Source organism: Microbacterium sp. NIBRBAC000506063, from assembly GCF_017968845.1.
Lineage (GTDB): Bacteria > Actinomycetota > Actinomycetes > Actinomycetales > Microbacteriaceae > Microbacterium.
Window position 1 is genome coordinate 338762 of sequence record NZ_CP072876.1, and the last position, 57671, is coordinate 396432.

General features: G+C 69.0%; 43 protein-coding genes, 1 tRNA gene and 19 pseudogenes (1 of these 63 cut by a window edge). 28 read left to right on the forward strand and 35 right to left on the reverse strand.

What is annotated here, in order from left to right; genetic code table 11:
* The first annotated feature begins 733 nt into the window (after positions 1-733).
* The 6 genes and pseudogenes from hrpA (at position 734) to KAE78_RS01945 (ending at position 8621) form a co-directional block, all read left to right on the forward strand.
* Positions 734-4864: pseudogene (hrpA, locus tag KAE78_RS01920) on the forward strand (ATP-dependent RNA helicase HrpA).
* A 242-nt stretch (positions 4865-5106) separates the two neighbouring features.
* Positions 5107-5319: an alcohol dehydrogenase catalytic domain-containing protein gene (locus KAE78_RS01925; protein WP_223171530.1), complete on the forward strand. Its 213-nt coding sequence runs from the start codon at positions 5107-5109 to the stop codon at positions 5317-5319.
* 83 nt (positions 5320-5402) lie between these two features.
* Positions 5403-5864 (forward strand): zinc-binding dehydrogenase, encoded by a 462-nt coding sequence (locus tag KAE78_RS01930; RefSeq protein WP_262927713.1) that lies wholly within the window; start codon positions 5403-5405, stop codon positions 5862-5864.
* 131 nt (positions 5865-5995) lie between these two features.
* Positions 5996-6678: pseudogene (locus tag KAE78_RS01935) on the forward strand (nitroreductase family protein).
* Positions 6679-6716: 38 nt separating this feature from the next.
* On the forward strand, positions 6717-7715 hold the full coding sequence (locus tag KAE78_RS01940; protein ID WP_223171532.1) for a Gfo/Idh/MocA family protein: 999 nt from the start codon (positions 6717-6719) through the stop codon (positions 7713-7715).
* A gap of 18 nt (positions 7716-7733) precedes the next feature.
* Positions 7734-8621, forward strand: a complete 888-nt coding sequence (locus tag KAE78_RS01945; protein WP_223171533.1) for an NYN domain-containing protein — start codon at positions 7734-7736, stop codon at positions 8619-8621.
* 81 nt (positions 8622-8702) lie between these two features.
* On the opposite strand, the pseudogene KAE78_RS17135 reads toward KAE78_RS01945, so the two are convergent.
* The 10 genes and pseudogenes from KAE78_RS17135 to KAE78_RS02000 form a co-directional block, all read right to left on the reverse strand.
* A pseudogene (locus KAE78_RS17135) lies at positions 8703-11555 on the reverse strand (MFS transporter); the annotation flags it as partial.
* 68 nt (positions 11556-11623) lie between these two features.
* A pseudogene (locus KAE78_RS01960) lies at positions 11624-12633 on the reverse strand (sugar phosphate isomerase/epimerase family protein).
* Positions 12630-12884, reverse strand: a complete 255-nt coding sequence (locus tag KAE78_RS01965; protein ID WP_223171534.1) for a hypothetical protein — start codon at positions 12882-12884, stop codon at positions 12630-12632. Before KAE78_RS01965 ends, KAE78_RS01960 begins: the two are co-directional and overlap by 4 nt.
* The gene (locus KAE78_RS01970; protein ID WP_223171535.1) at positions 12881-13591 is read right to left on the reverse strand and encodes a hypothetical protein; all 711 of its coding nucleotides are present in this window, start codon (positions 13589-13591) and stop codon (positions 12881-12883) included. The genes KAE78_RS01965 and KAE78_RS01970 overlap by 4 nt, the downstream gene beginning before the upstream one ends.
* A gap of 25 nt (positions 13592-13616) precedes the next feature.
* Positions 13617-14561 carry a sugar phosphate isomerase/epimerase family protein gene (locus KAE78_RS01975; protein ID WP_223171536.1) on the reverse strand — a complete coding sequence of 315 codons (945 nt, stop codon included), beginning with the start codon at positions 14559-14561 and terminating at the stop codon, positions 13617-13619.
* Between the two features lie 17 nt (positions 14562-14578).
* A complete protein-coding gene (locus tag KAE78_RS01980; protein WP_262927714.1) occupies positions 14579-15058 on the reverse strand; it encodes a carbohydrate ABC transporter permease in 480 nt (159 codons plus the stop codon).
* A gap of 14 nt (positions 15059-15072) precedes the next feature.
* Entirely contained in the window at positions 15073-15405 is a 333-nt protein-coding gene (locus KAE78_RS01985; protein WP_223171538.1) for a carbohydrate ABC transporter permease, read from the reverse strand.
* Positions 15402-16190: a carbohydrate ABC transporter permease gene (locus tag KAE78_RS01990; protein ID WP_223171539.1), complete on the reverse strand. Its 789-nt coding sequence runs from the start codon at positions 16188-16190 to the stop codon at positions 15402-15404. The genes KAE78_RS01985 and KAE78_RS01990 overlap by 4 nt, the downstream gene beginning before the upstream one ends.
* 173 nt (positions 16191-16363) lie before the next feature.
* Positions 16364-17668 (reverse strand): extracellular solute-binding protein, encoded by a 1305-nt coding sequence (locus tag KAE78_RS01995; RefSeq protein WP_223171540.1) that lies wholly within the window; start codon positions 17666-17668, stop codon positions 16364-16366.
* A gap of 40 nt (positions 17669-17708) precedes the next feature.
* Positions 17709-18368, reverse strand: coding sequence for a GMC family oxidoreductase (locus KAE78_RS02000; protein WP_223171541.1), 660 nt, complete (start codon positions 18366-18368; stop codon positions 17709-17711).
* A gap of 530 nt (positions 18369-18898) precedes the next feature.
* On the opposite strand from KAE78_RS02000, the gene KAE78_RS02005 reads away from it, so the two are divergent.
* The gene (locus KAE78_RS02005) at positions 18899-19186 is read left to right on the forward strand and encodes a hypothetical protein (RefSeq protein ID WP_223171542.1); all 288 of its coding nucleotides are present in this window, start codon (positions 18899-18901) and stop codon (positions 19184-19186) included.
* Between the two features lie 6 nt (positions 19187-19192).
* Here the strand turns inward: KAE78_RS02005 and KAE78_RS02010 are convergent, their stop codons facing one another.
* Together KAE78_RS02010 and KAE78_RS18225 are read right to left on the reverse strand one after the other, a co-directional pair.
* Positions 19193-20002, reverse strand: coding sequence for a Gfo/Idh/MocA family oxidoreductase (locus KAE78_RS02010; RefSeq protein WP_317451826.1), 810 nt, complete (start codon positions 20000-20002; stop codon positions 19193-19195).
* 7 nt (positions 20003-20009) lie between these two features.
* Positions 20010-20363, reverse strand: a pseudogene (locus tag KAE78_RS18225) (Gfo/Idh/MocA family protein); the annotation flags it as partial.
* Between the two features lie 153 nt (positions 20364-20516).
* Here KAE78_RS18225 and KAE78_RS19190 point away from each other — a divergent pair.
* The 5 genes and pseudogenes from KAE78_RS19190 to KAE78_RS02025 all read left to right on the forward strand — a co-directional run.
* Positions 20517-20561, forward strand: a pseudogene (locus KAE78_RS19190) (hypothetical protein); the annotation flags it as partial.
* 30 nt (positions 20562-20591) lie between these two features.
* Positions 20592-21029, forward strand: a complete 438-nt coding sequence (locus KAE78_RS19195) for a hypothetical protein (RefSeq protein WP_411155970.1) — start codon at positions 20592-20594, stop codon at positions 21027-21029.
* Positions 20984-21709, forward strand: a complete 726-nt coding sequence (locus KAE78_RS19200) for an ROK family protein (protein WP_411155971.1) — start codon at positions 20984-20986, stop codon at positions 21707-21709. The genes KAE78_RS19195 and KAE78_RS19200 overlap by 46 nt, the downstream gene beginning before the upstream one ends.
* A gap of 27 nt (positions 21710-21736) precedes the next feature.
* On the forward strand, positions 21737-21970 hold the full coding sequence (locus tag KAE78_RS02020; RefSeq protein ID WP_223171543.1) for a type II toxin-antitoxin system Phd/YefM family antitoxin: 234 nt from the start codon (positions 21737-21739) through the stop codon (positions 21968-21970).
* Entirely contained in the window at positions 21970-22356 is a 387-nt protein-coding gene (locus KAE78_RS02025; RefSeq protein WP_223171544.1) for a type II toxin-antitoxin system VapC family toxin, read from the forward strand. The genes KAE78_RS02020 and KAE78_RS02025 overlap by 1 nt, the downstream gene beginning before the upstream one ends.
* Before the next feature lie 3 nt (positions 22357-22359).
* On the opposite strand, the pseudogene KAE78_RS02030 reads toward KAE78_RS02025, so the two are convergent.
* Together KAE78_RS02030 and KAE78_RS02035 are read right to left on the reverse strand one after the other, a co-directional pair.
* Positions 22360-23357 (reverse strand): annotated as a pseudogene (locus KAE78_RS02030) (epimerase).
* Positions 23291-23761, reverse strand: coding sequence for a PLD nuclease N-terminal domain-containing protein (locus tag KAE78_RS02035; RefSeq protein WP_223171545.1), 471 nt, complete (start codon positions 23759-23761; stop codon positions 23291-23293). The pseudogene KAE78_RS02030 and the gene KAE78_RS02035 overlap by 67 nt, the downstream one beginning before the upstream one ends.
* 24 nt (positions 23762-23785) lie before the next feature.
* Between KAE78_RS02035 and KAE78_RS02040 the strand changes: the two are divergent.
* Positions 23786-24399 (forward strand): annotated as a pseudogene (locus tag KAE78_RS02040) (GNAT family N-acetyltransferase).
* A 1-nt stretch (position 24400) separates the two neighbouring features.
* Here KAE78_RS02040 and KAE78_RS02045 read toward each other — a convergent pair.
* Positions 24401-26569 (reverse strand): LPXTG cell wall anchor domain-containing protein, encoded by a 2169-nt coding sequence (locus KAE78_RS02045; RefSeq protein ID WP_223171546.1) that lies wholly within the window; start codon positions 26567-26569, stop codon positions 24401-24403.
* A 257-nt stretch (positions 26570-26826) separates the two neighbouring features.
* Here KAE78_RS02045 and KAE78_RS02050 point away from each other — a divergent pair, with 257 nt between their 5' ends.
* Positions 26827-27159: a LysR family transcriptional regulator gene (locus tag KAE78_RS02050; RefSeq protein ID WP_223171547.1), complete on the forward strand. Its 333-nt coding sequence runs from the start codon at positions 26827-26829 to the stop codon at positions 27157-27159.
* A gap of 8 nt (positions 27160-27167) precedes the next feature.
* Positions 27168-27725, forward strand: coding sequence for a LysR substrate-binding domain-containing protein (locus KAE78_RS02055; protein ID WP_223171548.1), 558 nt, complete (start codon positions 27168-27170; stop codon positions 27723-27725).
* A gap of 10 nt (positions 27726-27735) precedes the next feature.
* Here the strand turns inward: KAE78_RS02055 and KAE78_RS17140 are convergent, their stop codons facing one another.
* From KAE78_RS17140 to KAE78_RS02090, 9 genes and pseudogenes are all read right to left on the reverse strand, one after another.
* Positions 27736-28278, reverse strand: a complete 543-nt coding sequence (locus KAE78_RS17140; RefSeq protein WP_411155972.1) for a serine hydrolase domain-containing protein — start codon at positions 28276-28278, stop codon at positions 27736-27738.
* Entirely contained in the window at positions 28221-28904 is a 684-nt protein-coding gene (locus KAE78_RS17145) for a serine hydrolase domain-containing protein (protein WP_411155973.1), read from the reverse strand. The genes KAE78_RS17140 and KAE78_RS17145 overlap by 58 nt, the downstream gene beginning before the upstream one ends.
* 52 nt (positions 28905-28956) lie before the next feature.
* On the reverse strand, positions 28957-29427 hold the full coding sequence (locus KAE78_RS17150; RefSeq protein WP_262927715.1) for an ATP-binding cassette domain-containing protein: 471 nt from the start codon (positions 29425-29427) through the stop codon (positions 28957-28959).
* Positions 29424-29729 (reverse strand): ATP-binding cassette domain-containing protein, encoded by a 306-nt coding sequence (locus KAE78_RS17155; protein ID WP_262927716.1) that lies wholly within the window; start codon positions 29727-29729, stop codon positions 29424-29426. Before KAE78_RS17155 ends, KAE78_RS17150 begins: the two co-directional genes overlap by 4 nt.
* Positions 29726-30702: pseudogene (locus KAE78_RS02070) on the reverse strand (ABC transporter ATP-binding protein). The gene KAE78_RS17155 and the pseudogene KAE78_RS02070 overlap by 4 nt, the downstream one beginning before the upstream one ends.
* Positions 30699-31604: an ABC transporter permease gene (locus KAE78_RS02075; protein WP_223171550.1), complete on the reverse strand. Its 906-nt coding sequence runs from the start codon at positions 31602-31604 to the stop codon at positions 30699-30701. Before KAE78_RS02075 ends, KAE78_RS02070 begins: the two are co-directional and overlap by 4 nt.
* Positions 31601-32419, reverse strand: coding sequence for an ABC transporter permease (locus KAE78_RS02080; RefSeq protein WP_223171551.1), 819 nt, complete (start codon positions 32417-32419; stop codon positions 31601-31603). The genes KAE78_RS02075 and KAE78_RS02080 overlap by 4 nt, the downstream gene beginning before the upstream one ends.
* Entirely contained in the window at positions 32386-32631 is a 246-nt protein-coding gene (locus KAE78_RS02085; RefSeq protein ID WP_223171553.1) for a hypothetical protein, read from the reverse strand. Before KAE78_RS02085 ends, KAE78_RS02080 begins: the two co-directional genes overlap by 34 nt.
* 70 nt (positions 32632-32701) lie before the next feature.
* Positions 32702-34183 carry an ABC transporter substrate-binding protein gene (locus tag KAE78_RS02090; RefSeq protein WP_223171554.1) on the reverse strand — a complete coding sequence of 494 codons (1482 nt, stop codon included), beginning with the start codon at positions 34181-34183 and terminating at the stop codon, positions 32702-32704.
* A gap of 409 nt (positions 34184-34592) precedes the next feature.
* Between KAE78_RS02090 and KAE78_RS02095 the strand changes: the two genes are divergently transcribed.
* A complete protein-coding gene (locus KAE78_RS02095) occupies positions 34593-36038 on the forward strand; it encodes a hypothetical protein (RefSeq protein WP_223171555.1) in 1446 nt (481 codons plus the stop codon).
* On the forward strand, positions 35996-36883 hold the full coding sequence (locus tag KAE78_RS02100) for a hypothetical protein (protein WP_223171556.1): 888 nt from the start codon (positions 35996-35998) through the stop codon (positions 36881-36883). Before KAE78_RS02095 ends, KAE78_RS02100 begins: the two co-directional genes overlap by 43 nt.
* 16 nt (positions 36884-36899) lie before the next feature.
* On the opposite strand, the gene KAE78_RS02105 is transcribed toward KAE78_RS02100, so the two are convergent.
* Both KAE78_RS02105 and KAE78_RS02110 read right to left on the reverse strand, forming a co-directional pair.
* Positions 36900-37883, reverse strand: coding sequence for an NAD(P)-dependent alcohol dehydrogenase (locus KAE78_RS02105; RefSeq protein WP_223171557.1), 984 nt, complete (start codon positions 37881-37883; stop codon positions 36900-36902).
* 114 nt (positions 37884-37997) lie between these two features.
* Positions 37998-38461, reverse strand: a pseudogene (locus tag KAE78_RS02110) (DUF3817 domain-containing protein).
* Between the two features lie 213 nt (positions 38462-38674).
* Here KAE78_RS02110 and KAE78_RS18240 point away from each other — a divergent pair.
* Positions 38675-39648: pseudogene (locus tag KAE78_RS18240) on the forward strand (aldo/keto reductase).
* A 411-nt stretch (positions 39649-40059) separates the two neighbouring features.
* Here the strand turns inward: KAE78_RS18240 and nrdF are convergent.
* From nrdF to nrdH, 4 genes and pseudogenes are all read right to left on the reverse strand, one after another.
* Positions 40060-41039: pseudogene (gene nrdF / locus KAE78_RS02125) on the reverse strand (class 1b ribonucleoside-diphosphate reductase subunit beta).
* A 34-nt stretch (positions 41040-41073) separates the two neighbouring features.
* A pseudogene (gene nrdE / locus KAE78_RS02130) lies at positions 41074-43259 on the reverse strand (class 1b ribonucleoside-diphosphate reductase subunit alpha).
* The gene (nrdI, locus tag KAE78_RS02135) at positions 43214-43675 is read right to left on the reverse strand and encodes a class Ib ribonucleoside-diphosphate reductase assembly flavoprotein NrdI (protein ID WP_223171561.1); all 462 of its coding nucleotides are present in this window, start codon (positions 43673-43675) and stop codon (positions 43214-43216) included. Before nrdI ends, nrdE begins: the two are co-directional and overlap by 46 nt.
* Before the next feature lie 76 nt (positions 43676-43751).
* Entirely contained in the window at positions 43752-43985 is a 234-nt protein-coding gene (nrdH, locus tag KAE78_RS02140) for a glutaredoxin-like protein NrdH (protein WP_223172373.1), read from the reverse strand.
* A 365-nt stretch (positions 43986-44350) separates the two neighbouring features.
* Between nrdH and KAE78_RS02145 the strand changes: the two are divergent.
* From KAE78_RS02145 to KAE78_RS02160, 4 genes and pseudogenes are all read left to right on the forward strand, one after another.
* Positions 44351-45550: pseudogene (locus tag KAE78_RS02145) on the forward strand (MFS transporter).
* A 136-nt stretch (positions 45551-45686) separates the two neighbouring features.
* Positions 45687-46352, forward strand: a complete 666-nt coding sequence (locus tag KAE78_RS02150; protein ID WP_262927717.1) for an alpha/beta fold hydrolase — start codon at positions 45687-45689, stop codon at positions 46350-46352.
* Positions 46353-46502: 150 nt separating this feature from the next.
* Positions 46503-47667 (forward strand): annotated as a pseudogene (locus KAE78_RS02155) (acyl-CoA dehydrogenase family protein).
* A 112-nt stretch (positions 47668-47779) separates the two neighbouring features.
* Positions 47780-48839, forward strand: a pseudogene (locus KAE78_RS02160) (2,3-butanediol dehydrogenase).
* Between the two features lie 117 nt (positions 48840-48956).
* Here the strand turns inward: KAE78_RS02160 and KAE78_RS02165 are convergent.
* Positions 48957-49229, reverse strand: a complete 273-nt coding sequence (locus tag KAE78_RS02165) for a metal-sensitive transcriptional regulator (RefSeq protein WP_223171563.1) — start codon at positions 49227-49229, stop codon at positions 48957-48959.
* 46 nt (positions 49230-49275) lie between these two features.
* On the opposite strand from KAE78_RS02165, the gene KAE78_RS02170 reads away from it, so the two are divergent.
* From KAE78_RS02170 to KAE78_RS02185, 4 genes are read left to right on the forward strand one after another with little or no spacing between them, the layout of a single operon-like run.
* Entirely contained in the window at positions 49276-50550 is a 1275-nt protein-coding gene (locus KAE78_RS02170; RefSeq protein ID WP_223171564.1) for a DUF445 domain-containing protein, read from the forward strand.
* Positions 50551-51438 (forward strand): arginase family protein, encoded by an 888-nt coding sequence (locus KAE78_RS02175; protein WP_223171566.1) that lies wholly within the window; start codon positions 50551-50553, stop codon positions 51436-51438. It abuts the gene before it with no gap.
* A gap of 20 nt (positions 51439-51458) precedes the next feature.
* On the forward strand, positions 51459-51806 hold the full coding sequence (locus KAE78_RS02180) for a YrdB family protein (RefSeq protein ID WP_223171570.1): 348 nt from the start codon (positions 51459-51461) through the stop codon (positions 51804-51806).
* Between the two features lie 30 nt (positions 51807-51836).
* On the forward strand, positions 51837-52328 hold the full coding sequence (locus tag KAE78_RS02185) for a SixA phosphatase family protein (protein ID WP_223171575.1): 492 nt from the start codon (positions 51837-51839) through the stop codon (positions 52326-52328).
* A gap of 10 nt (positions 52329-52338) precedes the next feature.
* On the opposite strand, the gene KAE78_RS02190 is transcribed toward KAE78_RS02185, so the two are convergent.
* The gene (locus tag KAE78_RS02190; protein WP_223171576.1) at positions 52339-52638 is read right to left on the reverse strand and encodes a hypothetical protein; all 300 of its coding nucleotides are present in this window, start codon (positions 52636-52638) and stop codon (positions 52339-52341) included.
* A 224-nt stretch (positions 52639-52862) separates the two neighbouring features.
* On the opposite strand from KAE78_RS02190, the gene KAE78_RS02195 reads away from it, so the two are divergent.
* Positions 52863-52935 (forward strand) — tRNA-Met (locus KAE78_RS02195).
* Positions 52936-52938: 3 nt separating this feature from the next.
* On the opposite strand, the pseudogene hutI reads toward KAE78_RS02195, so the two are convergent.
* From hutI to hutH, 3 pseudogenes are all read right to left on the reverse strand, one after another.
* A pseudogene (gene hutI, locus KAE78_RS02200) lies at positions 52939-54197 on the reverse strand (imidazolonepropionase).
* A pseudogene (gene hutU / locus KAE78_RS02205) lies at positions 54194-55889 on the reverse strand (urocanate hydratase). The pseudogenes hutI and hutU overlap by 4 nt, the downstream one beginning before the upstream one ends.
* A gap of 21 nt (positions 55890-55910) precedes the next feature.
* Positions 55911-57445: pseudogene (hutH, locus tag KAE78_RS02210) on the reverse strand (histidine ammonia-lyase).
* Here hutH and KAE78_RS02215 point away from each other — a divergent pair.
* A protein-coding gene (locus KAE78_RS02215) for an IclR family transcriptional regulator (RefSeq protein WP_223171577.1) crosses the window boundary here: on the forward strand, positions 57444-57671 show its 5' portion. It continues 648 nt past the right edge of the window; only the first 228 of its 876 coding nucleotides appear in the window; its start codon is at positions 57444-57446; its stop codon lies beyond the right edge, outside the window. The pseudogene hutH and the gene KAE78_RS02215 overlap by 2 nt on opposite strands.

A 57671-nucleotide genomic window follows, 5' to 3' on the forward strand; every position in this document is an offset into this window, starting at 1 on the left:
GTAGTGCGTCGGATATCCGAAGTAGGGCGCGACGACCCCGACGAGGATCGTCCAGCCGCCGAGGAAAAGCATCGGCACGGCGCGCCAGAGGGCCGCGGAGACGAAGTACATGACGCCCGTGAAGAGCACATAGGCCGTCGGGTAGTAGATGTTGGCCAGGTCGGGGTCCATGCCGTTGACGATGAGCGCCTGCCCGAACGCCTGGATGCACAGGGCACCGACGAGCCAGGTGATGCCGTAGACGATGCCGCGGAAGGTGTCATCGCTGCTGCCGCGGAAGCCGCGCCCGGAACGGATGCCGAACAGGGCCGAGAGACCGATCCCGCCGGCCAGCAGCACGATGAAGCTCGGCACCGCCACGGCCAGGGGTATGCCGAAGGCGGGCTGGAGGCCGTCGATGAGCCAGAGGGTGAGGAAGCCCGCCAGCCACACGATGCCCCATACGAGCAGGATGTGCGGCACGAAGCCGGCCACCTGCCCCTCGACGCTGCGCTGCTGATCCTTCATCAGCGCCAGCATCTGCTCGGGCGACAGCGGGGTGTCGTCGGCGTGGTCGTCGCGCGATTCGGTGTTCATAAATAACTTTGTACTGCAAACTAGTTTTCATGTCAAGAGTCGTGCGCCGACATCTGCCCGCACAACTTCGCAGATCTGCACACCTCCGCAGGGACTCCGCCAAAACCTGCGAACCTGTGCAGATCTCCGCGCGAACGCCGTCGTACGATTGAGGGCTATGTCCACCGCCGTGATCTCCTATCCCCCGGAGCTGCCGGTCAGCGCCGCCCGCGAGGAGATCGCCGCCGCCATCCGCGACCACCAGGTCGTGATCGTCGCCGGCGCCACCGGCTCGGGCAAGACCACGCAGCTCCCCAAGATCTGCCTTGAGCTCGGCCGCGAGAACATCGCCCACACTCAGCCCCGCCGCCTGGCCGCGCGCACGATCGCCGAGCGCGTCGCCGAGGAGCTGGAGGTTCCGGTCGGCGGCCTCGTCGGCTACAAGGTGCGCTTCACCGACCAGGTGTCGGATGCCACGCGCATCGCGCTCCTGACCGACGGGATCCTCCTCAACGAGATCCACCGCGATCGGCTGCTCCGCCGCTACGACACCATCATCATCGACGAGGCGCACGAGCGCTCCCTCAACGTCGACTTCCTCCTCGGCTATCTCAAGCGCATCCTGCCTGAGCGGCCGGACCTCAAGGTGATCGTCACGAGCGCCACGATCGATCCGGAGAGCTTCGCACGGCACTTCGCCCGGCCGGGTGCGCCCGAGGTCCCGATCATCGAGGTGTCGGGACGGACGTTCCCGGTGGAGATCCGGTACCGGCCGCTCGTCGACGAGAACGCACCCGAGGACGGCGAGGCCGAGGACGAGGTCTCGGCGATCGTGGCCGCGCTCCGCGAGCTCGACCGCGAGCCCGCCGGCGATGTGCTCGTGTTCCTCCCCGGCGAGGCAGAGATCCGGGATGCGGCGGATGCCGTCCGCGGCGCCTACGCGAAGGACGCCCAGCCCACCGAGGTGCTCCCCTCTACGGCCGTCTGTCGGCCGCCGAGCAGCATCGGGTGTTCGAGAAGAGCCGTGTCGCCGGCATCCGACGCCGCGTGATCCTCGCCACGAACGTCGCCGAGACGAGTCTCACCGTCCCTGGCATCAAGTACGTGATCGACACCGGCACCGCCCGGATCTCGCGCTACAGCCCGCGCTCGAAGGTGCAGCGACTGCCGATCGAGGCGATCTCTCAGGCCTCCGCGAACCAGCGCTCCGGCCGCGCCGGCCGCACGAGCGACGGCATCGCGATCCGCCTCTACAGTGAGGAGGACTTCGTGCGGCGCCCGGAGTTCACCGAGCCGGAGATCCTGCGGACGACCCTGGCGTCGGTCACGCTGCAGATGCTCGCGCTCGGCTTCGGCGACCTCGCCGACTTCCCCTTCCTCACCTCGCCGGACTCCCGCGGCGTCAAGGCGGCGCTCGACCTGCTGACCGAGCTCGGCGCTGTGGCGCAGGACCCTTCGACGAGCTCAGGGACCGGAAATCGCCTGACGCGCATCGGCCGCGACATCGCCCGGATGCCGATCGACCCGCGGTTCGCGCGCATGCTCGTCGAGGCGGAGCGCACGGGCGTCGTCGAGGACGTGCTCGCGATCGTCGCCGGGCTGTCGATCCAGGACGTCCGTGAGCGGCCTTCCGCCGATGCCCCCGAGTCGGTGCGCCAGGAGGCGGAGCGGGCGCACGCGCGCTTCACCGACCCGACGAGCGACTTCCTCGCGATGCTCGGCCTGTGGAAGCACCTGCGCGCGAAGCAGAAGGAGCTCGGCTCCAGCGCCTTCCGCAGGATGTGCCGCAGCGAGCACCTGAACTATGTGCGCGTGCGCGAGTGGTTCGACGTGCACCGGCAGCTGCGATCGCTTCTGCCGAAGGGCGACCGCTCCCGCCGCCACCCCCGGTCGTCCCACGCAGACGACACCCACCTCCGGTCGTTGAGCGAGGAGCGCAGCGACGAGACGAAACGCGGTGACGTCCCGCAAGCGCGCCAGGGCGTTTCGTCTCGGGATCGCTGCGCGATTCCTCGCTCAACGACCGGAAGGGGGACGTTCCGCGAGGGGCACCGCCGGGAGGGACGCGAGGAACGACCGGGGGCGGACGCCGGGGCCGACGCGCATGCCGACGCGATCCACCGCGCGATCCTGGCCGGGCTCCTCTCCCAGATCGGGATCCTGGACGAACGGAACGCGAAGAGCGCGAAGGGCGCCAAGGACCCGAAGCGCCGCATCGCCGAATACCGGGGCGCCCGCGGCATCCGGTTCTCCATCTTCCCCGGGTCGGGTCTGCGGAAGAAGGGCCCGCGTGCGGTCATGGCCGCCGAGATCGTCGAGACCTCGCGCACCTTCGCCCGGACGGTCGCCGCGATCGACCCGGCCTGGGCGGAGGCGCTGGCCGGAGACCTCGCCAAGCGTCAGGTCTCCGAGCCGCACTGGTCGAAGGACGCCGGCGCCGCCATCGCCTTCGAGAAGGTGACGCTCTTCGGCGTGGAGATCGTGCCGCGCCGGCGCATCCCGTTCGCCCGCATCGATCGGGCCGGTTCCCGAGAGCTGTTCCTGCGCCACGCACTCGTCGAGGGCGAGTGGGAACCCTCGCGGCTGAACAGGCAGGCGGGCGCTTTCTGGCGCAGCAACACCGAGCTGCGCCGACGCCTGGAGAAACTGGAGGAGCGCGAGCGCCGCCGCGACATCCTCGCCGGAGACGAGGCGGTCTACCGCTTCTACGACGAGCGGATCCCGGCCGAGGTGTTCGACGTGCGCTCCTTCGAGAGGTGGTGGCGCGATGCGCGAGAGAAGACGCCGAAGCTGCTCGTCATGCGCGAGTCCGACCTGGTCGATCGCGACGATCGCGCCGATCAGAGCGAGTTCCCCACCCGCTGGACGCAGGGCGACCAGCAGCTCGGTCTCGCCTACCGCTTCGAGCCCGGCGCCGCCGACGACGGCGTGAGCGTCGTCGTACCCCTCGCGCTCCTCGCCCAGATCGACGACCGCGGCTTCGACTGGCAGGTGCCCGGGCTGCGCGCGGAGCTCGTCACGGGCCTGCTGCGGGCACTTCCCAAGGCGATCCGCCGTCATGTGGTCCCGCGGCCGACTGGGCCGAGAAGTTCGGCGCGGAGCTGTCGGGAGCAGGTCCCGAGAACTCAGACGGCCTGCCCGAGCGCACCCTCCGCGAGACGCTCGCCCGATTCATCCAACCGCTCGCGAACCAGCCGGTGAGCGCGGACGACTTCAACATGGAGCGCGTGCCCGCCCATCTGCGGATGAACTTCCGCGCCGTCGACGAACGCGGGCGCGTGGTGGGGAGCGGCCGCGACCTGACCGCGCTGCAGACGCAGTTGTCGGATCGCGCGCGGACGGCGGTCTCGCGCTCCTTGAGCGCACCGCCCCGCGCTCCCCGGTCGCCCGGGCCGAGGACGAAGGATGCCGGCGGCGCTTCGAACGCCTCGGCGCCGATCGAGCGCGAGAACCTCACCGCCTGGGACTTCGGCGACCTCCCCGAAGTGCTGGACACGAAGGTCGCCGGCGGCATCGTGCGCGGATACCCTGCCGTCGTCGACGCCGGCAGGACGGCTTCGATCCGCGTGGAGGCGACGGCGGATGCCGCGGCCGCCGCGACGCGCGACGGCGTCCTCCGCCTCGTGCTGCTGGGCGTCCCTCCCCCGCCGCCTATGTGCAGGAACACCTGACCGCGCCCGAGAAGCTCGCCCTGGCCGCGTCGCCGTATCCCTCCGCCGCCGCGCTCATCGAGGACTGCCGCCGGGCGGTCGCCCGTGCTCTCATCGAACAGGACGCGCCGGGTGGCGTGATCCGCGCCGAGGCCGAGTTCACCCGGGTGCGCGATGCGGTCTCGGCCCGCATCGTCGACGAGCTGTTCGCCTGCGTCTCGCTCGTGGCGAAGATCCTTACCGCGGCGCGGGACGTGGAGCGCGGCATCCGATCGCAGAACTCCCTGGCCCTGCTCGGCACGCTGAACGACATCAAGGGTCAGCTGGCCGGCCTCGTCTTCCCCGGCTTCGTCTCGGCGACCGGCCGCGAGCGCCTCGCGCACTATCCCCGCTACCTCAGCGGGATCCTCGAGCGGCTGAAGACGCTGGAGGACGCGCCCGGCAAGGATCGCGCGCGCCTCTCCGAATACGAGCGCATGGCGCAGGTGTTCGCGGATGCCGGAGGCACGGTGCCGCCGGCATCCGACTCCCCGGCCGCCCTCACCGAGGTGCGCTGGCTGCTCGAGGAGTACCGGGTGAGCCTGTTCGCGCAGCGCCTGGGCACCGCGCAGCCGGTCTCGCCGCAGCGGATCCAGAAGGCGCTCTCGACCCTCCGCTGAAATCGCGTCCCTTCCCGTCCCGGCGGCGCCTTCCGGGCCAGGACTGGCTAGCCTGGAGGCATGGCTCAGGCAATCGTCTACACCGAGATCGGTCCCCCTCCGTGCTGCGACTGGAGGAGGTGCCGGAACCCGCCCCGGCCCCGGTCAGCTCGTCGTGGCCGTGCAGGCCGCGGGGTGAACCCGATCGACGCGAAGCTGCGCGGAGGCGTCCGCCCTCCCCGCCGATCACCGAGCCGCGCCGAGTGGGATTCGACGGCGCGGGCGTCGTCTCCGCCGTCGGCGAGGGGATCACCGCCTTCTCCGTGGGAGACCGCGTCGCGATCGGCTGGGGTGCGGGCACCTACGCGACGTCCGTCGTCGTCGACGCCGCGCACGCGGCTCTTATTCCCGATGAGGTGACGGCCGAAGAGGGCGCAGGCATCGGCATCCCGCGGGCACCGCCTATCAGGCGCTGAAGTCCCTGGGCGTCGAAGCCTCCGACACCCTTCTCATCCACGGCGGCAGCGGGGCGGTCGGCCAGGCGGCGATCCAGTTCGCCGTGGCGTGGGGCGCGACCGTCGTCGCCACCGGCAGCCCGGCCCGCCACGAGCAGCTGCGCGCGCTCGGGGCGATCCCGGTCGCCTACGGAGAAGGACTTCTCGAGCGTCTCCGTGAAGCCGCGCCCGACGGCGTCACCGTCGCGCTCGACTGCGCCGGCACTGACGAGGCCCTCGACACCTCCCTCGCCCTCGTCGCCGACCGCGGGCGCGTCGCCACGATCGTGCGAGGGCCGGATGCGGCGGACTACGGCATCCGCGCCTTCTCCGGAGGGTCGCCGACCCCGCTCACCGAGCAGGAGAACGCCTGGCGGATCGCAGCGTTGGCGGCCACCGTCGAGCTCATCGCCCGGGGCGACTTCGTGATCGACCTCGGCCCGCAATTCGCGCTGGCCGATGCCGCGAAGGCGCATGAGCTCGTCGAGACCGGCAAGGCCGGCGGCAAGATCGTGCTCATTCCGTGAGCGCGGACGCGAACGAGCTTCTGCAGGCGCGCTACGGACGAGGTCAGGCCCCGGAGCTGTCGATCGACGTCCCCGAGGCCCTCGCGCTCCTGCTGCGTCACCGCTCGGTGCGGGCCTTCACCGATGCGCCCGTGGGCGACGACGCGGTCACGGCGATCATCGCCGCCGCGCAGTCCGCCTCCTCATCATCGAACCACCAGGCGTACAGCATCATCGAGGTCCGCGACCCCGCACGCAAGCAGCGGCTCGTCGAGCGCGGCCGCGGCAGCCTCTTCCTCCCCAGGCGCCCGTGATCCTGCTCTTCGTCGCGGACTGGGCGCGAAACGGACAGCTCGCCGCCCGCAGCGGTGAGGACCATGCGGCGACCGAGTACCTCGAGAGCACGCTGGTCGCGGTGGCGGATGCGGCCCTCGCCGCCCAGAACGCCGTCGTCGCCGCATCCGCCCTCGGGCTGGGAGCCTGCTTCCTGGGATCGCTGCGCAACGAGACCGACTTCATGGCGGAGGAGTTCGCCCTCCCTCCCGGGGCGGTCATCGTCTTCGGCGTCGCTCTCGGGTGGCCCGACCCCGCCGAGCGGGCGGGCGTCAAGCCGCGGCTTCCCCAGAGGGTCGTGCGTCACCGCGAAAGGTACACGGATGCCGCGCCGGAGGACATCGAGGCCTATGACCGGGCGCTCGCGGAGTACTACCGCGCCTACGGCCGCTCGCACAGCTGGATCTCGGCCGCCATCGGCCGGGTGCGCGACATCGCCGGGCTGCACGGCCGCGAGGGCATGCGCGCCGCCTTCGCCCGACGCGGGCTGCCGTCGCGCTGACGCGCGCCCGGCCCACCCCGACCCCGTACGCTGGGGGCATGACCGGACTTCGCTGGGGCATTCTCGCCACCGGATTCATCGCACGCCTCTTCACCGAAGACCTCCGCGCCTCGGGGATCGAAGTCGTCGCGGTCGGATCCCGCTCTCAGGAGTCGGCGGACGCCTTCGCCGCGCGCTTCAAGATCCCGCGCGCCTACGGCAGCTATGAGGAGCTGGTGGCGGATGCCGAGGTCGACATCGTCTACGTCGCCACGCCGCATCCGCAGCACGCGGAGAACGCCCTGGCCGCGCTCGCGGCGGGCAAGCACGTCCTCGTGGAGAAGCCCTTCACCCTGAACCGGGCCGAGGCCGAGAGGGTGCGGGCCTTCGCCGCCGAACGGGGCCTCCTGGTGATGGAGGCGATGTGGACCCGGTATCTCCCCCACATCGTCCGGATGCGGGAGCTCCTCGCGGGCGGGGCGATCGGCGAGATCCGGGCCGTGACCGCCGCGCACATGCAGCTGCTGCCGACCGATCCCGCGCACCGGCTCAACGACCTCGCGCTCGGCGGCGGCGCGCTGCTCGACCTGGGCATCTATCCCGTCTCCTTCGTCTGGGACGTGCTGGGCGCGCCGACGAGCGTCCATGCCGTCGGGCGGCTCTCGGAGACCGGCGCCGACACCGAGGTCGCGACCGTCATGACCCACGCGGGTGGCGTGGTCTCGACCACCCTGAGCTCGTCACGTGCGGCCGGGGCCAGCACGGCCACCGTCGTCGGCACCGAGGGGCGCATCGAGATCGATCACTTCTGGCTGGCGCCGAGCACCCTGCGTCTGGTCGGTCCGGACGGGACCGTGCGCGAGGAGTTCGACGGGCGCCCGGCATCCGACGAAGGGCGAGGCATGCAGTTCGAGGCCTACGCCGCCGAGCGCCTCGTACGCGAGGGCCTGATCGACGGCGAGGTGCTGCCGATCGCCGAGACCGTCGCCATCATGGGGTGCCTGGATGAGATCCGCGGGCAGATCGGCGTCCGCTACCCTGACGAGACCGACCGCTGAGCGCGGCGAAGGAGCATCATGGCTGAGAACCCGGACACCCGCGTCGCGGTCTACCTCGACTTCGACAACATCGTCATCTCCTGGTACGACCGGGTGCACGGACGCAACGCCTACGGCAAGGACCGCCAGAAGATCGCCGAGAACCCGGGCGATCCCGAGGTCGCCGAGCGGCTCGCGCAGGCGACGATCGAGGTCGGCGCCATCATCGACTACGCGTCCTCCTGGGGCACGCTCGTCCTCACCCGCGCCTATGCCGACTGGTCGTCACCGGTCAATGCCGTGTACCGCTCGCAGCTGGTCGCCCGGGCCGTGGATCTCGTGCAGCTGTTCCCGGCGGCGGCCTACGCGAAGAACGGCGCCGACATCCGCCTGGCCGTCGACACGGTCGAGGACATGTTCCGCCTCCCCGACCTCACCCATGTGGTGATCGTCGCGGGCGACAGCGACTACGTCCCGCTCGCGCAGCGCTGCAAGCGCCTCGGCCGCTATGTGATCGGCGTCGGCGTCGCCGGCTCCACCGCGAAGTCGCTCGCGGCGGCGTGCGACCAGTTCGAGTCCTACGACTCCCTGCCGGGCGTCGCCCCGATCGCCGAGGCGGAGCCCAAGGAGGTCCCCAAGGCGAAGGCCGCACCGCGCCGCGCGAAGGCCAGCGGCAAGGCGCCGGCGAAGGACGAGGCGACCGCGCTGCTGGAGCGCGCCCTGCGGCTCGGGCACGACAAGAGCGACGGCGACGACGACTGGTTGCACAGCTCGGCCGTGAAGACCCAGATGCGCCGAATGGACCCCTCCTTCAGCGAGAAGGCCCTCGGCTACAAGTCGTTCTCGGAGTTCCTGAAGTCGCGTGACGCGGTCGCCGAGCTCGAGGAGACCGGCCACGAGCGGCTCGTGCGGCTGCGGGGGCGTTAGAGGCGAGCCCCGGGCGGGTTCAGACGCTGCGCAGGCCGCGCCACGCGATCATCGCCACGGCCGCCGTGGCGATGCCGATCACACCGTAGCCGACACGCGGTCCGAAGGCGTCCGCGAGCGCGCCGACGAGGAGTCCCGTGACCACGTTCGAGCCCGGCATGGCCATCGTCCAGATCCCCATGACCCGGCCTCGGATCGGCGCCGGGGTCTGAAGCATGACGAAGGCGTTGGCCCGCGCGATGAACCACATGGAGGCGGCGCCCACCAGCGCCATCGCCGCGAACAGCGAGGGAAGGGTCGGCGCGAGGGCCGCCAGCACGACAGCCGCGGCCAGCGCGAGGGCGAGGGTGCGCACCTCCCCGCTGCGCGGATCGACGGGCCCCGCGGCGGAGAGCAGCGCCCCGGGCAGAGCGCCGAGGCCGAACGCCACGGCCAGCGCGCCGTAGGTCTCGCCACCGGCGCGGAACACCTCGGAGACCATCAGCGGCATCACGACGGCGATGTTGAAGGACGCCGACGCCCCCACGGCGAGGACGAGCGTCGCCCGGATCGGCGGCGTGAAGGACGCGTAGCGCCAGGCCGACCTCCACGAGGCCGCGGGGATCGCCGGAGGCGGCGGGTCCGTCGCATCCGCTCCTCCCGCCTGCGGCCCGCGATCCGAGGGGCGCCCCAGGGACAGCAGCACGATCAGGGCGGGGACGAAGGCGAGGGCGTTCACGACGAAGCACCAGCCCGTGTGACCGACGAGCAGCAGGATGCCGGCGAGCGCCGGACCGATGATGCGCGCGCGTTGATCACGACCTCGTTCATGCTCACCGCGCTCGTCACCCGATCGCGGCCGACGATGTCGAGCACGAGAAGCTGGCGGGCCGGGTTGTCCGCGGCGAAGGCCAGACCCTGCACGAGCGAGAGTCCGACGAGGGCGGGAATCGTCGCCGTGCCGGTGAACACGAGCACGGCGAACGCGGCGGCGACCAGCATCTGCACGGTCTGCGTCACGATGAGCACCCCGCGCCGGGAGAACCTGTCGACGAACGCCCCCGCGACCGAGCCCAGCAGGAGCGTGGGGAGCATCATGCATCCGGTGACCAGACCGAGAGCCACCCCGTCGCCGCCCAACTCCACGACGAGCCACGCCACGGCGACCGCCGACGCCATCCCGCCCGCGCCGGAGAGGAGCTGCGCGAGACTCCAGCGCCGGTACTCCCGCACCTGGAGCGACCGGAACGAGCGCGCGAGCGCGGCGGCGAGCCTAGCCCGTCGCGTCACGCTGCACGCCGTGTCCGTGGGGGAAGAGGGGATCCTCCGTGTCGAAGGGGACATCGGTGCGGGAGGCCTCGACGGCAGCCGTCGACCGCGGCAGGTCGAAGGGAAGCCGCCGGTGAAGGCGCTCCTCCCGGTGAGCGCCTCCCACACGACGTCGTCGGAGGCGCCGTAGTCGACGACCAGGCAGGCGGCGGCGTCGACGATCGGGGTCAGAACCGCGGGTCGCTCGAGGTAGACGATGACCACGGTGGGCGCCTTCGCGGCGAGCGCGGCCACACGATCGGTCACCCCGGCCGGGAACGCGAGGCTTCCGCCGTGCAGGAAGTCTCCCAGCCTGCTGTCCGGATCGGGCTCCCACGGCGAGTCCAGCCGGACGACGATGAGATCCGCCTCGTCCGGCGTCCCGACCTCGGCGAGGCCGTGCCGGGACGCGCCCTCGATGCCCTCGCCGTAGACGGCAGTGCCGCTCCGGATGGGGAGCGCGCCCTCGTCCGTGAGCAGCGTGAGGGAACGCCGCTGAGCCTGGAGGCCGCGCTCCCGGAATGCGGGATCGTGCGCGACACCCGTCGCCGAACGGGGATCGGCCGGCTGCGCGTCGAAGAGGCCGAGCCGGAACTTCTCGAGGAGGATACGGCGCACGGACTGGTCGATCCGCTCCTCGCTGACCCGACCGGTTCGCACGAGCTCGACGACCTCGGCGGTGCTCGTATCCCCGCCGAACTGGTCGATCCCGACGTCGAAGGCGAGCGCGAGGCGCTCGGAGACCGAGAGGTGCCAGGCGCCGTGCGCGATCGGCCCGAAGGGCTCGCCCTCGAAGGGCTCCGCGTCGATGACGTTCCAGTCGGTCGTCACGATGCCGTCGAAACCGTAGGCGCCGCGCAGCAGGTCGTGGACGACGGACCGGTTGAAGGCGAAGCCGCGCTCCTCCCAGTCGGTGCCCACCGGCTTCCCGTAGTAGACCATGAACTGGGTGGCGCCGGCCTGCATCGCCCTCTCGAAGGGGCGGAGGTGGAGCTGCTGCATCCCGCCCGGATACACCTGGTCCGGATAGCGCACGTCGATCGCGTCATTGCCGTCTTTCTGCGGGCCCGCTCCCGGGAAGTGCTTCACGACGGCGGTGACGCTCGCGGCACCGAGGGCATCACCCCCGCGCAGACCGCGGATGAAGGCCGCCGTCAGCTCGGAGACGGCATCGACGTCTTCGCCGAAGGTGCCGTAGCCGCGCACCCAGCGGGGCTCGGTGAACAGGTCGGCCATCGGACCGAGATACGAGCGGATGCCCATCGCGAGGAGCTCGCGGCGCACGATGTCGCCGTACTCCTCGGCGAGCGCGATGTCGCCGATGGCGCCCAGCCCGGTGTGCTCGGGCCAGCGCGAGAGCGCATCGATCGAGGTCCCCGTGTACGGGCTGGACTTGTAGCCGCTGCGCGGATCGGTGGACACCGTCATGGGAATGCCGAGTCGCGTCTCGGCGGCCAGGCGCTGCAGCGTGTTCGTCCACTCCGCGATCTGAGCGGGGTCGGTGCCGTTGACCATCACGACGTGGGAGATGAGCTTGCCCTGCAGGTGCTCGCGGGCCGTCGCCAGCGCCTCCTCCGGCGAGACCTTCTCGTCTGCCAGCCAGGAGTAGGGGTGGAAGAGCTGTCCCGCCTTCTCCTCCACCGTCATCCGCGCCAGCAGGTCGGAGGCTCGCTGCTCCGGAGACAGGGCGGGGTCGCGGTAGTCGGGCACGACGATCACTGGTTGCTGAACGCGGCGTCGAAGGAGGTCTCCGGCTTCGGCCACAGCAGCGACCGCACGTAGTCCACCGCTTCCGCGGCGCCGTGCAGACGGTCCATGCCGGCGTCCTCCCACTCGATCGAGATCGGACCGGTGTACCCGATCGCCTCCAGGGCGCGGAACGAGTCCTCCCAGGGCACGTCGCCGTGGCCGGTCGAGACGAAGTCCCAGCCGCGACGCGGGTCCCCCACGGGAGGTGCGAGCCCATGACTCCCGCACGCCCGTTCGTCGGCCGCATCCGCGTGTCCTTGCAGTCCACGTGGTAGATGCGGTCCTGGAAGTCCCAGATGAATCCGACCGGATCGATGTTCTGCCACATCATGTGCGAAGGATCCCAGTTGAACCCAAAGGCCTCGCGGTGATCGATGGCCTCGAGCGTGCGCACGCTCGTCCAGTAGTCGTAGGCGATCTCGCCGGGGTGCACCTCGTGCGCGAAGCGCACCCCCTCGGCGTCGAAGACGTCCAGGATCGGGTTCCAGCGGGCGGCGAAGTCCTCGAAGCCCGCCTCGATGACGGATGCCTCAACCGGCGGGAACATCGCCACATAGGGCCAGATCGACGAGCCCGTGAAGCCCACGACGGTGTCGACGCCAAGCTTGCGGGCCACCCGGGCCGCCCGCTTCATGTCCTCCGCGGCGCGCTGCCGCACCCCCTCGGCCTCGCCGTCTCCCCACACGTAGTCACGCAGGATCGCCTGATGCCGGAAGTCGATCGGCGCATCGCACACCGCCTGCCCCGCCAGATGGTTGGAGATCGCGAAGACCTCCAGCCCGTGGCGGTCGAGGATCTCCTTGCGCGAGGCGACATAGGCGTCGTCTTCGTCGGCGCGCTGCAGGTCCAGATGGTCGCCGGATGCCGCGATCTCCAGACCGTCATAGCCCCACTCGCTCGCGAGACGCGCCACCTCCTCGAGCGGCAGATCCGCCCACTGGCCGGTGAACAGGGTGACAGGGTGCGTTGCACTCATCGCCCGGCCTCGGGGTAGGTGGAAGCGACCCAAGACCAACTGGTCTTGGCACTCTCGAAAGGTTCCATGCTGGGCTTGTCCACCTCGATGATCACTGAACCGGCGAAGTCGCCCGGCAGCGCGGCGAGCGCGGCGATGATCGGCACGTCGCCCAGTCCCGGCTCGAGGAAGAAACGCTGCGACATCACCTCGAAGTAGGGAGTGGGTGTACGCCGGGACTCCTCGGCAAGCGCGAGGTCCAGATCCTTCACGTGCAGATCTGAGATTCGCTCGGCGTTCGCCGCGACCCACGCGACGACATCGGCGCCCGTCCACGCGAGATGACCGATGTCAGGTCCGGCGGCAAGCAAGGAATCGGGAACTGCAGCCAGGACGTAGTCGAACTCGTCCACCGTCTCGATCCAGGTGCCGACGTGATTGTGCAACGCGGGGTGATGCCCTCCGAGACGAGCACCTCCGCAGCTTCGCCAATGATGTTGGCGACGCGATCGAGGCGAGCCGGATCGGCGTCGTAGCCGACGGCGGCAGCTGTGTCGATCCTTGGACGGCCCGGGGCCATATCGGCTGCAAGGAACACGCGGTCAAGGCCCATGTAGTTGGTCTCCTCGGCCCGGCGCCGAATCCCGTCGAACCATCGGAAATAGGCGTCGGAGCCTCCTTCATAGTCGAGTCCGAAGTCCTCGGGCAAGCCGATGTGCACATATCCCGGAGAGAGGCTGAGCCCCGAGTCGGCGACAACACGAGCGTAGGTTTGGAGCGTCTGCGTCGGCAGCACCTCCAGCATCACTGAAGAGAATCCGGCCGAACTCACCTCCTCCAACACACGAGGCTGCTTCGCGAGGAAGCTTGGTCGATCGAACTCCCAGCCGACCTCGCCGGGTTTCCCGCCGGCATCACCAAGGCTGACCGTGATCCATTGCAGGGTGTTGAGAGAGAAGTGGTCCTGAGTGAGCGTCATAGCTTCCTCCATTGCTCTAGAGCTATCATCCGGTTACATCAGCCAGCCAGCGAGCGGTGCGCTCGGCGCTGGCGACAGGGTCCATCGTGGCGCGATCGACCTCGATGATCACCCAGCCGTCGAAGGTCTCGGGGACCTCCGAGAGAGTGGCCACCAGATCGATGTCACCGAGACCCGGTTCGCGATAGAGCCCGGCGTCGGTGACCTTGTCGTAGGGGCGTGGATTCTCACGGCTGTCGGCTGCGATCGCCAGGTCTATGTCCTTGATGTGCAGGTCCTGCAGCCGGTCCGCCCACTTCCGCAACGCCTGTCTTGCATCGATCCCCGCCCATTCCAGGTGACCGATGTCGAAGGAGGCGCCAAGCCGTGTGGAACCGATCGCGTCCAGAACGTACTCGTACTCGTATTCGGTCTCGATCCATGTGCCGACATGGTTGTGCAGACCGGGTCGCACTCCCTCGGCGTTGAGCACATCGACGGCTTCGTCCAAGACATCGGTGAGCTCGTCGAGACGATCCTGAGAGAAATCGGCGCCGATGGCGGGACGCTGCCAGCGAACCGCTGCATAGTCGACCTCAGCGGCGAGGAACACGGTGTTCAGACCGAAGTAGTTGGACTCCTCCGCGCGACGGCGTACCGCATCGAACCAGTGAATCCGTTCGAAGGTTCCCCTTTCGAGTCGTCCGCCATGCTCCGAGGGCAAAGGCACCTGGACGTACCCGGGAGCCAGGGCGAGCCCGGACTCTTCGATCATGGCGGCATAGTTCTGGAGCGTCTGGGTCGCCAGGACCTCGAGCATGGTCGCCTCGAAGCCCGCGTCCTTGATCGCGGCGAGAACCGACGGGTACTCGGCCACGAAGCTTGGGTCGGCGAAGCGCCAGAGGCTGGCGCTGTCTAGATCGGTGGGATCCTCTTTGACGTTGATCCACTGAATCGCGTTGAGCGCGAACTTGAGGTCTCGCAAGTGCATCGGATGCCTTTCGTCGATCACTTCAGCCCTGCGGTGGCGACACCCTGGATGAAGTATTTCTGGAGGAAGAGGAAGAGGATCAGGATCGGGAGCAGAACAACCATGGCGCCGGCGAGCAACAGTCCGAACGAGATCGTGTTGGACGACTGCGACGCGACGGCGAGCCCGACCGGAGCGGTGTACGTCGCCTGCGATTGGGCGACCACGAGCGGCCAGAGGAAGTTGTTCCACGACGCCAGGAACGACAGGATCGCGACGGTCGCAAGTCCTGGCCCGGTCAGCGGCAGGAAGATGCGGAAGAACAGCCGTGCCTCCCCCGCACCGTCAAGGCGCGCGGCCTCCATGAGTTCGAACGGGACCGAGTGGGCGAACTGGCGCATGATGAACACACATAGAGGTTGCACGAGAACCGGGAGGATGATCGCGGCGAGCGTGTTCACCAGACCCAACTGCACAACGACGACGAACTGCGGGACGAACAACGCGACGTATGGCACGATCATCGCCATGATCACGAGGGGAAGACGAGCCCTCTCCCGCGGAACCGCAACTTCGCCAACGCGTAGCCTGCCATCGCGCTGAAGAGCACATTGCCCACAACCGCCACGCCCGAGACGATGAAGCTGTTGATCATATAGTCGCCGAACCCGCGGTCGGCGAAGAGTTGCACGTAGTTCTGGATCTGGAAGGACTCCGGGAACCATGCACCGGGGTTGGAGAGGAACTCGCCCTGCGTCTTGAACGATCCGAAGAACACCCAGACGAAGGGCAGCAGCATAAACGCCGTGATGACGACCAGTGCCGTGTAGTTGAACGCGAGTCGCGTCGGTGTGTGAGTCTTCAATGTTTCGGCCTCAGCATTCGGAACTGCACGATCGCGACGACGGCGACAAGGATGAGCAAGAGCACGGAACCTGCCATCGAAGCGGAGATGTTGCCGAAGCCGAACTGCTCATAGACCCACAGAGCGATCGACTTGGTCGAACCGAGCGGCCCTCCCTTGGTGAGCAGGTACGGCTCCTCGAAGATGTTCAGGAACGACACCGTCATCAGCACGGTGACCAGCAGCGTGGTCGGACGCAGCAGGGGGAGCGTGATCGACCAGAAGCGACGGAAAGGTCCTGCCCCGTCTGTGGCAGCCGCTTCGTAGACCTCTTCCGGGACGGCCTGCAGGCCGGCGAGGAACAGGATCATGCAGGTTCCGGCAGTTCTCCACACACCCATCATCACGACCGTGGTGATGGCCGAGCCTGGCTCTCCTAGCCAGTTCAGACCGGGAACTCCCAGTTCGCCCAGCGCCGAGTTGACCGGGCCGGTGATCGAGAAGGCGTACTGCCAGATCACGGCAGCGGCCACGATGTTCGTGATCACAGGGACGTACGCTGCCGCGCGGAAGAACGTCCGCAGCCGACGGATACCATTGTTCAGCATCAGTGCGAGCGCCATTCCCAGAGCCATGCTCAGGGGAACGCAGAGGACGACGAACATGATCGTGTTCCCGAAGGCGCTCTGGAACGAGGCGTTTCCGAGAACGGCGATGAAACCGTCGAGTCCCGTGAAGTTGACGTTGAAGGGATCGCGCAGATCACGCGCGGTCATATCCGTCAGGCTCGTGCTCAGCGCGAGCACCGCCGGGATGGCGGTGAAGGTGGCGAATATCAGAAGGAACGGTGCAAGAAAGACCCACGCGCTGATCGTCTCGGCGCGGGATCCCTCATGCGCGCGGCGGCCGCCTCGGGGGCGTCGGCGAGACGCCCCCGAGGTGACCACTGCGCGAGTCGTGGAGGTGGACATGATCGCCCTTAGTTGCCCATCCCGATGGACTCCGCCTGCTGCTGCGCGGCATCGAGAGCCTCCTGCGCAGAGATGCCGCCACGCACAACGCGCTCCATCTGCTCGCCGATGACGGTTCCGACCTGAGTCCACGTCGACACCTTCGGAAGGTTCACACCGCTCTCGAGCCCGAGTCGGACAGTGTCCAGGAGACGGCCTTCCAGCGCGGGGTCGTCCCAGGCCGCCGAGACCGCCGGCATGTTCTTGAAGATGCGGTACCACTCCACCTGGTTCTCCGGCTCCGACATGAATCGGGCGAACTTCCACGCTGCATCCTTGTTCGACGAGTCGGTGGGAACGAACCAGCTGCCACCGCCGACGGTCGTCGCCTTCTGTCCGCCGGGGCCAGCCGCACCTTCGAGGAAGGTGAGGTTCTCGTCGACCCAGCCGGTACCGTTCGCGTCGTCGAACCAGGCGGCGAACCACGGTCCGGCATCGACCACGGCGGCGTTCTTGCCGGTGCTTGTCCACGGCACCGTGTCGAGGAACGCCGGACCGTCCGGCGATGCAAGGCCGTCCTTGATCAGTCCGGACCAGTACTCCAGCGCTTCGACGTTCTCCGGGGAGTTGATCGTCCATTCCGACAGATCGTCAGAGATGAGCGCACCGCCATTCTGAATCGCGAAGGACTGGAACTGGCGCGCAGTGTAAGCGTCGTAGGCGACGTACAGCGCCAGAGGGAACTCCACCCCGCTCGCCTTGAGGTCTTCGCCGAAGGCACGCAGGCTCGCCCAGTCGGTCGGTGCGGTAGCACCCGCAGCCTCGGCAAGGTCCGTGCGGTACATCGTCATCGTGGCATACGCGTACCAAGGCACTCCGTACGCGACGCCATCGTAGACGGAGTTGTCCCAGATCGATTCGAAGAAATCGGTCTCGTTGACAAGACCATCCGGAACAGGATCGAAGCCGCCCGTAGCGATGAGCGCAGACTGACTCTCGGTGAACGCATAGATGAGATCGGGAACCGTGCCGGCCGTGATCGCCGCAGTCATCTTGGACTGGAATTCCTCGGCAGGCACCTCGGTCATGCGCATCTCGACGTCGGGATTATCCGCTTTGAACTTCTCGAACATCTGAGGCAGTTCGGCGCCGTCGGCACCCTGCGTCCAGATCTCGACGACGCCCTCAGCGGGCGCGTCGTCGATCGTGACGGAATCACCGGGATCGGTCGTGGGACCGTCGTCGGCACGGCCGCATCCGGTGAGGATGAGCGCAGCGGATGCGACCAGCGCGGTGCCGGTCAGTGCCGCGGTGCGGCGGGATAGTTTCTGCATGGCAGTCAACTCCTTCGTTGGTGGTGTTCGGGTGGTGCGTTTACACTGACATCAGTGCGCGGGCGGTGCGCACGGCGAGGGTGGAGCCGGTCAGGGTCGAGTTGCAGGTCAGGGCGGTGGGGATCACGCCGTTTCCGACGAGGAAGAGGTTCTCGTACCCCCAGACACGACCGTCGGTGTCCACGACGCAGGTACCGTCGTCCTCGGTGCCCATCCGCACGGTTCCGGTGAAGTGCAGCGACGCTCCGGGTGGGAGCACGTCCGAGCTCTCCGGGTCGAAGGACCCGACCGCGTTCGCCGCGGCGAACTGCACCTTCTGGGTGGCGCGGATCATCTCCCAGTCCTTCTCGGAGTATGAGAAGTGCACGGTCATGTGCGGCAGACCGAGGGCGTCGGTGAGCTCGTCGGAGAACTCCACACGGTTCTCCGGGCGGATCTCGGTGACGCAGTACCAGCCGACGCTGAGAACGTGGCCGGCACCCTCGACGTCGCGCTCCATGAGCTGTCCGTGCATCGGACGTGCGGCACCGATCGAGGGGCTCCAGTACGATCCGATGAACGGCTCCCCCGAGGGAGGGTGAGGGATGTCGGCGTCGGTGAGGCCGAGGCGCTCCGCGTCGATGAGCACGTCTCCACTGATCGAGGCGTGCTCGTTCAGCCGCACGCCCAGCGCCTCCGGACGGATCCCCGAGGCCCACATCAGCTGCGGAGTGCGCAGCGAGTCGGCGGCGAGGACGTACTTTCTCCCGCGGTAGACGCCCTCCTCCCTGTGGCGACGTCGCGCCCGACGATGCCCGCGACCTCTCCCCCTCGGTGAGGACGCGGGTGCACAGCACCCCCTGCCGCAGCTGCACGTCGGGGAGGCTGCCGTCGAACACGAAGGGGGCGATGTCGCGGGGTCCGGTCCGCGCGAACGGCCGGTTCTCGCGGGGAACGCCGGCCATGGGCATGTAGCCGAACTCCCGCGTCTCGTCCTCGGCGGGGACGGCTTCGCGGATCGCGGCGAAGATCGGCTCGGTGAAGGGGTTGTCCACGAGCGGGCCGCGATGCACCCGCAGCAGCCGGCGGGCGGTCTCCTGATCCTGATCCCACTCGTCGCGCGGCAGGAAGTCGGGGATCTCGTTCTCGTAGGCCCACGGGCATGCGGAGGTCCAGTGCACGCCCAGGCCGCCGACGTTCCACCCGACCGATGCACCGGGGAACTCGGCGAAGTTGTGACCGAAGAACGCCATGGGGAACACCCCGGACATGTCGGCGTTCCAGGTGTCGCCCTCGATCTCGTTCATCGCGGTGGCGCCCTTGACGTACTCGATCTGCTGCGCACGGCGCATCAGCGTCTCGTACGAGGCGTGCATCGCACTCTCGTCGGCCTCGACCAGATGCTCACCGTCGTTGCCGGTGATCTGCCGTCCCGCCTCGAGGATGAGGATGGAGGCCCCGGGGTCCTGCTCGTGCACGCATGCGGCCACGATCGCACCGTTGATGCCGCTGCCGACGATCACGACGTCGAATTCCTGAGCCATCTCAGTGGGTCCCTTTCTGGTCGGAGGAGGCGGGTGCGGCCGCCGGGGCGATATCTACCCAACGCCGCTCACGCGCCGACTGGAGGACCGCTTCGGTCAGCTGCACGGCCCGCACCCCGTCGGCGAAGGTCGGAAGGCCCTCGGGGAGACCGCCGTCGATCGCGTCGTAGACATCGGCGACGAAGGCGTTGAACGCATCCTGGTAGCCCTGCGCGTGCCCCGCGGGCGTGCGCGAGAAGCGCTCCGAACCGGCGTGCGCTGTGCCGGGGTCGCGGAAGAGGTGCAGGCTGCCGTCGCGCTGGCCGATCCACAGCTCCTCGGGGCGCTCCTGATCGAATCGCGCGCTCGCACCCGTTCCGTGGATCTCGAGGGTCAGCGAGTTCTTGCGTCCCGCGGCCATCTGCGAGACGAGGAGCGTTCCGATCGCACCGGACTCCAGCTCCACGAGGATCGAGACCGCGTCCTCGTTCGCGACCGGATGACCGCCGCGCTCTTCGAACACGCGACGGGTCTGGGACACGAGCCGGACGATGCGCTCGCCCGCGACGAACTCCAGGAGGTCGCACAGGTGCGACCCGATGTCGGCGAAGGCGCGCGAGGGGCCCCGTCGGCGGAGGTCGCGCGCCAGTCGTCGTCGGAGGGCAGGAGCATCCAGTCCTGCAGGTAGGCGCAGTCGAGGGTGAGCAGGGAGCCGAGCTCGCCCGCCGCGATCCGCGCGCGTGCCTCTCGCACCATGGGGTGGTAGCGGTAGACGAAGGGACGGCGGCGACCACGCCGTGCTCGCGCGCCGCCGTCTCGACGACGCGCGCATCCTCCAGGGTCGTCGCCAGGGGCTTCTCGCAGATGACGTGCTTGCCGGCCGCGAGCGCCTGAAGGGTCAGGGCCGCGTGCGTGGCGTTCGGCGTGCAGACATGCACGACGTCGACCTCGCCCTCGCGGATCAGTTCTTCCGCATCGGCGAAGGACCTCTCGATTCCCAGCTCTCGGGCGGCGGCGGCCGAGCGCTCCGGCGTCGACGTCGTCACCCCGGTCAGCTCGGCGCGGGCGGCGCGGGCGGCGCGGCTGTGCACCTGTGCCATGAATCCGCCGCCGAGGAAGCCGGCGCGGATCGTTGCGGTACGCGTGTGGGTGACATCCGTTGTCATGTCGATGATTCTGACACAGGTTGACATCCTTTTGCTAGTTCTTTGTCAAAAGTTGTTCGATTGATTTCCTTTCTTCTACGTTCAGCACCCGAAGTGCGTGTGGTTAACTGACCCTATGAGCGATGCTGAACGCGTCACGGTGGGACTGCACCCGGCGCCAGCGACATCCTGCAGCTGCTGCTGGACGGCCAGGCGCGGACCAAGGCCGAACTCGCGCACCTCACAGGTCTGGCGCGATCCACGGTCTCCTCGCGCGTGGACGCACTGCTCGCCTCCGGGCTCGCGATCCCGGCCGGGGAGGCCGCCTCGACCGGCGGGCGCCCTCCCTCGCGCATCGCCTTCAACCGTCGTGCCGGGCTCGTCCTCGCCATCGATCTGGGCGCGTCGCACGGCACGGTCGCGATCGCCGACCTCGGCGGCCGCATCCTGATGTCGACCACGAGAGTGCTCGACATCGCGGACGGCCCCCATGCGGTACTGGACATGATGATGGAGGAGAGCCATCGGCTCCTCCAGGCCGAGGACACTCAGGGCATCGAGTTGGCCGGCGTCGGGATCGGCGTGCCCGGGCCCGTCGAGCATTCATCCGGACGCCCCTACAACCCCCGATCATGCCCGGCTGGGACCGCTTCGACGTCCCGCGCTACGTGCAGCAGAGCTTCGATGTGCCGGTGCTCGTCGACAACGATGTGAACATCCTGGCGCTCGGAGAGCAGGTCACGAGCATGCCGACGGCGAAGGATCTCATCTTCGTCAAGGTCGCGACCGGGATCGGCGCCGGCATCATCGCCGGCGGTCAGCTCCAGCGCGGCGCCCAGGGCTCGGCCGGCGACATGGGGCATGTGCGCGTCCCCCACTCCCCGGATTCGCCCCACGCTCCCGGCGAGGATCGGGATCTCGAGGATCTCGCCAGCGGCTCGGCGATCGCCGCCTCCCTGCGCGCAGCCGGACTCGATGTCGCCGACAGCAACGGCGTCGTCGACCTGGTCCGCGCCGGGAACACGACCGCGATCGAGGCGACCCGACAGGCGGGCCGTGTGGTCGGCGAGGTGCTCGCCACCGTCGTCAACCTCCTGAACCCCTCGACGATCGTCCTCGGCGGCAGCATCGCGCGGGCCGGCGAACACCTGCTCGCCGGTGTCCGCGAGGTCGTCTACCGCCGGTCGATCCCCCTGGCCACCCAGCACCTCGCCATCGTCCAGTCGCAGGCGGGCGAGCGCGCGGCCGTCATCGGCGCGGCGATCATGGTGATCCGCGAGGTGCTCTCCCCGCGAACGTCGACGCACGCCTGGCCGCGCAGTCAGCCCGCTGAGGGCGCGCTTCCTCTTCCGCTCTCACCGTCCGCCCCGCAGAGACGGGTTGGTCTGGCTTAGCTAAGTCCGATGTGCGAGAATCAGCGCATGGTCCAGCTCAACGTCCACGAGGCGAAGTCGCAGCTCTCCGCGCTCATCGCGAAAGTTCTCGATGGCGAGCGCGTGACGATCGCGCGTGCGGGCGTACCGGTCGTCGATCTGGTCCTGCACAAACCCGTCGAGATCATCTACGGTCTCGGTCAGGGCGAGACAGAACCCGATCCGTCGCTCTTCGACGGTGTCGACCAAGAGGTCGCCGATCTCTTCTACCGCGCACGCTGATGCTCCTCGATACGAACGCTCTCCTCTGGGTGTACCACGACAGCGAACGGCTGGGCCCGCTGGCACGCGAGCGGATCGGTGCCGCATCGCTCGTGCACTTCTCCTCAGCATCCGTGCTGGAGATCGTGATCAAGAACATGCTCGGGCGACTGCCCCTGCCAGGCGGCGACGAGCTCTCCTCGGTCTTCTCGCGCTCAGGGCTCACCGAACTGCCCTTCACTGCCGAGCACGCCGCCGCTCTCGCGCGGTTCCCGGGCCTCGCGCGGCACGACCCCTTCGACCGGATGATCCTTGCTCAGGCCTCGCAGGAACGGATGCCGCTGGTGACCTCCGATGCGACTCTGCTCTCCCTCGGGGAGGACCGGGTGATCGACGCGCGGCGATAGGGCTCAGCGGGAGCGCCACATCCGGCCCCAGACGTCCCGCAGCGCGGGCTCCAGCTCCGGATGCCGGAACTCGTAGCCCGCATCCGACAGCTTCCCGGGGAGCACCCACCGGCTCTTCAGGATCAGCTCCGACTCGGTGCGCAGCGCCCACATCGCCGGCTCCAGCATGAACCGCCACGCGGGGAGGCCGATCGGCATGCCGACCGTGCGACGCAGCGCCGCCATGAGCGAGCGGTTGTCGCTCGGGCGGGGCGCGGCCAGGTTCACCGGACCGGAGATCTCCGGGTGGTCGCGGAGGAAGCGCACCGCGCCCACGACGTCGTCGATGTGGATCCAGCTGAACTTCTGCCGGCCCCTCGATCGGTGGATCTCGGTGGGGTGCTCGGTCGGGTCCGGCCCGATCCCCGGTAGCGACGGTGCGGGAACCACCATCCGTCGAACTGCGGCCCGCCGACGCCCAGGCGCGCGAGTCGGAACAGCAGCGCCGTGGCCGCGCCGTCATCGCCCACGACGATCGTCGTGCGCAGGGCGATGCGGCGCGTCCGCGGCAGCTCGCCGGCGAAGAGCTCCGCCTCCCAGGCGCGTCCGACGTCCGGGGAGAAGCCGGTGTCGAGCTCGGTGCTCTCCTCGGTGTTCGGGCGGTCCAGCGCGTAACGGTAGATCGTGGCGGTGCTCGCGTTCATCCAGACCGCGGGCGGACTCTCGGCCGCGGCGATCGCCTCGCGCAGCGCCCGGGTGGTGTCCACGCGCGAGCGCAGGATCTCGTCGCGGTTGGCGTCGTTGTAGCGGCAGTTGACACTCTTGCCCGCGAGGCCGATGACCAGCTCCGCGCCGTCGACCGCTCGGCGGATCGAGGCCGGATCGTCCCAGCGCGCGTCCGGACCCTCGCGCCCGATGACCAGCACCTCGTAGCCCTCCTGCTCGAGCGCCTCCCTCAGCCGCCGCCCGATGAAACCGCTGCCGCCGCCGAGAACGGCCCGCCTGCCCGCATCCGATGCCATGCTCCCAGCATGTCACGGCGGCGATCAGGACGCGCCGGACTCCCCGCGCTCGTGCTTGCGCCGCGCGATCTCCTCCCGCAGCCGCGCCTCCTCGATCTCGCGCTCGAGGTCGGCCAGCTGCTGCTCGGTGCTGCGGGTGTCTGCCGGTGGCGGGGGCGCCCAGTTCTGCGGCGGGCTCTGCGGATACGGAGCGGCCGCCTGCCGGCGGGGAAGGCTGATCCCTGCCCCTCGTACTCGCGCCCGATCGCGAACCACAGCACACTGCCGATGAACGGCAGCAGGATCACCAGGATCAGCCACACCATCTTCGGCAGGTACTTCACCTGGTCGTCGCGCCGGGTGATGATGTCGATCAGCGCGAACACCATCAGCGCGATGGTGAGCAGGGACAACACGATGTGCATGCCGCAAGTCTAGGAGACCGGCTGATTGAATGGAGCCATGGCCTTCTCCGCTCCCCCGGTTCCGTCACGCTCACCGGCCGCCTCGTCGAGCTGCGTCCGCTGCGCCGGGAGGATCACGACGGCCTCGTCGAAGCCGTCTCGGAGGAGCGCATCTGGGAGACGGCCTGGTACACCTCCATTCCGACCCCGGAGTCGATGGCGGGCGAGATCGAGCGGCGCCTCGACCTCGCCGGGAAGGGCGAGATGATCCCCTTCACGGCAACGGATGCCGCAGGCCGCATCCTCGGCATGACAACCTTCTACGACCTGGCGCCCGACGTCCCGAGGCTCCACATCGGCTACACGTGGAACCGCCCTCCGCGCACGGCACCGGCACCAACGCCGAGTCCAAGCTCCTGCTCCTCGCCCATGCCTTCGAGACGCTCGGCGTCTACCGCGTCGGATTCACCACGCAGTGGCTGAACCACCAGTCCCGCGCCGCGATCGAGCGGCTCGGCGCCAAGCAGGACGGTGTGCTGCGCGCCTACAGCCGCGCCCGCAACGGAACCCTCCGCGACGCGGTGGAGTACTCGATCCTCGGCGACGAGTGGCCCGCGGTGCGCGCGGGCCTCGAGGCCCGGCTCGCCCGGCGCGGCTGAGTCACTCCCGCCGGGTGCGCAGCACCAGCACGAGCGCGATCCCGGCCACCGCCAGCACGCCGCCGATCACCGTCAGCAGCAGCGGCGCCTCGCCGCCCGTGTCCGGGAGGCTCCCCGCGGCTGCCGGAGGCGCCGGATCGGTGGACGCGCCCGGACCCGTCGGGTCGGCGGGATCCGTGGGATCGGCGGGATCCGTGGGATCTGTCGGATCCGTGGGATCGGTCGGATCTGTGGGATCTGTCGGATCTGTGGGATCGGTGGGGTTCGTGGCGCAGTCCGGGTCGCTCGGCTCCAGCATGGAGTCGATCTTATGCGACTCGCTGACGACGCTCGCCCACGCCGCCTCGTGCGCGTCGCTGACCCGCCAGAATGTCGTGCAGTTCGGCATGTGCACCACGGTGATCCCGCCGAAGCCAGACATGAAGGGCACGGAGAACTCGGCGGTGAACGCCGGGTCGTCGGCCGCGGTGAACGGCCGCGCCCAGAAGCCGTTGTTGTAGGTGAACACCGAGTCCGCCGCGGCGAGGCCCGGATCGTCCGGATCGCGCCGCAGCGCGGCGTCCAGCCCGGTCTTCTCCAGCACCCGCGTCCCGCCGATCTCGCCGCCGCCGTTGGTGAAGAAGTCGCCGATCTTCGCGAGGGAGTCCGGCGTCCACCACAGCCCGTAGCCGCCCCACGGCGTGCCCTCGGGGTTGTGCTGCCAGCCGCCCACGCCGTCTGCGAGCTTGGTGCGCTCGGTGATCCGCGAGTCGGCGCTGACGCCGATCGGCGCGAGCACCTCGGCGTAGAGAATCCGGTAGATGTCGGCGGAGCCGCCGGCGCGATCCTTGAGGTAGGCGTTCATCGCGGCGGCCAGGAGGAAGCTGTCGGAGGTGTGGTAGACCCAGCGCTCCCCGCCGCCTGCCGGTGCGGGAAGCTCCCCGCGACGCCCAGCAGTGCGTCGTGCGTGCGGTTGTCGAAGGAGAAGAACCCGGCCATCCGGGCTCCTGCCTCGTCGACCTGGTTGCCGGGGTCGTCGTAGTGGCCGGTGGCCATGTCGATCACGTGCCCGAAGGTGACCTCGCTCCAGGTCTCGGGCAGTTCCGGCAGCCAGTCGCGCATGCGCTCGTCGTAGACCGACGGACCGTACTTCTCGGCCAGCCGCAGCAGCGCGCCTCCGGTGAGGATCGACTTCGCGGTCGAGTACGACGGCAGGTGGACCTGGTCGCAGAACGGATGCCGCCCGCGGCATCCGTCGCGTCGCCGCTCGTCCGCACCACGCAGTCGCCGACGTAGTGGACGCCCTTGTGGACGAAGCCGAAGGCCGTGTTGTGGGCGGGCGTCGTGTTCGCGGTGAGCCGCGCGACGTCGACGCCGGGGTGGTCGACGGCCAGCTGGGCGATGGGCTTCGTCGGCATCCGATCAGCGACCTCCGCGGCGTATGCCGTGCGGATCTGGTCGGCGAGCGCCGGGTCGACGGCGTCGTCGACCTGAACGCCCGGGAGGTTCCCCACATGTTGCCCTTGAAGTAGGCGCAGGTCTCGCTGGCCACCTGATAGTGGACCCGGCTGGTCGCCTCATCGGTGAAGAGGAAGGCGAGGATGCCGTTGAAGGAGCAGTTCTCCTCCTGGTTCACGAGCGTGAAGGGGATCGAGGCCCGGGTCGCGGGCTCGCCGCCGAGGGTGTCGCCGTTCTCGCTCCAGGCGCGTCCGACGCCCCAGATGATGTTGTAGTCGAGGCTCCCCGGCGACTGCAGGCCGCGCACGGCGGGGATCAGATGACTGCCGTGCTGAACGAACTGCTGGTCGAGCCGGTACCGGACCACCGAGAACCCGAGCTCCGCATCCCACTCCACGTCCCACGAGGAGTAGGGCAGGAACTGCGCCCAGGTCACGACCTCGTTGTAGTAGTCGAAGCCGTCGTGGGCCACCGTCTCCCAGCCGACGGTGGGGTTCCACGCGTACCAGGGCACGTCGTCGAGGTCGGTCCGCACGACGTCGTTGATCCGCAGCGTGCGGGTGAACTCGTGGAGCGGCGCCGCGGCATCCGCCGGCACGCCGAACGCGAGCTCCGGGTCGGGGACGACTCCGCCCGGGTTCGCGGCGTAGGCCGGGTCGAAGACGCTCGCGGGCTTCTGAACGTCGCCCGTGCGCACGACCTCGCCGGAGCCCGTGAGGGGATCACCCGGCACCGCGTCGGCGGCGAGGGCGGGCGAGGCCCCTGGCCGATCGACAGCAGGGCGGCGACGAGGGCGACGGCCGCCGCCGATGAAAGCGCTCGGATCACGCGCATCAGGACCTCGAATCTCTCCACGGGACACTGCGAAGATACCCATCGGACGCGACCCCTGACCAAGACCTAGATGCGCCGCCTCCGATGCTCTGCAGGTATCGGATGCCGGCGAGAGCACTACTTGCAAGGCATCTGACGCTTCCCTACGCTGAGCCCATGGAACTGCGTCTGCTCCACTACTTCGCCGCCGTCTGCGAGCACGGCTCCCTCCACGGCGCGGCGGCGGCCGTGCACGTCGCCCAGCCGTCGCTCAGCCGCCAGATCAGGCGCCTGGAGACCGAGCTCGGCTTCGCGCTGTTCGAGCGTACTCCGCGCGGTCTCGTCCTCACCGCCGCCGGGCGGAACTTCCTCCCCGTGGCGCAGGACCTCCTCCTGCGGGCCTCCCAGGCGCAGACCACCGCGTCGATGATCGCCAAGGGCACCGTCTCCGACCTCACCGTCGTCTCGGCGACGACGACCGTGGCCGACATCATCGCCCCTACATCGTGAAGGCCGGCGTGCGCGGGAGGGTCACGGGCGTCATCGAGACGCTGCCCGAGCACGTCTACGGGCGCCTGGCCTCCGGCGACGCCGACTTCGCGGTGGGCACCCGCATCCCCCCGCCCTCCCTCCGCTCGCGCGTGATCGGCCACGCCTACCTCTGGGCGCAGGTCCCCGACGGCCACCGCTTCGCGGGCCGCGACAGCGTCACGATCGCCGAGCTCGTCGAGGAGCCCCTCATCACCGTCACCACCGCGCACCGCGTGCGCCAGATGTTCGACTCGGCCGTCGCCGCCGACGGGCTCACCTATCGCGCCGCGGCCGAGACCGAGTCGCCGATCACCGCGCAGGCCCTCGCCGCGGCCGGCCGGGGGGTCTGCGTCCTCTCGGACGACTCGCACTACGGCCTGCGCAGCATCCCCATCCGCGCGCGCAACCAGGACCTCATCATCACGCTCTTCGGCGTGTGGGAGCCGCTGCACTTCGCCTCGGCCCACATCGAGGAGATCCTCACCGAGCTCAGCGACTTCATCGGAGAGCTCTACCCGCAGATCTGGGCCGATCCGGCCACGTGAACCGCGACCCTCAGCGGCGTTCCAGCGCCTCGGCGATCTCGACGAAGAGGTCGTCGTTCTGCCGGGCGCTCTCCAGGGTCACCGCCTCCGGCGTCGTCGAGAACTTCACCACCACGGTGTCGGTGGCAGGGTCGAGCCAGACGTACTGCCCGTAGATGCCGACGGCGTAGATGTTGCCGCGTTCGTTGCCCGTCGCCCACCACTGGTTCCGGTAGGAGCCGTTCGGATGCACCGCGCGCTTCACGCTCAGCCATTTGGCGGGGTCTCCGCCGGCCATGGTCGCCGCGACCCACTCCGCGGACACGATGCGATTCCCGTCGATCACGCCGCCGTCCAGCATCAGGCGGCCGATCCGCGCGAGATCGCGCGCGGTGCAGGAGATCCCCGCGTTGGCGATCGCGAACCCGCCGCGGTCGACGGAGATCCGCGCCTCCTGCGCAGCGCCGATCCGGCTCCACAGGCGCTCGGAGAGCACCTCGGCGTAGCGCTTGCCCGTCACCTCCTCGACGAGCCAGCCCAGCGCATCCGTCGTGGCCGAGCAGTACTGGAACACCTCGCCGTGCTCCCTGCTGCGCGTGAGCCCCGCGAGGAACTCGTAGGTGTCGGCCGGATCCCCGGGCGGGCGGGGCGCAGGCCTCCGGCGCGATCCTGCAGCTGCACCTCCGAGTCGGGATCGTCGTAGTCCTCGCTGTAGTCGGCGGCGGCGGTCATGTCCATGAGCTGCTCAACGGTCGCATCCCCGTAGGCGCTCCCACGGAGCGCGGGAAGATAGCTCTGCAGCATCCGACCCGGGTCGATCAGACCCTCGTCGCACAGGGCGCCCACGACGATCGCGCACAGCGACTTCGACACGCTCATCAGCAGATGCGTCTGGTCCGGCCCGAAGCCGGGAGCGTAGTACTCGGCGACGACGCGCCCGGCCTGCTCGACGACGAGCGCATCGGTGTAGGTGTCCTCGAGGCGGGCCTCGAGACCCGGTACCGCGGCGAGCACCTCCAGATCCCTCGGCGAGGCGGTCATCGAGGCGGGCAGATGCGAGACGCGCGCCGAGGGCACCGTCTCCTCGACGTTGCGGAACACCCAGCGGTTGTCCGGGGCGCCCTGCCAGCTGTCGAGGGTCGGCGAGGCGGACAGGCCCAGCTCCTGCCGCCTGAGACCCGGAACGGTCTGGAAGGTCATCGATCCACCCGCCGACGCTGCGTTCACCGTCACTGCACCTGTTTCCGTCATGTCACTGCCCCGGAGTCTGAGGCATCGAATCCAACAACTGCCGCGTGTACTCCTCCTGCGGCGACACGAGGACGACGTCGGCGGGCCCGGTCTCGACGAGCCGCCCGCGCCGCATGACCCCTGCCTCGTCGCTCATGTACCGCACGACGTCCAGGTCGTGCGAGATCAGCAGGTAGCTGAGGCCGTGCTCGGCGCGCAGCTGCTGGAGGAGGTTGAGCACCTGCGCCTGCACCGAGACGTCGAGCGCGCTCGTGGGCTCGTCGAGCACAAGGAGCCTCGGCCGCATCGTGAGCGCCCGCGCGATGCCCACCCGCTGGCACTGCCCGCCCGAGAGCTGATGCGGAAGGCGCGCCGCGTGGCTGCGGCTGAGCCCCACCTCGTCGAGCAGCTCGAGCACGCGCGCCTCGAGCTCGCGGCGCCCCATCCGGGTGTGGGTGCGCAGCGGTTCGGAGATGGAGTCCTGAATGGTCATCCGGGGTTGAGGGCCGCGACCGGATTCTGGAACACGATGCCGAAGGCCCGCCGCTTCTCCCGCAGCTGCCGGCGGGTGAGCGAGGCGAGATCCTCCCCGTCGATGCGGCTCGTGCCGGAGGTCGGCGTGATCAGGCGCAGCGCGCAGCGCGCGACCGTCGACTTCCCCGATCCCGATTCGCCGACGAGGCCGAAGGTCGTGCCCTCGCGCACCTGGAAGCTCACGTCGTCGACCGCGTGCGCCTCCTGACCGCGCGCGCGGAAGGTCTTCACCATGTTCTCGACGTCGAGGATGACGCTCATCGGACCGCGCTCCCCTCGTCGATCAGGAGGCAGGCCGCGGTGTGCCCGGAATCCCCGGGCACCGTGCGCGGCATCGGATCCTCGGTCGCGCACGCGTCGATCGCCACCGGGCACCGCTCGGCGAAGGCGCAGCCGGTGATCCCGACCAGGCGCGCGGGCACCTGCCCGGCGATCGCCTCCAGCCGCTCCCCTGCCGGTGCCGCGCCGGAAGCGCGTTCATGAGCCCGCGCGTGTACGGATGCCGCGGATCCGACAGCACCTGCGCGGTCGCACCCGTCTCGATCACCCGCCCGGCGTAGAGGACCGCGACCCGGTCGCACACCTCGCGCACCACGCCGAGGTTGTGGGTGATGAGCATCACGCCGAAGCCGAAGCGATCGCGCAGCGACAGCACGAGGTCGAGGATCTGCTTGGCGACCGTGACATCCAGCGCCGTCGTCGGCTCGTCGAGGATCAGCAGGCGCGGCTCGCACACGAGCGCCATCGCGATCATGGCGCGCTGGAGCATGCCGCCGGAGAGCTCATGGGCGTAGCTGCGGTAGACCCGCTCCGGATCGGGCAGGCCCACCTGCTCCAGGTAGTGCAGCACCCGCGCGCGGCGCTCCTTCTTGTCGAGGCCGCGGTGCCGCAGGAGCACATCGTCCATCTGCGCGCCGAGGGTGAAGACCGGGTTGAAGGCGGTACCGGGGTTCTGGAACACGATCGAGATCGCCGTGCCGCGCAGGGGCGAGGGCTCGCCGAGCCTCTGCTCCTGGCCGTCGACGACGATGCGACCGGACGGGCGGGCACCGCTGGGGAGAAGGCCGAGCGTCGCGAGTCCCGTCAGGCTCTTGCCGCATCCGGTCTCCCCCACGACGCCGAGGATCTCGCCCGGAGCGATCTCCAGCGACACGCCGCGCAGCGGCCGGTTGGTCAGCTCGCCGCGTTCGTGGAACTCGACACTCAGGTCGTCGATGGCGAGGAGGGCGCTCATCGCTTCACCTGCCTCGGGTCGAGGAGGTCGCGCATCGAGTCCCCGAGCAGGTTGAAGCCCAGCACGGTGATGAAGATGGCGAGCCCCGGGAAGGTCGAGATCCACCAGTAGGTGAAGATCGTTCCGCGCCCCTCGGCCACCATGAGGCCCCAGTCGGGCTCGGGCGGCTGCGCTCCCAGGCCGATGAAGGCGAGGGAGCCGGCCGCCAGCACCACCGTGCCGATGTCGACCGTCGCCTGCACCAGCACCGGCGTGAGGCAGTTGCGCAGGATGTGCCGCGGAATGATCAGCCAGGTCGGCACGCCGCTGGCCCGGGCCGCCTCGACGTAGGAGCGTTCGCGGAGGGTCCGCGCCTCGGCGCGGACGAGCCGCGCGTACCAGGGCCACCACGAGATGGCCAGGGCGATGCCGGCGTTCATCAGGCTGGGCCCGAGGATCGCGACCATGACCATCGCCAGCAGCAGCGGCGGGAACGCCTGGAACACCTCGGTCACGCGCATCAGGAGGTTGTCGAGCCAGCCGCCGCGGTAGCCCGCGATGGCTCCCAGAGGGATGCCGATGAGCGCGGCGAGCGCCACGACGCTGAGGGCGACGGTGAGCGCGGGCTTCGCGCCCATGATGATGCGGCTGAGGACGTCGCGGCCGAGCTGGTCGGTGCCGAGCCAGTTCGCCGCGCTCGGCGGGAGGTTGCGCTGCGGCACGTTCGTGACGCCCAGGCCCTCCTGCGGGTACGGCGCGATCCACGGGCCGAAGACGGCGAGGATCAGCACGAAGAGGATGAGGGCGGCGCCGAGCAGGGCCAGTCGATCCTTGCGGAAGACACGGCGGGTGCGCGCGAAGACCCCCTGATCGCTCGGCACGAAATCGGGGAGCTTGGACGAGGTGGTGAGGGCGACGCTCATGCGGCGGCCTCCTCTCCGAGGCGCACGCGGGGATCGATCCGCGCCTGGGCGATGTCGACGATGAGATTGGCCAGGAGATAGCCTCCCGCGCCGAGCAGGGTGATGGCGATGATGACGGGGTAATCGACCTGGGTCATCGCGGTGACGGCGAAGTGGCCGATGCCGGGCCAGTTGAAGACGACCTCGACGAAGAAGGTGCCGGTGAGGGCGTAGGCGGCGGAGAGGCCGGTCACCGTGAGCGTCGGGGGCATGGCGTTCTTCAACGCGAGCCGCCAGCGGATCACCCGCTCCCGGAGGCCGTAGGCGCGGGCGGTGAAGACGTAGTCCTGCCCCTGCACCTCGAGCATCGAGGCGCGGGTCATGCGCGCGATCAGCCCCATCGGGTAGGCGGCGAGGGTGATCATCGGCAGGATCAAGTGCGCGAGGCCGTCAGACAGAGCCACCCAGTTGCCGGTGATGAGGCTGTCCAAGAGCGGGAAGCCGGTCACGGTCGTGATGGGGCTGACGAAGGCGAGCTCGCGACTGAACTGGCCGGTTGCCGGAAGGATGCCGAGCCGGTTGACGAAGAGGATCTGCAGGAGGAGGCCGAGCCAGAAGGCGGGCATCGAGATGCCGCTGATGGCGAAGAAGCGCACGACGCCGTCGGCGATGCCGCCGGGGCGCTTCGTGGCGATCACGCCGAGCACGACGCCGACGAGCAGGGCGAACGCGATGGCGCTCAGGAGCAGTTCGAGGGTCGCGGGCAGGCGGGTGGCGAACTCGAAGAGCACCGGGCGACGGGTCACCAGCGAGTTCCCCCAGTCGCCGGTGAGCAATCCCCCAGGCTGTCGAAGTACTGCACGATCAGCGGCCGGTCGAAGCCCAGATTCTCGCGGATCGCCGCGAGCTCCTCCGGGCGGGCCTTGGGGCCTGCGTAGACGCTCGCCGGGTCGGAGGGGATAACGCGCGTGAGCACGAACACGACCACCGTGAGCACGAGCAGGACCAGTGCGGCACTGCCCAGCCGGGAGGCGATGAAACGCCACATGCGGGTTCTCCTCGGGATGGAAAAGGTCTCGGGGCCGATGACAGGCCGACCCCCGAGACCCTTCTCTCGGTTACGCCTTCGGCTTGATGGAAGCGAAGAACGTGGTGAACGGGTAGTTCTCGTTGAAGGGCGCGATCTCCAGGTCCGGAGGAACGATCTGCACGGCCTGCTGATCGTAGAGGAAGAACCCGGGAGCCTCGTCGACGAGGAGCGTCATCGCCTCTTCGTACTTCGCCTGCGCCGCATCGCGGTCGCTGCCGCTGAGGGTCGCCGCCTCGCCGATGAGCGCGTCATAGGCGGGGTTGCTCCAGTAGCTCAGGTTGAAGAACGGGCGGCTCTCGCCGTCCCAGGAGCCGAAGAGCTCGGGCAGGTTGTCGACGCCGGCGTCGCTGTAGGCGGGCCAGTACAGCACGACGAACATGTCCTGCGCGTCGCGCAGATCCGCCGCGCGGTCGTCCGACTCCGCGGGTCCGCGGGCGAGCGCCCACTGGTCTGCCCACAGCATCCCGCGCACCGTCACATCGACGCCGATCTGCGCGAAGGAGTCCTTGATGAGGGGCGAGAAACGGGTGGAGTTGGGGTTCTCCGAGGAGTACGTCAGCGTCAGCTCGAGGTCGGAGACGCCGGCCTCCTCGAGCAGCTCCCTGGCCTTGTCGAGGTCGTAGGTGTACTGCGGCACGTCGTCGGAGTAGGGGAAGATGCCCTTGGGCGCAGGGCCGCGGGACTGGGTGGCGTAGCCGTAGGCGCCGACCTCGACGATGTCGTCGTAGGGGATCGCGTAGCTGAGCGCCTGACGCACTTTGGGGTCGTCCAGGGGCGGGCGCTGCGTGTTGAAGAACCCGACGAAGTTGTTCGGCGAGTTCGACGCGCGAAGCTCTCCGCCGATCTGCTGAGCGACCGATTCCAGGTTCTCCAGGGGGATGTTGGTGGCGAGGTCGACCTCGCCGGCGGTCAGCATCTGCTGTGCGGTGATCGCGTCGGGAGTGATCTGCACCGAGACCGTGTCGTAGTGGGGCTGGTTCTCGGCGTTCCAGTAGTTCTCCGCCGCCTCCAGCACGACCTCGGCGCCGGGACGGTAGGACGCGACCGTGAAGGGCCCGGAACCGGCGTCGATGCCCGCCTCGAAGTAGTCCTCGTCGTCCTTCGATGCTTCCAGCGCCGAGGGCTCGACGATCCACGCGGCATAGGTGGACGCAGCGATGAGATCCATCGGTGCGGCATAGCTGAGGTTCATCACGACGGTCTTGTCGTCGGGTGTGTCGATCGAGGCGAGCGGTGCCCAGATGAACGAGGCGCCCGCGTACTCCTGGGCCGCCTCGATGCTCGCCTTGACCGCTGCGGAGTCGACGGGCGCACCGCTGTGGAAGGTGGCGTCCTCCTGCAGGTGGAAGGTCCAGGTGAGCCCGTCTTCGCTGGCGTCCCACGACGAGGCGAGCACGGGGGTGAACTCCTCGGCGGAGCCCTCCGGGTTGCGCTTGAGCAGCGTCTCGTAGACGTTGCCCATGTAAAAGGCCTCGGTCGAGAAGGAGCGCACCGGATCCCAGGTGGTCACGGATGCCGAGGATGCGACGGAGAGGACCTGAGGCCCTGTCGGCCCCTCCCCGTGGGATCGGGATCGGCAGACACGGTGCAGGCGCTCATCAGGAGCGCACCGGCGGTGGCGAGTGCGATGAACGTTGCGGATCGCCTCAGCAACGTCGTCTTGGTGGCTGTCATGGAACTCCTCCTGGGTGCAGCCGCCTTCCTTGGCAGCTAAGGAAAGCGTAAGGACACAGCGTCTTGCAGATCAAATATCGAAGTTCGACGAATCCGATGCCTGAGAGGCATCAGTGCTTTCGTTCGCGCAGCGCTGCCCGAGCTCCGCGATGCCTCCCGAGCATCATGACCCAAGGAAATGGGTCCTGGACTCACAGCGCGCGACCCCCGAAGACTGGGGGCGCACCCCGATCAAGGAGGATCACATGCGTGCGCTTCGCTGGTTCACCGCCCTCGCACTCGGAGCAGGGCTCATGATGGGCGCCAGCCCTGCCCTGGCCGACACGCCGTCCGACTTCGGAGAGCTCACCGGCTCCGGAGTGGTCCCCCGCACTGTCCTCACCGCCGCGCAGCTGAACGGCGGCACCGCCTCGGCGACCGTGGCGAACAGCGCCTTCGCACTGCCCGCGCAGGCGGCGCATCCCGTGCATTCCCTGGAGGGCACGCTGACCGTCGGCAACGCCACCGCCTCCGGAGGCTTCTCCGCCGTCAAGGATCCGCACGGCTACGCGTCCAGCACCGCCGTGCGGCACCTGCCGGACTTCTCCGCCGCCCTTGTGCAGCACGGCAGCTATCTAATCCCCGCCGAGCGCGGCCTGCGGATCACCGGCAGCACGGCGTGGAATATCGCCCTGGGCGTCGGACGCGCCTGGCAGGAGAACGGCGACGGCGGGCTCACCCGCGCCGCGCTCCCCTTCTCGCTGATCGAGCGCAACGCGAACTGGGTGCACAACGGCCTGATGACCTTCCTGTTCTCCGACTCCCAGATCTCAGGGCTGCGCTATCAGGTCACGAGCGAGACGTGCGAGTACTTCCAGTTCGACATGTGGGGCCAGCTCCCGGTCGCACTGGATCGAACCGCGGTCCCGGATGCCTCCGGCATCCGCTCCGCCTTCGCCGCCGAACTCGGTGTGCGGCTTCCGACGAAACCGATCGCTCAGCTCGCCACCGACCACCCCGCGGCCGGCATCGACACCTCCGCCTTCGGCGCGGGCATCACTCCCGCCGCACGCACCCACTTCGGCTTCGTCTACGACGGCGTGAACTACGTGGGCGGCTGCCCCACCCGCCAGGGCGAGCACCCCTACTGCAGCGAGGTGCTGCTCCCCTCCTACTCGACGGCGAAGTCGGCCTTCGGCACGCTCGCCCTGCTCCGCCTGGCCCAGAAATACGGTCCCGGCGTGGCCGACGAACTGATCCAGAGCCATGTGCCTGCTGCAGCGGGGAACCCGGCATGGAACGGGGTGGCCATCCGGCACGCTCTCGACATGGCAACGGGCAACTACGACTCCGCCGCATACGAGGCCGACGAGGCCGGGAGCAGGATGAACTCCTTCTTCCTCGCCGAGAGCGAGTCGCAGAAGACCTCGATCGCCCTGTCCTTCCCGCGCAGGAGCGCACCGGGCGCGCAGTGGGTGTATCAGACCTCCGCTACCTACCTGGCCGTGCAGGCGATGGACGGCGTGCTGCGCTCCCACGAGGGCGCATCCGCGGATCTGTTCCGCATGCTCGTCGACGAGGTCCTCATCCCCGCCGGGGTCGGGCCGGATTCCTGGAAGAGCCTGCGCACCGGCAACTCCGAGGCCGGTGCCGCCTTCGGGGCTACGGCATGTTCTGGACACCGGATGCCATCGCCAAGGTCACGCAGCTGATGGGTCCGGCGGCCGGCGCCGCGGGAGGAACGCAGCTTCTGCATCCGGGCCTCCTCGATGCGGCCATGCAGCGCGACGCGGGCGATCGTGGCCTGGGCATCCCGGGGACGCCCGCGATGCGCTACAACATCTCGGTCTGGGCGAAGGACTTCGGCACCGGCGATCACGCCTCCTTCACCGAGCCGTTCACCGTGCCGTTCATGTCGGGCTTCGGCGGCATCTCGGTCGCGCTCATGCCCAACGACTCCGCCTACTACGTCTTCAGCGACAACAACCAGTTCGTCTGGACGCCGGCCGTCGTGCAGTCGCATCGCCTCGCACCGATGACCGGCGGCGGATCCGACCCTGACCCTGACCCTGATCCCGACCCTGGCGAGTGCACGGTCGACGAGCTCATCGGCAACGGTGGTTTCGAGACAGGTTCCGCGGCGCCCTGGATCGCCACCTCCACGGTCATCGACTCCCGCTCCTGGCTGCAGCCAGCTCGCTCCGGAACGTGGAAGGCCTGGCTGAACGGCTTCGGCTGGACCAACACCGACACCCTCCGCCAGACGATCACCCTGCCCGAAGGCTGCACGGATGCGACGCTGGAGTTCTGGCTGCGCATCACCACCCAGGAGACCTGGCAGGTGGCATTCGACACGCTGACGCTCACCGCGCAGAGCCAGGGTTCAACCACGACACTTCGCAGCTGGTCGAACCTGGATGCCCAGGGCTACACGCGGATCGAGGTGCCGCTGGGAGACTACGCGGGTGCGGAGGTCACTCTGACCTTCACCGGCGTCGAGGACTACTCTCTGGAGACGTCGTTCGTCATAGACGATGTGCGCGTGATCGTCCCTTAGTCGGGGGTCCCGCCGTTCACGCGAGCCGCAGCAGGACGCTCCCCCGCTTGCGACCGGTGTCGACGTAGCGGTGGGCCAAGACGATCTCGTCGAGCGCATACTCGCGGTCGATGACGGGGCGGAGGGCGCCGGCATCGGCCAGCCGCACGACCTCGCGCAGGACCGCGGGATCCTCGCCGCGCCCTTCGTTGGTCACGAGGAAGCCGCTGCGCCTGGTCTGCCAGGCGGCGCCGAGCATCCCCGGTAGATCGATGATGACGAGCAGGAGCGCGCCGCCGGGCTTCACCAGGTGACGCACGCGCCGGAAGGGCGCGTTGCCGACGCAGTCGTAGACGACGTCGTAGGGGTCGGATGCCGCGGCGAAGTCCGTCGTCGTGTAGTCGACGACGTGATCGGCTCCGAGAGAGCGGACGAGGTCGGCGTTGCCCCCGCTGCATACGGCGGTGACCTCCGCCCCGAAGTGGGAGGCGAGCTGCACGAGCGCCGTGCCCACCGCCCCGGAGGCTCCGTTGACGAGCACGCGCATGCCCGCCGCCGGCGGCACGCGATTCAGGAAGTAGACGGCCGTGAACCCTCCGAACAGGAGCGCGGCGGACTCTTCCAGCGGCAACGACGTCGGCGCCGGAGCGATGCCGGCGTCCGTGGGGACCGTGACGTACTCCGCATGGCAGCCGAAGTCTCCACCGCGCATCACGACGACGCCGTCTCCTGGCGCGAATGTCGTCACGCCGTCACCGACCGCCTCGACGACGCCGGCGCCCTCCATGCCGAGCACGAGTTTGCGGGGCCTGCGCACGCCGAGCGCCATGACCGCGAGGAACCCCAGCCCGCGCGGCAGGTCCTTCGCCCGCACACGGTGGTCGGCGATGCTCACCGTGGAGGCGTGCAGCCGCACGAGCACCTCGCCGGCGGCGGGTTCGGGCCGGGGCAGCTCGACGACCCGCACGACCTCGGGAGGACCGTACTCGCCTGCGACCGCGGCGCGCATCGTGTCCGGCATCCGATCCTCGCTCTCCGGCGCAGACGGCGCGCACGTCAGCACGCTAACGGATGCCGGACCGCGCCGTCGAGGGTGAATCGGGGAACGGCGGCCGAACGTTCGGCGTCGCGGATGTCAGTGCCGGCCGCCGGGCGGGCCGATGATGAGCAGGGCGACGAAGATCGCGACGACGGCCGCGGCGATCAGCAGGGCGAGGATCCAGGGCCGGCGCAGCAGCACGCGCAGGAGACGGTCATGCCAGGCCGTGTCCCTCGGATCGTCGGTCTGCGTGAGGCGCCACGCACCCTCGAGACGCGCGGTGCGCGCGAGCCAGATCTCGGCGGGAATCGTCGCATAGGGGATCACCGCGCTGACGACCGCGACGATGGTCGGCCAGGCCCCCAGCGCTGGTTCTTCGCGACGAGCACGGCCGTCGCCCCGTAGGAGAGGAAGACGAAACCGTGGATGCCGCCGCCGATCGTCACGGCCAGGGGCCAGTCGAGCGCGGCCCGCAGGATCAGCCCGCCGATCAGCAGGGTCCACGAGATCGCCTCGGCGATCGCGAGCGCGCGGAACAGGGACTTCGGGGTGCGGAACACATCTCTCCTCGTGGCTCGTACGTCCGTTCATCCTCTCAACCGCACCTATGAGGATGACCGGACGAGTCGGCCTCGGGCTCTTCGTCAAGCAGGGTAATGAAACGGCATCCGTCGTCGTGGGAGGGCTAACCTGACCGCATGACCTCCTCCTCCACTCTCACCTCCGTCGAACTCGGCGACGGCCTCGTCGTCAGCCCGCAAGGCTACGGCGGGATGTCGCTGACTCCCGTCTACGGCCCGATCGACCCCGACGACGCGCTGCGCACGCTGACCCACGCCGTGGACTCGGGTGTGACGTTCATCGATACGGCCAACGGCTACGGTGACGGACTGAGCGAAGAGATCATCGCCCGGCTGATCCGCACGCGCCGCGACGAGGTGCAGTTGGCCAGCAAGTTCGGCATCGTCCGGGCGGCGGGATCGGCGCCCGCGGCATCCGGGGCGACCGCGCGTACGTGCACGAGCAGATCGACCTGAGCCTGGCCCGGCTGGGCACCGACCACCTCGATCTCTATTACCAGCACCGTGTCGACCCGGAGGTCCCCATCGAGGAGACCGTGGGCGCCCTGGCCGAACTGGTGCAGGCCGGCAAGATCCGTCACATCGGCCTCTCGGAGGCCACCGGCGAGGAGCTTCGTCGCGCGTTCGCCGTGCATCCCATCGCCGCGATCCAATCCGAGTGGAGCATCATCAGCCGCGACGTCGAGCGGTTCGTGGTCCCCACGGCGATCGAGCTCGGCGTCGGCTTCGTGCCTTACTCGCCGCTGGGCCGCCAGTGGCTCACCGGGGCGTTCGACCGCTCGCAGCTCACCGAGCGCGACGCACGCAACCGCTTCCCCCGCTTCACGCCGGAGGCGTTGGCCGCCAACCAGCCCGTGCTCGACGAGCTGCTGGCCGTGGCCGCGGAGGCCGAGGTCTCCCCGCCCAGCTCGCGCTCGCGTGGCTCTACGACAAGGGGCGCGCTCTCGGCCTTCCCCTCTCGCCGATCCCCGGGTCGCGATACGCGGAGCGCGTGGACGAGAATCTCGGCGCGGTGGGGTCGAGCTGTCCAGCGAGCACGTCGCACGCTTGGACGCCCTCGCCGAGCGCGTCGTGGCGGACCGGTCGTTCAACCTGCAGTGGATCTCGGCCGGACGCGAGTAGAGCCGGAGGTGCTCCACAGCGCCCAGGCGACGAGCACCGGTTGAAGCAGCAGTCGCGCGAATCGGCGGCGGTCCGTGTCGAGCAGCGGTGCAGACCGCCCGGTGCGCCACTGGTGCACGTTGCCGGGGAAGACTGCGAGAAAGAACGCCGCACTCGCCCAGCCGATGTGCTTCCGCTCCTTCGAGAGCAGTGCGAGGCAAGCCGCGAGGCCGAGCTCCACGACGCCGGAGGCGACGACGATCGCGTCTTTGTCGAGTCGCGAGAACGGCACGGCCCAGTCGGGACGGTGATGCGAAATCCGCGGCGCCCCCAGGTGAGGTGCGCCGTTCCCGCCAGTGCGAGCAGCGCGACGAGTGCCCACCGGGCGACCGCACGCGCTGTCGCCGCCGCGGCACTTTGCTTTCTGCGGCGTGCTCCCCTATGCAACATTCGCCCTCAGCTCTGCACCGAGAGGATTAGAAGTCCCAGTCCTCGTCTTCGGTGGCCTCGGCCTTGCCGATGACGTACGACGAGCCCGACCCGCTGAAGAAGTCGTGGTTCTCGTCGGCGTTCGGGGAGAGCGCCGAGAGGATCGCCGGGTTCACGTTCGTCACCGAGGAGGGGAACATCGCCTCGTAGCCGAGGTTCATGAGCGCCTTGTTCGCGTTGTAGTGCAGGAACTTCTTCACGTCCTCGGTGAGACCGACGGCGTCGTAGAGATCCTGCGTGTACTGCACCTCGTTGTCGTAGAGCTCGTACAACAGCGAGAACGTGTAGTCCTTGAGCTCGTCACGCCGCTCCTGGGTCTCCTTCTCGAGACCCTTCTGGAACTTGTAGCCGATGTAGTAGCCGTGCACGGCCTCGTCGCGGATGATGAGGCGGATGAGGTCGGCCGTGTTGGTCAGCTTCGCCTTCGACGACCAGTAGATCGGCAGGTAGAAGCCCGAGTAGAACAGGAACGACTCCAGGAGGGTCGAGGCCACCTTGCGCTTGAGCGGGTCGTCGCCCCGGTAGTAGTCGACGATGATCTGCGCCTTCTTCTGCAGGTTCTGGTTCTCCACCGACCAGCGGAAGGCCTCGTCGATCTCCTTCGTCGAGCACAGCGTCGAGAAGATCGAGGAGTAGCTCTTGGCGTGCACCGACTCCATGAACGCGATGTTCGTGTACACGGCCTCCTCGTGCGGGGTGATCGCATCCGGGATGAGCGACACCGCGCCGACCGTGCCCTGGATGGTGTCGAGCAGGGTGAGCCCGGTGAACACGCGCATCGTGAGCTGCTGCTCCTCGGGGTCAGCGTGTTCCACGACTGGATGTCGTTGGACAGCGGCACCTTCTCGGGCAGCCAGAAGTTGTTCACGAGACGGTTCCAGACCTCGAGGTCCTTGTCGTCCTGGATGCGGTTCCAGTTGATGGCCTGCACGTGATCCACCAGGGTGAGCTTCGGGGAGGGTGTCATTTCTTGTCTTTCTCTGGAATCCCGGTGCGGAGCGTCACAGCATGCAGCTGACGCACTCGCTCATGTCCGTGCCCTCGAGGGCGAGCTGGCGGAGGCGGATGTAGTAGATCGTCTTGATCCCCTTGCGCCAGGCGTAGATCTGCGCCTTGTTGATGTCGCGCGTGGTGGCCGTGTCCTTGAAGAACAGCGTCAGCGACAGGCCCTGGTCGACGTGCTGGGTCGCCGCGGCGTAAGTGTCGATGACCTTCTCGTAGCCGATCTCGTAGGCGTCCTCGTAGTACTCCAGGTTATCGTTCGTCATGAACGGCGCCGGGTAGTAGACGCGGCCGAGCTTGCCTTCCTTGCGGATCTCGATCTTCGAGGCGATCGGGTGGATCGAGCTCGTCGAGTTGTTGATGTACGAGATCGACCCGGTCGGGGGCACGGCCTGCAGGTTCTGGTTGTAGATGCCGTGCTTCTGGATGGACTCCTTCAGCGCCGCCCAGTCGTCCTGCGTGGGGATCGGGTGCCCGGCGAACAGCGCCTTGACCTTCTCGGTCTCGGGCGTCCACGCGCGCTCGATGTACTTGTCGAAGAACTCCCCGAGGCGTACGTCGAGTCCCAGAACCCGTCGAAGACCTGACCGCGCTCGATCGCGAGCTTGTTCGACGCGCGCAGCGCGTGGAAGAGCACGGTGTAGAAGTAGATGTTGGTGAAGTCCAGGCCCTCTTCCGAGCCGTAGTGGACGTGCTCGCGGGCGAGGTAGCCGTGCAGGTTCATCTGCCCGAGGCCGATCGCGTGCGAACGGTCGTTGCCGTCCTCGATCGAGCGCACCGAGGCGATGTGGCTCTGATCGCTCACCGCGGTGAGGGCGCGGATCGCCGTCTCGACCGTCTTGCCGAGGTCGTCGGCGTCCATCGCCAGGGCGATGTTCATCGAGCCCAGGTTGCAAGAGATGTCCTTGCCGATCTCGGCGTAGGAGAGGTCTTCGTTGTAGGTGGTCGGGGTGTTGACCTGGAGGATCTCCGAGCACAGGTTCGACATGTTGATCCGGCCCTTGATGGGGTTGGCCCTGTTCACCGTGTCTTCGAACATGATGTACGGGTAGCCCGACTCGAACTGGATCTCGGCGAGGGTCTGGAAGAACTCGCGCGCGTTGATCTTGGTCTTCTTGATGCGCGGGTCGTCGACCATCTCGCGGTACTTCTCGGTCACCGAGATGTCGCCGAAGGGCACACCGTAGACCTTCTCGACGTCGTAGGGCGAGAACAGGTACATGTCCTCGTCGTTCTTGGCGAGCTCGAAGGTGATGTCGGGGACGACCACACCGAGCGAGAGCGTCTTGATGCGGATCTTCTCGTCGGCGTTCTCACGCTTGGTGTCGAGGAAGCGCAGGATGTCGGGGTGGTGCGCCGAGAGGTAGACGGCGCCCGCGCCCTGACGGGCACCGAGCTGGTTGGCGTAGCTGAAGCTGTCTTCGAGCAGCTTCATGACGGGGATGATGCCCGAGGACTGGTTCTCGATCTGCTTGATCGGCGCACCCGACTCGCGGATGTTCGACAGCAGCAGCGCCACGCCGCCACCGCGCTTGGACAGCTGCAGGGAGGAGTTGATGCCGCGCGAGATCGACTCCATGTTGTCTTCGATGCGCAGCAGGAAGCAGCTGACGAGCTCGCCGCGCTGCGCCTTGCCGGTGTTGAGGAAGGTCGGCGTCGCCGGCTGGAAGCGGCCGGAGACGATCTCTTCCACGAGGTCGATCGCGAGCTGCTCGTCGCCGTCGCCGAGGGCGAGGGCGGTCATCACCACGCGGTCTTCGAAGCGCTCGAGGTAGCGCTTGCCGTCGAAGGTCTTGAGCGTGTAGCTCGTGTAGTACTTGAAGGCGCCCAGGAACGTCTCGAAGCGGAACTTCTTCGAGTAGGCGAGGTCGTTGAGCTTCTGAATGAACTCGAACGAGTACTTCTCCAGCACGGCCGGCTCGTAATACTCCTTCTCCACGAGGTAGTCCAGACGCTCCTTGAGCGAGTGGAAGAACACCGTGTTCTGGTTCACGTGCTGCAGGAAGTACTCCCGCGCGGCCCGCTTGTCTGCGTCGAACTGGATCTTCCCCTCGGCGTCGTAGAGGTTCAGCATCGCATTGAGGGCGTGGTAGTCCAGCCCTTCGAATGCGGGGTTGCTCTTGAACGCCACGGAACCCTTCACTGCGTCATGCTCTGCATGCTCTTCGACTGCAATGCCCACCATCGTTCCAATCCGTCGCTCACGCGATCTACGTCGTCTTGCGTGCCGAATACCTCTAGCCGGTACAAGTGCGGCACACGGCACTTGCGGCTGATGATGTCACCGGCCAGGCCGTAGGCCTCGCCGAAGTTCGTGTTGCCCGTGGAGATCACTCCTCGGATGTGACGCCGATTGCGCTCGTCGTTGAGGAATCGGATCACCTGCTTGGGGACGGCGCCCTTCTCGTTGAGCCTGCCCTGTCCGCCGCCATAGGTCGGCGTCACGAGCACGAAGGGCTCGTCCACGACCAGATCCGTGTCGTTGCGGTGCAAGGGGACGCGCTCGGCTCGGAGGCCCAGCTTCGCGATGAAATGGGCGGTGTTCCCCGACACGCTCGAGAAGTAGACCAGGAGCGGAGCCGCGGTTGCCGTTGCGGTCATCTCCTCACCTCCTCCTCACCGGGGCTGGAACTGCGGCGACGGGTGCCGCCGGCCCGTCGCCGGGTCGCGCGAAGCGTCAGGCCAAGCGCGACGCGAGCTCGTCGATCTTGTCGGGACGGAAGCCCGACCAGTGGTCTTCGTCGGTGACGACGACCGGCGCCTGCATGTAGCCCAGCGCCTTGACCTGCTCGAGCGCCGAAGCGTCTTCGGAGAGGTCGTGAATCTCGTAGTCGATGCCCTTCGCATCCAGTGCGCGATACGTCGCGTTGCACTGAACGCAGGAAGGCTTGGTGTACACCGTGATGGCCATATCTGCCCCTCTCACCCTTGTCTCCACCGGCAGTCCCCCGCCGGGACCTCAATACTACATATAGGTACCGACATTGGGTGGGACCACAAGGGGTAGTAGTTACATACGTGTAGTTTTCCACCGTTCTCCCCTGTTACAACACAGGTTGTCCACCGTTTCATCCACAGGCGGCGACATTCATCGGAACCCTTCGAAGCGCGCAAACTCGCGGCTCGCGAAGGCCTCCGCGGAATCCATCCACAGGCAGGACGCTACGCCCGGGCTCCGACATTCTTTTTCCTGTGGACAACGCCCCTCGGCGTGTCGCGGCGTGTCGGATGCGAAGCGGCTGTCCGCGGCATCCGCTCGGCCGATATCGTTGTCCGGTGGCAGGGTATCGGGATCTTCTTCGCACGCCGGGAGTAGGGCGCATCATCGCCGCTCAGCTGGTGGCGCGATTCCCCAACGGGATGCTGAGCCTCGCGCTCATCCTGCACGTCGAGCAGCAGACCGGCTCCTACGGCGCGGCGGGCCTGGTCCTCGCCGCCACGTCGGTCGGCCAGGCGGTCGCCGGGCCCGTGACGAGCCGCTGGATGGGCGCATGGGGCATGCGCCGTGTCCTCTCCCTGACGCTCACGATCTGCGTCATCGCCGTGCTCGGGCTCGCCCTGCTGGAGCTCTCACTTCCCGGGTACATGGGCCTGGGACTTCTCGCGGGCCTGTCGACGCCGCCCGTGCAGTCGGCGGTGCGCACGATCTACCCGAAGATGGTGAACTCCTCGCAGCTGACCCCGCTGTTCTCCTTGGACGCCTCCCTGCAGGAGATCATCTGGGTGCTCGCCCCGTGGTCATCACCTTCGTCTCCACTCAGGTCGGCACGGTCGAGGGCTCCTGCTGGTCGCGGCGATCCTCGTCGCCGGGGCACCTGGTTCATCCTCTCCCCCGAACTCGGACGCGTGCGCATCCCGCGCAGCCGCCGCAGCTTCGGGCGCGTCGTACTGCGTCCGCCCGTCGCGCTCGCGACGGTCCTCGGCTTCCTCCTCATCGGCGCCTGCGCCGCCGTCGAGGTCGGCGTGGTGGCGACCTTCGGCCACGACGGGCTCGAGGCGGGCATCGTGCTGGCGATCTTCTCGATCGGAAGCCTCGCCGGCGGCCTCAGCTTCGGGCATCTGCCGATCGGGCCCTGGGCGATGGCACGGCGCCTCTCGATCGTCGCGGTGGGCCTGGTGCTCACGATGATCTCGCTCAACATCTTCTGGCTCGGCGGCACGCTCTTCCTCGCCGGCATCGGCATCGCGCCGGCGCTGGCGGTCCTCTTCGCGATCACGACCGCGAGCGTGAAGTTCAGCGACACCGCCGAGGCCTTCGGCTGGGCCGGCACCGGTCAGCTCATCGGCGCCGCGGCAGGATCGGCGATCGCCGGGCTCCTGATCGACCAGTCGGGTCCGACCGGGGCGTACTTCGCGGCATCCGTCTTCGCTGTCGCCGGCGTCCTCGTCGCGGTCGTGTTCGTTCGCGCCTTCCCCGATCTGCGCGGCCGCGACCCGAGTCCGCACCCCGACACCGAGCCGCTGACGCTGCCATAGATCGCCGCCGGCCCCGTGCGGAAAAGTAGGCTGAGAGCATGCCGACCCCTCTCACCCTCCCCGGATCACCTGGGGATCATCGGATGCCGCGAAGCGTGCCCTCCTCGTCCACGGACTCGGTTCGACCGGCGCTCTCATGTGGCGGCTGGGCGTCGCCCTGGCGGATGCCGGCTGGCAGGCCACCGCGGTCGATCTCCGCGGCCACGGTGATGCCCCTCGCGCACTCGACTACACGATCGAGGCCTTCGCCGCCGACCTCGTGCACACGCGGCCGCGCAAGAAGGGCACCTGGGACGCGGTGATCGGGCATTCGCTGGGCGGCGCGGCCGGCACCGTCGCATCCGCCGACGAACCGGGCTGGACGCGGCGACTCGTGCTCCTCGACCCCGCCATCGTGCTGCAGAGCAAGGAGGCGAGGATCGTCCGTCGCAGCCAGAAGCGCGCCTTCGCCGACAACCGGATCGAACGCGTGCGCAAGGAGAACCCGAGCTGGCATCCGCAGGACCACGAGCTGAAGATCGATGCGGTCGCGCGTTCCAGCGCCTGGGCGGTGGAGCAGGTGAGCGTGCAGAACCCGCACTGGGACGTGCGGGAGCAGGCGGCCCGCCTGACCGTCCCCACCGCGATCATCGCGTCCGACCCCAAGGCAGGCAGCCTATTCCAGGGACGCCTCGCCGACGAGGTGCTGGCCGGCAACCCGCTCATCACTCGCTCGATCGTGCCGGGCTCCAGCCACTCCCTCCACCGCGACCGCCCGCTTCAGACCATCGAGCGCATCCTGGAGGTCCTCGCGGGCGACTGACGCGACCCCCGCCGTGTGCAGGAGCACCCGCGCGTTCTGCAGGAGCAATGGAGTCGACACCCCGCTCTCCGCGCAAAAAGCCCCTCCCACGGCTGCTTGCTCCTGCAGACGGCACCCGTGCTCCTGCGGAAGGCGCCATAGGCTGAGTACATGAGCGCCTTCGACCCGGCGGAGTTCCTGCCCGACGACCTTCTGGAGCGCATCCGCGAGCGCGCACCGATCCACGACCGGGAGAACACCTTCCCGAGGAGGATCTCCGGGAGCTCCGCGAAGCGGGCTACCTCTCGATCCTCGTACCGCGCGAACGGGGCGGCGCGGGGCTCAGGCTCGCCGAGGCCTCCCTCCTCCAGCAGCGCCTGGCCACCGCCTCGCCGGCGACGGCGCTCGCGATCAACATGCACCTCGTGTGGACGGGTGTGGCGAAGGTGTTCTCGGACCGCGGCGTCCCGGGGCTCGAGTTCGTGCAGGACGGCGCGGCCGCCGGCGAGGTCTTCGCCTTCGGCATCAGCGAGGCCGGCAACGACCTCGTCCTCTTCGGCAGCGACACCGAGGCCGCGCCGCGCGAAGACGGCTCCTACTCCTTCACCGGCACGAAGATCTTCACCTCGCTCGCGCCGGTCTGGACGAAGCTGGGTCTGCACGGCCTCGATACGACCAGCGCCGACGCCCCGAAGCTCGTCTTCGCCTTCGTCGACCGATCGGATGCCGTCGAGACGCTCGACGACTGGGACACCCTGGGGATGCGGGCGACCCAGTCGCGCACGACGAGGCTGAACGGGGCCGTGGCGGCATCCGACCGGGTCGTCCGGCGCATCGACCCCGGACCGGGACCGGATCCGATCATCTTCGGGATCTTCAGCGTCTTCGAGATCCTGCTCGCCTCCGTCTACACCGGGATCGCCCGCCGCGCGCTCGACCTCGCGGTGGAGACCGCCCGAACACGGCGCTCGAAGAAGTCGGGGACGACGTACAGCCAGGATCCCGACATCCGCTGGCGCATCGCGGAGATGAGCCTGCGCTACGAGGCGCTGCCGCCGCAGCTGGCCTCGATCTCGCGCGACGTCGACACGCTCACGGATCACGGCGCCCGCTGGTTCACGCTGCTGTCGGGCGTCAAGCACCGGGCCGTGACGATGGCGAAGTCCGTCGTCGACGAGGCGATGCTCGTCGCCGGCGGCGGCTCCTACTTCTCGCGGAGCGAGCTGTCGCGACTGTACCGGGACGTGCTGGCGGGGATGTTCCATCCCTCCGACCCGAGTCCGCGCACGCGGCGGCCTCGACCGCGCTGCTCGGGCCGCCGGCCGACGCCGTCTGACCCCTCTCCCGGCCCGGGCCTTCCTCGCCGCGGCTCCCTCGCCTAGGCTCGAAGAGAGCGCCGGATTCGATCTGCGCCCGCTGGGCACATCCGGTGCACACGGAGGACGATGATGAGAGCCGCACGGTACTACGACCAGAAAGACATCCGGATCGAAGACATCCCCGAACCCGAGCTGAAGCCGGGCACGGTGGAGCTGGAGGTGGGCTGGTGCGGGATCTGCGGCACGGATCTGCACGAGTACCTCGAGGGGCCGATCTTCATCCCGCCGGCCGGTCACCCGCATCCGATCTCCGGGGAGTCGGCGCCCGTGACCATCGGGCACGAGTTCTCCGGAACGGTCACTGCGCTCGGAGAAGGCGTCACCGACCTCACCGTCGGTGAGAACGTCGTGGTCGAGCCGTACATCATCCGCGACGATGTCGACACGAGCCCGGGTCAGAGCTACCACCTCTCCCCGACATGAACTTCATCGGCCTGGGCGGCCGAGGCGGAGGCCTGGCCGAGAAGATCGTCGTGCAGCGCCGCTGGGTGCACCCGATCGGCGACATCCCGCTCGACCAGGCGGCGCTCATCGAGCCGCTCTCGGTCGGTCATCACGCCTTCGTGCGCTCGGGGCGAAGGCCGGGCAGACGGCGATCGTCGGCGGCGCCGGACCGATCGGCCTGCTCACGGCGGCCGTGCTCAAGGCCGAGGGCCTCACCGTCTACATCTCCGAGCTCTCCGAGGCGCGCAAAGAGATGGCGCGCACGACCGGCGTCGCCGACGAGGTGTTCGACCCGCGAGACGGTGACGTGGCCGAGCAGGTCCGTGAGCGCACCGGTGGCACCGGCGCCGATGTCGCGTTCGAATGCTCCTCGGTGCCGGCTGTCCTGGACATGCTCATCGACGCCGTGCGCCCGGGTGGCGTCGTGGTCAACGTCTCGATCTGGGGGCACAAGCCGCCCGTGGACATGCCCCGCATCGTGCTGAAGGAGATCGACCTGCGCGGCACGATCGGTTATGCCGGCGATCATCCGGCCACGATCGCGCTCGTCCAGAGCGGCAAGCTCGATCTCGCGCCCTTCATCACCGGACGCATCGGCCTCGACGACCTGGTCTCGGAGGGTTTCGATCAGCTCATCAACAACAACGAGCACCACGTGAAGATCATCGTGAACCCGCACGCCTGACCTCGGCGGGGGCGTTTCACCCGTCGGACGAGGTTGCAGCCGTCGGAGGTTTCGACTGCGTTCGTCCTGCAGGTGCGACACCCTCCTGCAGATGGACCCGGATGCCGGATGCGACCCCTACTTCCGGTCGAAGTCGAAGGCCTTCAGCAGCTCCTCGACCGCCTGTTCGCGCTCGGCGCCGCCCTGCTCGAACATGTGCGAGACGTGCGTGCGCAGGTGGTTCTCCAGCAGCAGACGGTTGAGCGACTCGAGCGAGCGCTGGATGGCTCGGGACTGCGTGATGATGTCCATGCAGTACTCCTCGCCCTCGATCATGCGGGCGACGCCGCGCAGCTGCCCCTCGAGGATGCTCGTGCGGTGCAGGGCGCGCTTCTTGATGTCTTCGATCACGCCTTGAGGGTACCCCCTCCGGGTACGTGCGTGCGAGGATGTCGGAATGTCGCCGACCCTCGCACTGCTCTCCCCGGCCGACCAGGAACGCCTGCGGGCGCTGCGCAGGATGAAGGCGGTGGCGTTGGGCGCCCTGCTGTTCATGGCGATCGTGTTCATCGTCGGATTCTGGCTGCAGGACCGCTACGCCTGGATGGGCTACGTGCGCGCCGCCGGAGAGGGCGGCATGGTGGGGGCTCTCGCGGACTGGTTCGCCGTGACGGCGCTGTTCCGAAGGCCCATGGGCCTGCCGATCCCGCACACGGCGATCATCCCGAACCGCAAGGACGAGATCGGGCGCACGCTCGGGGAGTTCGTGGAGACGAACTTCCTCTCCGGCGAGGTCGTGCGCGACAAGCTCTCCCGCACGGAGATCTCGCGCCGGGCGGGCGAGTGGCTGGCGCAACCGGCCCATGCCGAACGTCTCACCGCCGAAGGCGCGGTCGTGGCGATCGCCGTGCTGCGCGCGCTCAGCGACGACGATGTGCGCGATCTGATCAGCGACCTCGCCCGGGAGCATCTCATCGAGCCGGAGTGGGCACCTTCGGCGGGCACCTGGCTCGGAAAAATCGTCGAGGCCGATGCCCACCACGGTGCCGTCGACCTCGCGGTCGAGACGATCGTGAACTGGCTGGACGCCAACGAGCACGCCTTCACGGGCCTTCTCTCCCGGCGCCTGCCGTCCTGGGTTCCGTCGATGGCCCATCGCCTGGTCGACGACGCCGCCTACCGCGAGGCGATGAAGTTCGCCCGTGCCGTGCAGGCCGACCCGCGGCATCCGGCGCGCCTCGCCCTCGACGGCTACCTGGCCCGGCTCGCCGACAACCTTCAGCACGACCCCGCGACCCGCGCGAAGCTCGAGGGCGCCAAGGCGAACCTCTTCGACAGCCCCCGGGTCGGAGCACTCGCGGCCGAGGCGTGGAACACCGCCAAGGCGGGCCTGCTCCGTTCGCTCGCCGATCCGGAGAGCGGCCTGCGACGCCGCGCGGTCGAGGCCGTGCAGGACATCGGCGAGCGCCTCACTCGCGATGCGGCCCTGCAGCGGCGCGTGGACGCCTGGGTGTCGGATGCCGCGGTCTTCCTCGTCGACCGCTATCGCCACGACATCGCGTCTGTGATCACAGACACCGTCGAGCGCTGGGACCCCGCCGAGACGACCGAGAAAATAGAGTTGATGGTGGGCAAGGATCTGCAGTTCATCCGCCTCAACGGCACCGTGGTCGGGGCGCTCGCGGGCCTGGTGATTTTCGCGCTCGCGCACAATCTCATCCCGGGAGTCTGAATGGCACTGTCGCACGACGAGCTCTGGCCGCGAGCGGGCGGGTGGGCGGCGCCCGCGGGCCGGTCGGATGCGGTCGTCCTCGGCGTTCCCGCCTGGCGCACCTCGCTCTCCCCGACCGGATCGCACGCGACGCCCTCGGCCGTGCGCGAGGCGCTGCGCCGGTACAGCCCGACCGTGCTCGCGCCGCAGCCTCTCGATCTGAGCGAGGCGCTCCGCATCGCCGATGCCGGTGACATCGACGGACCGGACGGACCGGAGGGCGAAGCGCGGGTGCGCTCGCGCGTGGCGGAGCTGCGTGCGGCATCCGATCTCGTGATCGCCCTCGGCGGAGACAACTCGATCACCCACCCCGTCGCCCTGGCCGCAGGCGCCACCGGGCTGGTCACCCTCGATGCGCACTTCGACCTGCGCGACGGCGTCTCCAACGGCTCCCCCGTCCGGCGCCTCGTCGAGGAGGGCGGGCTCGACCCCCGACGCATCGTGCAGATCGGCATCGCCGACTTCGCCAACTCCGCCGCCTACGCCCGGCGCGCGGCGGACTGGGGCATCACGGTGATCACGATCGACGAGGTGCGCCGACGCGGGATCGACGACGTCGTGGCCGCGGCGCTGGCCGTCGTGGGCGAAGGGCCGGTGCACCTCGACATCGACGTGGACGTGTGCGATCGCTCCGTGGCGCCGGGCTGCCCGGCGTCGGTGCCCGGCGGGCTCGCGGCGTGGGAGCTGCGGTCGCTCGTGCGCGGACTCGCCTCGTCGACGGGACTGCACAGCGCCGACGTCGTCGAGGTCGATGCGACGGCGGATGCCGCGGACGGCCGCACCGTGCGCCTGGCGGCGCTGTGCGTGCTGGAGCTGCTCGCGGCGCTGGCCTTCCGAGGGCGCGGATGAGCAGGTCGGCCCGCCCGGGCATGGACTTCGAGGAGGCGTCGACGGGGCGCCGGATCGCCCTCACCGCCCGGTTCCTACTGGAACTGGCTCTGCTCGCCGGAGTCGGCGTGCTCGCCGGGAGGCTCGCGCCGGCCGGCACGGTCTGGCTGTTCGTGATCGGAGCCGTGCTCGCCGTCGGAACGGTCTGGGTGCTGCTGCTCTCGCCGAAGGCGCCCTACGACATCGGCGAGACCGCGCGCTTCCTCGTCGAACTGCTGCTGTTCGCCGGCGTCGGCATCGGACTGTTCGCCGTCGGACTCGGCGTCGCCGCCGTCATCGGATTCGCGGTCTGGGCAGGCCATCGCATCGCCCTGCTCGTGCTGCGCTGAGATCCGCCGACGCCGGAGTAGGGTGAGGCCATGATCGAGCTCGTGCTGGTGCGCCATGCGAAGTCCGACTGGGGCGACCCTGCTCTCGCCGACCATGACCGACCGCTCAACGCCCGCGGCGAAAGCGACGCCCCCGTGATGGCGGCCCGGCTCGCCGAGCAGTTCCGGTCCCTGAGCCCGTCGAAGGCTCGGCCCGAGCGCATCCTCTCCAGCACGGCGCTGCGCGCCCGCACGACGGCCGCCGCCTTCGGCGAGGCCCTCGGCGTGGAGGTGGAGCTCGACGAGAATCTCTACGGCGCTCCGGCGAGGGTGCTGCTGGAGACGGCGGCGGCATCCGGTGCCTCTTCCGTGCTGATCGTGGCGCACGATCCGGGCATGACGGTACTGGCAGAAGCCCTCTCCGACGGCGGGATCGGGCACATGCCGACCTGCGCCGTCGCGCGGTTCGTCTGGAACGAAGACGACTGGGATGTCGCGGCATCCGTCGATCCGGAGTCCTGGGAGTTCTCCACGCCGCGGTGAGGCCGGCGCCTCACTCGCTGGAGATGCCGAAGACCTTCCTGCTGAGTGCGGTCACGTCGCGGTCGAGGTGCTCGAGCTTGATGTTCACGGCGTCGAATCTGGCGTCCATGGTGCGTTCCAGGGACTCGAACTTCGCATCCACGGCCGCGAACTTCGCATCGACCGCGGTGAATCCGGCGGTCATCGCATCGCGGACGCCGCCGATGCTCGACCTCATGGAGTGCATCATCAGCGTGGTCGACAGGGTGAACCCCCCGAGCATGAGCGCGGAGAACACACCGATCAGCACCCAGATCTGCGGTTCGTTCACGAGCTCCATCCCTTCACAGTAACGGCGATGCTCCCAGCGTTCCAGACGGTTTCCGACGCATGACGGCATCCCCTGCCCGGAACACGGGCGCTGTGGACAAGTCGTTCGGGGTGGGAACTGTGCAGAACAGGTTGCTCTCGACGCCGGTAACAGTGGGTCGCATCGCGCAATCGCCCGTAACACCTCTAGCCAGCGGCGCGCGGCCATGGTTACCGTGGGGGCATCGCGGCGATCCGGGCGGTCCCGGGCACCGGCTCATAACCGGTTGTGTTGCGGGTTCGACTCCCGCCGTCGCGTCGATCAGGCCGCGAGCGGCGCGCCGTCCTTCCACACCTCGCGCACGAGCGGGACGCCCGGGCGATAGGCCAGGTGGATGCGGCTCGGAGCGTCGAGCACGGCGAGATCCGCACGCATGCCGGGGGCGATCACGCCGACGTCGTCGCGGCGGAGCGCTCTCGCTCCCCCGACGGTCGCCGCCCAGACCGCCTCGTCGACCGTCATGCCCATCTCGCGCACGGCGAGGGCGACCATGAGCGGCATCGAGCTCGTGAAGCTCGACCCCGGGTTGCAGTCGCTCGCCAGCGCCACCGTGACGCCGGCATCGATGAGCCGCCGTGCGTCGGGGTACGGCTGGCGCGTGGAGAACTCGACGCCGGGCAGGAGCGTCGCCACGGTATCGGATGCCGCAAGAGCCGCGACGTCGGCATCCGAAAGATAGGTGCAGTGGTCGACGGATGCCGCCCCACCTCGACCGCGAGCTGCACGCCCTCTCCGGGGCCGAGCTGGTTGCCGTGCACACGCGGGAGGAGGCCGCGGGCGATGCCCGCCTCGAGCACGCGCCGCGACTGCTCGGGAGTGAACGCACCCCGCTCGCAGAAGACATCGACCCACTTCGCGTGGGGCGCGCAGGCGTCGAGCATGTCGCCGACGACGAGGGCGACGTAGTCATCGGCGCGCTCGGCGTACTCGGCAGGCACGACATGCGCGCCGAGGAATGTGACCTCGTCGGTCACCTCCGCCGCGAGGCGCGCAAGCCTCTCCTCGTCACGAACGCTCAGCCCGTAGCCGGTCTTTACCTCGAAGGTCGTCGTGCCCTGTGCACGAAGCTCCTCGACGAAACAGGCCAGGCGCGCCCGCAGCTCCTCGTCGCTCGCGGCACGCGTGGCCGCAACGGTGGATCGGATGCCGCCGGCGGAATACGACTGCCCCGCCATGCGCGCGGCGAACTCCTCGGCACGATCGCCGCCGAAGACGAGGTGCGTGTGACTGTCGACGAAGCCCGGGATGACGGCGCGGCCGCCGGCGTCGATCACCTCGACGGCATCGACGCCAGGGCGTTTCGACTCGCCTTCGGCTCGCTCAACGACCGGAAGCGCTCGGTCGTTGAGCGAGCGCCGCGAGACGAAACGCGGTGAGGATGCCTCCTCAGCGGGCCCCACCCACGCGATGCGTCCGTCCTCGACGAGCACAGCCGCATCGCGGATCGTGCCGCAGGGGTCGCCCGAGGCTCCGACGTTGGTCGTCAGCTCGCCGATGTTCGTGAGGAGCAGGGCGGTCACAGCATCGGCACCTTCAGGCCGCGCTCGCGGGCGACCTCGACGGCACGGTCGTATCCGGCATCCACGTGTCTCATCACACCCGTGCCCGGGTCGTTCGTCAAGACCCGCTCGAGCTTCTCGGCGGCGAGCGGCGTGCCGTCGGCGACCGTGACCTGCCCCGCGTGGATCGAACGACCGATCCCGACGCCCCGCCGTGGTGCAGCGAGACCCAGGAGGCACCCGACGCCGTGTTCAGCAGGGCGTTCAGCAGCGGCCAGTCGGCGATGGCATCCGATCCATCGGCCATGGCCTCGGTCTCGCGGTACGGCGAGGCCACCGAACCCGAGTCGAGATGGTCGCGGCCGATCACGATCGGTGCCTTGAGCTCGCCCGAGGCGACCATCTCGTTGAACTTCAGCCCCGCGAGGTGCCGCTCCTTGTACCCGAGCCAGCAGATGCGCGCCGGCAGCCCTTCGAAATGCACCTTGTCGGCTGCCTTCTCCAGCCACCGGTGCAGCGCCGCGTCCTCCGGGAAGAGCTCAGCCACGGCACGGTCGGTCGCGGCGATGTCGGCCGGGTCGCCCGAGAGCGCCGCCCAGCGGAACGGCCCCTTGCCCTCGGCGAAGAGCGGGCGGATGTACGCCGGCACGAACCCGGGGAACTCGAACGCCCGCGGGAAGCCGCCGAGCTCCGCCTCACGGCGGATCGAGTTGCCGTAGTCGAAGACGGCGGCGCCGGCATCCTGGAATCCGACCATCGCCTCCACCTGCGCCGCCATCGACGCCCGCGCGCGCTCGGTGAAGCCCTCCGGGTCATCGGATGCCGCCGCGCGCCAATCCGCGAACGCCACCCCGCGAGGCAGATACGCGAGCGGGTCGTGGGCGCTGGTCTGATCGGTGACGATGTCGACCGTCAGCTCGCCCGCGCGGTGACGGCGGAGGAGCTCGGGGAAGACGTCGGCGGCGTTGCCGACGATCCCGACGGAGAGTGCCTCGCCGGCGTCTTTGGCGGCGAGGACACGGCCTACGGCGTGGTCCAGATCGGTGGTGTACTCGTCGAGGTAGCCATGGTCGACGCGCCGGGCAAGACGCGATTCGTCGACGTCGACGACGAGCACGGCCCCGTCGTTCATCGTGACGGCCAGCGGCTGCGCGCCGCCCATGCCGCCGCATCCGCCCGTGAGGGTGAGGGTGCCTTTCAAACTGTCGGCCGGAGCGGCCGACTCGGTTGCTGAGCCTGTCGAAGCACGGCCGAGCGATGTCGCAACCGCGGCGAAGGTCTCGTAGGTGCCCTGCAGGATCCCTGCGTGCCGATGTAGATCCAGGACCCGGCGGTCATCTGTCCGTACATGGTCAGCCCCAGCTCCTCGAGGCGGCGGAACTCGGGCCACGTCGCCCAGTCCCCCACGAGGTTGGAGTTGGCGATGAGTACGCGCGGCGCCCACTCGTGCGTGCGGAAGACGCCCACGGGCTTTCCCGACTGCACGAGCAGCGTCTCGTCGGGCTCCAGCTCGTCGAGGGTGCGCACGATCGCGTCGTAGGCCTCCCAGCTGCGAGCGGCGCGACCCGTGCCGCCGTAGACGACGAGGTCTTCGGGGTGCTCGGCGACCTCCGCATCGAGGTTGTTCATCAGCATCCGCTTGGCCGCCTCGGCGCCCCAGCTCTTCGCGGTGCGCTCGGGGCCGCGCGCGGCGCGGATCGTTCGTTCGTTCATGATTGCTCCTTGCCGGTGATTTCAGGAGATGTCGGATGCCGCGAGCGCCGTCCGCGCGACCTCGCCCGAGAGCACGAGGTCGGTGACCGCCTCCATGTCGGGCGAGAGGAAACGATCGGGCCCGGGCCCGTCGGCCACGCTGCGGACGAGGTCGCGCACGGCACCGGTCACCGGCCCCGCCTGCAGCGGCTCGCGCAGGTCGAGCGCCCGCGCACCCGCGAGGATCTCGATCGCGAGCACGCGGGCGAGCCCGTCGACGGCCCGGCGGAGCTTGCGGGCCGCCGCCCAGCCCATCGAGACGTGGTCCTCCTGCATGGCGCTCGACGGGATCGAGTCGACGGATGCCGGGACCGCCAGCCTCTTGAGCTCGGAGACGATCCCCGCGGCGGCGTACTGGGCAATCATGAGGCCGGAGTCGACGCCGACCTCGTCGGCGAGGAAGGGTGGCAGGCCGTGGCTGCGCGCCGGATCGAGCGCCCGGTCGGTGCGTCGCTCGGAGACCGAGGCGACGTCGGCGACCGAGATCGCGAGGAAGTCGAGCACGGCGGCGACGGGCGCGCCGTGGAAGTTGCCGTTGGACTGGATGCGTCCGTCGACGGTGATCACCGGGTTGTCGATCACGCTGGAGAGCTCGCGCGAGGCGATCGTGGCCGCGTGGGTCACCGTGTCGCGGGCGGTGCCGTGCACCTGCGGCGAGCAGCGCAGCGAGTAGGCGTCCTGCACGCGCCCGTCCTCGGGTCCGGCGTGGCTGGCGACGATCGGAGAGCCTGCGAGGAAGGCGCGCAGGTTCGCGGCCGAGACCGCCTGCCCCTCCTGGGGCCGCAGCGCCATGAGGTCGGCTGCGAAGACGGCATCGGTGCCGAGCTGGCTCTCCACCGACATCGCAGCGGCGAGATCGGCGGTGTCCAGCAGCATCCGGAGATCGTGCAGGGCCAGCACGAGCATCCCGAGCATGCCGTCGGTGCCGTTGATGAGGGCGAGACCCTCCTTCTCGACGAGTTCGAGGGGCTCGATGCCGGCCGCGGCGAGGGCATCGGATGCGGCGACGGCCTCACCGTCGACACGCACCTCCCCTCGCCCATCGCCGCGAGCGCGATGTGGGCGAGCGGGGCGAGGTCGCCCGAGCACCCCAGCGACCCGTACTCCCGCACGATCGGGGTGATCCCGGCGTTGAGCATCGCCGCGTAGGTCTCGGCGACGACGGGACGCACGCCCGTGCGACCCGAGGTCAGGGTCTGCAGCCGCAGCAGCTGCAGGGCGCGCACGACCTCGGTCTCGACCTCGGCGCCGGTGCCGGCGGCGTGCGAGCGGATGAGGCTCGCCTGCAGCTGGCGGCGGCGCTCGGGGGCGATGAACGTCGTGGCGAGCGCACCGAAGCCGGTCGAGACGCCGTAGTGCGGCTTCGGGTCGGCGGCGCGCTCGTCGATCACGCGGCGCGTGTCGGCAATGCGTGCGAGGGCGGCGGGGTCGATCGCGATGGGAGCGCCGAGCCGGGCGACCGCGACGACGTCTTCATGCGTGAGCGGAGCAGCGCCGACGAGTACAGGTGTGACCATGTCTCGATTCCACACCGTCGCCCTCGCGCGCGGCAGTCATCCGTGGCATCCTTTGTCTGTGATCCCAGACAGTCCGCAGGTTCCGGCAGCGAGCCACACGCTGCGCATCCTGCGGCATCTCGCCGAGCGCTCGACCCCCATCGCGGCGTCCGTCCTCGCCCGAGAACTCGACCTGCCCCGCTCGACCGTCTATCACCTGCTCTCGACCCTCGAGAGCCACGGCTTC

Coding starts and splice junctions, on each gene's coding strand:
- KAE78_RS02020 (WP_223171543.1), top strand. CDS start 21,737: ATGGTCCAGCTCAACGTCCACGAGGCGAAGTCGCAGCTCTCCGCGCTC.
- KAE78_RS01995 (WP_223171540.1), bottom strand. CDS start 17,668: ATGCAGAAACTATCCCGCCGCACCGCGGCACTGACCGGCACCGCGCTG.
- KAE78_RS02095 (WP_223171555.1), top strand. CDS start 34,593: ATGCGTGCGCTTCGCTGGTTCACCGCCCTCGCACTCGGAGCAGGGCTC.
- KAE78_RS02010 (WP_317451826.1), bottom strand. CDS start 20,002: ATGCGCGCGTCGTCGAGACGGCGGCGCGCGAGCACGGCGTGGTCGCCG.
- KAE78_RS02105 (WP_223171557.1), bottom strand. CDS start 37,883: ATGCCGGACACGATGCGCGCCGCGGTCGCAGGCGAGTACGGTCCTCCC.
- KAE78_RS01970 (WP_223171535.1), bottom strand. CDS start 13,591: ATGACGCTCACTCAGGACCACTTCTCTCTCAACACCCTGCAATGGATC.
- KAE78_RS02185 (WP_223171575.1), top strand. CDS start 51,837: ATGATCGAGCTCGTGCTGGTGCGCCATGCGAAGTCCGACTGGGGCGAC.
- KAE78_RS02150 (WP_262927717.1), top strand. CDS start 45,687: ATGTGGCGGCTGGGCGTCGCCCTGGCGGATGCCGGCTGGCAGGCCACC.
- KAE78_RS02035 (WP_223171545.1), bottom strand. CDS start 23,761: ATGCACATCGTGTTGTCCCTGCTCACCATCGCGCTGATGGTGTTCGCG.
- KAE78_RS01940 (WP_223171532.1), top strand. CDS start 6,717: ATGACCGGACTTCGCTGGGGCATTCTCGCCACCGGATTCATCGCACGC.
- KAE78_RS02180 (WP_223171570.1), top strand. CDS start 51,459: ATGGACTTCGAGGAGGCGTCGACGGGGCGCCGGATCGCCCTCACCGCC.
- KAE78_RS02050 (WP_223171547.1), top strand. CDS start 26,827: ATGGAACTGCGTCTGCTCCACTACTTCGCCGCCGTCTGCGAGCACGGC.
- KAE78_RS02175 (WP_223171566.1), top strand. CDS start 50,551: ATGGCACTGTCGCACGACGAGCTCTGGCCGCGAGCGGGCGGGTGGGCG.
- KAE78_RS02170 (WP_223171564.1), top strand. CDS start 49,276: ATGTCGCCGACCCTCGCACTGCTCTCCCCGGCCGACCAGGAACGCCTG.
- nrdH (WP_223172373.1), bottom strand. CDS start 43,985: ATGGCCATCACGGTGTACACCAAGCCTTCCTGCGTTCAGTGCAACGCG.
- KAE78_RS02025 (WP_223171544.1), top strand. CDS start 21,970: ATGCTCCTCGATACGAACGCTCTCCTCTGGGTGTACCACGACAGCGAA.
- nrdI (WP_223171561.1), bottom strand. CDS start 43,675: ATGACCGCAACGGCAACCGCGGCTCCGCTCCTGGTCTACTTCTCGAGC.
- KAE78_RS02005 (WP_223171542.1), top strand. CDS start 18,899: ATGGGGAACACCCCGGACATGTCGGCGTTCCAGGTGTCGCCCTCGATC.
- KAE78_RS02085 (WP_223171553.1), bottom strand. CDS start 32,631: ATGTGGCGTTTCATCGCCTCCCGGCTGGGCAGTGCCGCACTGGTCCTG.
- KAE78_RS02075 (WP_223171550.1), bottom strand. CDS start 31,604: ATGAGCGTCGCCCTCACCACCTCGTCCAAGCTCCCCGATTTCGTGCCG.
- KAE78_RS17145 (WP_411155973.1), bottom strand. CDS start 28,904: ATGACCTTCCAGACCGTTCCGGGTCTCAGGCGGCAGGAGCTGGGCCTG.
- KAE78_RS17150 (WP_262927715.1), bottom strand. CDS start 29,427: ATGACCATTCAGGACTCCATCTCCGAACCGCTGCGCACCCACACCCGG.
- KAE78_RS02100 (WP_223171556.1), top strand. CDS start 35,996: ATGTTCTGGACACCGGATGCCATCGCCAAGGTCACGCAGCTGATGGGT.
- KAE78_RS02000 (WP_223171541.1), bottom strand. CDS start 18,368: ATGTGGGCCTCGGGGATCCGTCCGGAGGCGCTGGGCGTGCGGCTGAAC.
- KAE78_RS01945 (WP_223171533.1), top strand. CDS start 7,734: ATGGCTGAGAACCCGGACACCCGCGTCGCGGTCTACCTCGACTTCGAC.
- KAE78_RS17155 (WP_262927716.1), bottom strand. CDS start 29,729: ATGAGCGTCATCCTCGACGTCGAGAACATGGTGAAGACCTTCCGCGCG.
- KAE78_RS01975 (WP_223171536.1), bottom strand. CDS start 14,561: ATGCACTTGCGAGACCTCAAGTTCGCGCTCAACGCGATTCAGTGGATC.